At 38.8% G+C, this 57,135-nt stretch carries 63 protein-coding genes (2 of these 63 running past the window's edge); 22 read left to right on the top strand and 41 right to left on the bottom strand.

Features of this window, described 5'->3' with window-relative positions; genetic code table 11:
* A protein-coding gene (locus AC1M9A_RS02210; RefSeq protein ID WP_035264495.1) for a YebC/PmpR family DNA-binding transcriptional regulator crosses the window boundary here: on the top strand, positions 1–64 show its 3' portion. 686 nt of this gene lie to the left of the window's left edge; 64 of the gene's 750 nt are visible here — the last part of the coding sequence; its start codon lies beyond the left edge, outside the window; its stop codon occupies positions 62–64.
* A 77-nt stretch (positions 65–141) separates the two neighbouring features.
* On the opposite strand, the gene AC1M9A_RS02205 is transcribed toward AC1M9A_RS02210, so the two are convergent.
* On the bottom strand, positions 142–612 hold the full coding sequence (locus tag AC1M9A_RS02205; RefSeq protein ID WP_035264497.1) for an Lrp/AsnC family transcriptional regulator: 471 nt from the start codon (positions 610–612) through the stop codon (positions 142–144).
* Between the two features lie 113 nt (positions 613–725).
* Complete coding sequence (locus AC1M9A_RS02200; RefSeq protein ID WP_481587043.1) at positions 726–1,490, bottom strand: glutathione S-transferase family protein; 765 nt, start codon at positions 1,488–1,490, stop codon at positions 726–728.
* A 373-nt stretch (positions 1,491–1,863) separates the two neighbouring features.
* Here AC1M9A_RS02200 and AC1M9A_RS02195 point away from each other — a divergent pair, with 373 nt between their 5' ends.
* From AC1M9A_RS02195 to ychF, 8 genes are all read left to right on the top strand, one after another.
* Complete coding sequence (locus AC1M9A_RS02195; RefSeq protein ID WP_481608421.1) at positions 1,864–3,066, top strand: SfnB family sulfur acquisition oxidoreductase; 1,203 nt, start codon at positions 1,864–1,866, stop codon at positions 3,064–3,066.
* A 9-nt stretch (positions 3,067–3,075) separates the two neighbouring features.
* Complete coding sequence (locus tag AC1M9A_RS02190) at positions 3,076–4,299, top strand: SfnB family sulfur acquisition oxidoreductase (protein WP_481587041.1); 1,224 nt, start codon at positions 3,076–3,078, stop codon at positions 4,297–4,299.
* A complete protein-coding gene (locus AC1M9A_RS02185; RefSeq protein ID WP_481609521.1) occupies positions 4,299–5,729 on the top strand; it encodes an LLM class flavin-dependent oxidoreductase in 1,431 nt (476 codons plus the stop codon). The genes AC1M9A_RS02190 and AC1M9A_RS02185 overlap by 1 nt, the downstream gene beginning before the upstream one ends.
* 25 nt (positions 5,730–5,754) lie before the next feature.
* Positions 5,755–6,597, top strand: coding sequence for a MetQ/NlpA family ABC transporter substrate-binding protein (locus AC1M9A_RS02180; protein ID WP_481591138.1), 843 nt, complete (start codon positions 5,755–5,757; stop codon positions 6,595–6,597).
* Between the two features lie 9 nt (positions 6,598–6,606).
* Positions 6,607–7,440 carry a MetQ/NlpA family ABC transporter substrate-binding protein gene (locus tag AC1M9A_RS02175; RefSeq protein WP_481591139.1) on the top strand — a complete coding sequence of 278 codons (834 nt, stop codon included), beginning with the start codon at positions 6,607–6,609 and terminating at the stop codon, positions 7,438–7,440.
* An 11-nt stretch (positions 7,441–7,451) separates the two neighbouring features.
* A complete protein-coding gene (locus AC1M9A_RS02170) occupies positions 7,452–8,522 on the top strand; it encodes a methionine ABC transporter ATP-binding protein (protein WP_481609520.1) in 1,071 nt (356 codons plus the stop codon).
* A complete protein-coding gene (locus AC1M9A_RS02165) occupies positions 8,503–9,162 on the top strand; it encodes a methionine ABC transporter permease (RefSeq protein WP_092766235.1) in 660 nt (219 codons plus the stop codon). Before AC1M9A_RS02170 ends, AC1M9A_RS02165 begins: the two co-directional genes overlap by 20 nt.
* 123 nt (positions 9,163–9,285) lie before the next feature.
* Positions 9,286–10,377 (top strand): redox-regulated ATPase YchF, encoded by a 1,092-nt coding sequence (gene ychF, locus AC1M9A_RS02160; protein ID WP_035264512.1) that lies wholly within the window; start codon positions 9,286–9,288, stop codon positions 10,375–10,377.
* Between the two features lie 62 nt (positions 10,378–10,439).
* On the opposite strand, the gene AC1M9A_RS02155 is transcribed toward ychF, so the two are convergent.
* On the bottom strand, positions 10,440–10,994 hold the full coding sequence (locus AC1M9A_RS02155) for an Mpo1 family 2-hydroxy fatty acid dioxygenase (RefSeq protein WP_035264513.1): 555 nt from the start codon (positions 10,992–10,994) through the stop codon (positions 10,440–10,442).
* 99 nt (positions 10,995–11,093) lie between these two features.
* Between AC1M9A_RS02155 and AC1M9A_RS02150 the strand changes: the two genes are divergently transcribed.
* On the top strand, positions 11,094–11,786 hold the full coding sequence (locus AC1M9A_RS02150) for a Crp/Fnr family transcriptional regulator (protein ID WP_481594330.1): 693 nt from the start codon (positions 11,094–11,096) through the stop codon (positions 11,784–11,786).
* A 66-nt stretch (positions 11,787–11,852) separates the two neighbouring features.
* Here AC1M9A_RS02150 and AC1M9A_RS02145 read toward each other — a convergent pair whose 3' ends face one another.
* The gene (locus AC1M9A_RS02145; protein WP_481609519.1) at positions 11,853–12,335 is read right to left on the bottom strand and encodes a hypothetical protein; all 483 of its coding nucleotides are present in this window, start codon (positions 12,333–12,335) and stop codon (positions 11,853–11,855) included.
* Between the two features lie 125 nt (positions 12,336–12,460).
* Between AC1M9A_RS02145 and AC1M9A_RS02140 the strand changes: the two genes are divergently transcribed.
* The 5 genes from AC1M9A_RS02140 to dapC all read left to right on the top strand — a co-directional run bounded on the left by AC1M9A_RS02140 (position 12,461) and on the right by dapC (position 18,821).
* Positions 12,461–13,189 carry an AzlC family ABC transporter permease gene (locus AC1M9A_RS02140; RefSeq protein ID WP_180027874.1) on the top strand — a complete coding sequence of 243 codons (729 nt, stop codon included), beginning with the start codon at positions 12,461–12,463 and terminating at the stop codon, positions 13,187–13,189.
* Positions 13,186–13,527 carry an L-valine transporter subunit YgaH gene (gene ygaH, locus AC1M9A_RS02135; RefSeq protein WP_179998205.1) on the top strand — a complete coding sequence of 114 codons (342 nt, stop codon included), beginning with the start codon at positions 13,186–13,188 and terminating at the stop codon, positions 13,525–13,527. The genes AC1M9A_RS02140 and ygaH overlap by 4 nt, the downstream gene beginning before the upstream one ends.
* A 185-nt stretch (positions 13,528–13,712) precedes the next feature.
* Complete coding sequence (gene purT, locus AC1M9A_RS02130) at positions 13,713–14,930, top strand: formate-dependent phosphoribosylglycinamide formyltransferase (RefSeq protein WP_481591144.1); 1,218 nt, start codon at positions 13,713–13,715, stop codon at positions 14,928–14,930.
* 23 nt (positions 14,931–14,953) lie between these two features.
* Entirely contained in the window at positions 14,954–17,620 is a 2,667-nt protein-coding gene (gene glnD / locus AC1M9A_RS02125) for a [protein-PII] uridylyltransferase (RefSeq protein WP_481591145.1), read from the top strand.
* Between the two features lie 31 nt (positions 17,621–17,651).
* Positions 17,652–18,821, top strand: coding sequence for a succinyldiaminopimelate transaminase (gene dapC / locus AC1M9A_RS02120; protein WP_481591146.1), 1,170 nt, complete (start codon positions 17,652–17,654; stop codon positions 18,819–18,821).
* A 426-nt stretch (positions 18,822–19,247) separates the two neighbouring features.
* Here dapC and AC1M9A_RS02115 read toward each other — a convergent pair whose 3' ends face one another.
* The 27 genes from AC1M9A_RS02115 to AC1M9A_RS01985 form a co-directional block, all read right to left on the bottom strand.
* A complete protein-coding gene (locus AC1M9A_RS02115) occupies positions 19,248–19,550 on the bottom strand; it encodes a hypothetical protein (protein WP_481609518.1) in 303 nt (100 codons plus the stop codon).
* Positions 19,551–19,796: 246 nt separating this feature from the next.
* Complete coding sequence (gene pyrF, locus AC1M9A_RS02110; RefSeq protein ID WP_481609517.1) at positions 19,797–20,495, bottom strand: orotidine-5'-phosphate decarboxylase; 699 nt, start codon at positions 20,493–20,495, stop codon at positions 19,797–19,799.
* Between the two features lie 139 nt (positions 20,496–20,634).
* The gene (locus AC1M9A_RS02105; protein WP_035264552.1) at positions 20,635–21,000 is read right to left on the bottom strand and encodes a lipopolysaccharide assembly protein LapA domain-containing protein; all 366 of its coding nucleotides are present in this window, start codon (positions 20,998–21,000) and stop codon (positions 20,635–20,637) included.
* Between the two features lie 20 nt (positions 21,001–21,020).
* Positions 21,021–21,326 carry an integration host factor subunit beta gene (locus tag AC1M9A_RS02100; protein WP_035264555.1) on the bottom strand — a complete coding sequence of 102 codons (306 nt, stop codon included), beginning with the start codon at positions 21,324–21,326 and terminating at the stop codon, positions 21,021–21,023.
* 162 nt (positions 21,327–21,488) lie between these two features.
* Complete coding sequence (rpsA, locus tag AC1M9A_RS02095) at positions 21,489–23,165, bottom strand: 30S ribosomal protein S1 (protein WP_035264556.1); 1,677 nt, start codon at positions 23,163–23,165, stop codon at positions 21,489–21,491.
* A gap of 116 nt (positions 23,166–23,281) precedes the next feature.
* Positions 23,282–23,962 carry a (d)CMP kinase gene (cmk, locus tag AC1M9A_RS02090; RefSeq protein WP_481609516.1) on the bottom strand — a complete coding sequence of 227 codons (681 nt, stop codon included), beginning with the start codon at positions 23,960–23,962 and terminating at the stop codon, positions 23,282–23,284.
* An 18-nt stretch (positions 23,963–23,980) separates the two neighbouring features.
* The gene (locus tag AC1M9A_RS02085) at positions 23,981–24,412 is read right to left on the bottom strand and encodes an SRPBCC family protein (RefSeq protein ID WP_180027685.1); all 432 of its coding nucleotides are present in this window, start codon (positions 24,410–24,412) and stop codon (positions 23,981–23,983) included.
* A 76-nt stretch (positions 24,413–24,488) separates the two neighbouring features.
* Positions 24,489–25,013: a tRNA adenosine(34) deaminase TadA gene (tadA, locus tag AC1M9A_RS02080; RefSeq protein WP_481609515.1), complete on the bottom strand. Its 525-nt coding sequence runs from the start codon at positions 25,011–25,013 to the stop codon at positions 24,489–24,491.
* 2 nt (positions 25,014–25,015) lie between these two features.
* Positions 25,016–26,137: an enoyl-CoA hydratase/isomerase family protein gene (locus AC1M9A_RS02075; RefSeq protein WP_481609514.1), complete on the bottom strand. Its 1,122-nt coding sequence runs from the start codon at positions 26,135–26,137 to the stop codon at positions 25,016–25,018.
* Positions 26,134–26,847: a uracil-DNA glycosylase gene (ung, locus tag AC1M9A_RS02070; protein WP_035264670.1), complete on the bottom strand. Its 714-nt coding sequence runs from the start codon at positions 26,845–26,847 to the stop codon at positions 26,134–26,136. Before ung ends, AC1M9A_RS02075 begins: the two co-directional genes overlap by 4 nt.
* A 28-nt stretch (positions 26,848–26,875) precedes the next feature.
* Positions 26,876–27,472 carry a 6-pyruvoyl trahydropterin synthase family protein gene (locus AC1M9A_RS02065; protein ID WP_180027682.1) on the bottom strand — a complete coding sequence of 199 codons (597 nt, stop codon included), beginning with the start codon at positions 27,470–27,472 and terminating at the stop codon, positions 26,876–26,878.
* 162 nt (positions 27,473–27,634) lie between these two features.
* Positions 27,635–28,591 carry a type II secretion system minor pseudopilin GspK gene (gspK, locus tag AC1M9A_RS02060; RefSeq protein WP_481609513.1) on the bottom strand — a complete coding sequence of 319 codons (957 nt, stop codon included), beginning with the start codon at positions 28,589–28,591 and terminating at the stop codon, positions 27,635–27,637.
* A 15-nt stretch (positions 28,592–28,606) separates the two neighbouring features.
* Positions 28,607–29,254: a type II secretion system minor pseudopilin GspJ gene (gene gspJ / locus AC1M9A_RS02055; RefSeq protein ID WP_481609512.1), complete on the bottom strand. Its 648-nt coding sequence runs from the start codon at positions 29,252–29,254 to the stop codon at positions 28,607–28,609.
* Positions 29,251–29,643, bottom strand: a complete 393-nt coding sequence (gene gspI, locus AC1M9A_RS02050; RefSeq protein WP_035264570.1) for a type II secretion system minor pseudopilin GspI — start codon at positions 29,641–29,643, stop codon at positions 29,251–29,253. Before gspI ends, gspJ begins: the two co-directional genes overlap by 4 nt.
* The gene (locus tag AC1M9A_RS02045; protein WP_481595444.1) at positions 29,630–30,190 is read right to left on the bottom strand and encodes a pilus assembly FimT family protein; all 561 of its coding nucleotides are present in this window, start codon (positions 30,188–30,190) and stop codon (positions 29,630–29,632) included. The genes gspI and AC1M9A_RS02045 overlap by 14 nt, the downstream gene beginning before the upstream one ends.
* Before the next feature lies 1 nt (position 30,191).
* Positions 30,192–30,806, bottom strand: a complete 615-nt coding sequence (locus tag AC1M9A_RS02040) for a TetR/AcrR family transcriptional regulator (protein WP_035264575.1) — start codon at positions 30,804–30,806, stop codon at positions 30,192–30,194.
* 45 nt (positions 30,807–30,851) lie between these two features.
* Complete coding sequence (locus AC1M9A_RS02035) at positions 30,852–31,625, bottom strand: TatD family hydrolase (RefSeq protein ID WP_035264578.1); 774 nt, start codon at positions 31,623–31,625, stop codon at positions 30,852–30,854.
* A gap of 31 nt (positions 31,626–31,656) precedes the next feature.
* Positions 31,657–31,998 carry a PilZ domain-containing protein gene (locus AC1M9A_RS02030; protein WP_481587020.1) on the bottom strand — a complete coding sequence of 114 codons (342 nt, stop codon included), beginning with the start codon at positions 31,996–31,998 and terminating at the stop codon, positions 31,657–31,659.
* 25 nt (positions 31,999–32,023) lie between these two features.
* Positions 32,024–33,001, bottom strand: a complete 978-nt coding sequence (locus tag AC1M9A_RS02025; RefSeq protein ID WP_481609511.1) for a DNA polymerase III subunit delta' — start codon at positions 32,999–33,001, stop codon at positions 32,024–32,026.
* Positions 33,002–33,014: 13 nt separating this feature from the next.
* Entirely contained in the window at positions 33,015–33,776 is a 762-nt protein-coding gene (kdsB, locus tag AC1M9A_RS02020) for a 3-deoxy-manno-octulosonate cytidylyltransferase (protein WP_481609510.1), read from the bottom strand.
* Between the two features lie 9 nt (positions 33,777–33,785).
* Positions 33,786–34,796, bottom strand: a complete 1,011-nt coding sequence (gene lpxK, locus AC1M9A_RS02015) for a tetraacyldisaccharide 4'-kinase (protein ID WP_092766217.1) — start codon at positions 34,794–34,796, stop codon at positions 33,786–33,788.
* 3 nt (positions 34,797–34,799) lie between these two features.
* Positions 34,800–36,524, bottom strand: coding sequence for a lipid A export permease/ATP-binding protein MsbA (gene msbA / locus AC1M9A_RS02010; RefSeq protein WP_180027676.1), 1,725 nt, complete (start codon positions 36,522–36,524; stop codon positions 34,800–34,802).
* 233 nt (positions 36,525–36,757) lie between these two features.
* The gene (locus AC1M9A_RS02005) at positions 36,758–37,648 is read right to left on the bottom strand and encodes a ParB/RepB/Spo0J family partition protein (RefSeq protein ID WP_035264597.1); all 891 of its coding nucleotides are present in this window, start codon (positions 37,646–37,648) and stop codon (positions 36,758–36,760) included.
* Positions 37,645–38,427, bottom strand: coding sequence for a ParA family protein (locus tag AC1M9A_RS02000; protein ID WP_092766214.1), 783 nt, complete (start codon positions 38,425–38,427; stop codon positions 37,645–37,647). The genes AC1M9A_RS02005 and AC1M9A_RS02000 overlap by 4 nt, the downstream gene beginning before the upstream one ends.
* A gap of 23 nt (positions 38,428–38,450) precedes the next feature.
* Entirely contained in the window at positions 38,451–39,083 is a 633-nt protein-coding gene (gene rsmG, locus AC1M9A_RS01995) for a 16S rRNA (guanine(527)-N(7))-methyltransferase RsmG (RefSeq protein ID WP_481609509.1), read from the bottom strand.
* Positions 39,084–39,168: 85 nt separating this feature from the next.
* Positions 39,169–39,858, bottom strand: coding sequence for an N-acetylmuramate alpha-1-phosphate uridylyltransferase MurU (murU, locus tag AC1M9A_RS01990; protein WP_092766212.1), 690 nt, complete (start codon positions 39,856–39,858; stop codon positions 39,169–39,171).
* Entirely contained in the window at positions 39,855–40,871 is a 1,017-nt protein-coding gene (locus tag AC1M9A_RS01985; RefSeq protein WP_481596922.1) for an aminoglycoside phosphotransferase family protein, read from the bottom strand. The genes murU and AC1M9A_RS01985 overlap by 4 nt, the downstream gene beginning before the upstream one ends.
* Positions 40,872–40,990: 119 nt before the next feature.
* On the opposite strand from AC1M9A_RS01985, the gene AC1M9A_RS01980 reads away from it, so the two are divergent.
* Together AC1M9A_RS01980 and AC1M9A_RS01975 are read left to right on the top strand one after the other, a co-directional pair.
* Complete coding sequence (locus tag AC1M9A_RS01980) at positions 40,991–43,465, top strand: LPS-assembly protein LptD (protein ID WP_481609508.1); 2,475 nt, start codon at positions 40,991–40,993, stop codon at positions 43,463–43,465.
* Positions 43,465–44,763, top strand: coding sequence for a peptidylprolyl isomerase (locus AC1M9A_RS01975; protein WP_481609507.1), 1,299 nt, complete (start codon positions 43,465–43,467; stop codon positions 44,761–44,763). The genes AC1M9A_RS01980 and AC1M9A_RS01975 overlap by 1 nt, the downstream gene beginning before the upstream one ends.
* Before the next feature lie 107 nt (positions 44,764–44,870).
* On the opposite strand, the gene hfq is transcribed toward AC1M9A_RS01975, so the two are convergent.
* From hfq to tsaE, 4 genes are all read right to left on the bottom strand, one after another.
* Positions 44,871–45,383, bottom strand: coding sequence for an RNA chaperone Hfq (gene hfq, locus AC1M9A_RS01970; RefSeq protein WP_035264611.1), 513 nt, complete (start codon positions 45,381–45,383; stop codon positions 44,871–44,873).
* 89 nt (positions 45,384–45,472) lie between these two features.
* Entirely contained in the window at positions 45,473–46,417 is a 945-nt protein-coding gene (gene miaA, locus AC1M9A_RS01965) for a tRNA (adenosine(37)-N6)-dimethylallyltransferase MiaA (protein ID WP_481609506.1), read from the bottom strand.
* Between the two features lie 6 nt (positions 46,418–46,423).
* Positions 46,424–48,376 (bottom strand): DNA mismatch repair endonuclease MutL, encoded by a 1,953-nt coding sequence (gene mutL / locus AC1M9A_RS01960; protein ID WP_481609505.1) that lies wholly within the window; start codon positions 48,374–48,376, stop codon positions 46,424–46,426.
* A gap of 8 nt (positions 48,377–48,384) precedes the next feature.
* Entirely contained in the window at positions 48,385–48,852 is a 468-nt protein-coding gene (gene tsaE / locus AC1M9A_RS01955; protein WP_481592995.1) for a tRNA (adenosine(37)-N6)-threonylcarbamoyltransferase complex ATPase subunit type 1 TsaE, read from the bottom strand.
* Positions 48,853–48,968: 116 nt separating this feature from the next.
* On the opposite strand from tsaE, the gene AC1M9A_RS01950 reads away from it, so the two are divergent.
* The 3 genes from AC1M9A_RS01950 to AC1M9A_RS01940 all read left to right on the top strand — a co-directional run bounded on the left by AC1M9A_RS01950 (position 48,969) and on the right by AC1M9A_RS01940 (position 50,866).
* Entirely contained in the window at positions 48,969–49,892 is a 924-nt protein-coding gene (locus AC1M9A_RS01950) for an RluA family pseudouridine synthase (RefSeq protein ID WP_481591166.1), read from the top strand.
* Positions 49,893–49,998: 106 nt separating this feature from the next.
* Positions 49,999–50,301, top strand: a complete 303-nt coding sequence (locus AC1M9A_RS01945; RefSeq protein WP_481606985.1) for a type II toxin-antitoxin system RelB/DinJ family antitoxin — start codon at positions 49,999–50,001, stop codon at positions 50,299–50,301.
* A 121-nt stretch (positions 50,302–50,422) separates the two neighbouring features.
* Positions 50,423–50,866: a GNAT family N-acetyltransferase gene (locus tag AC1M9A_RS01940; RefSeq protein WP_035264628.1), complete on the top strand. Its 444-nt coding sequence runs from the start codon at positions 50,423–50,425 to the stop codon at positions 50,864–50,866.
* Between the two features lie 50 nt (positions 50,867–50,916).
* Here AC1M9A_RS01940 and AC1M9A_RS01935 read toward each other — a convergent pair whose 3' ends face one another.
* Entirely contained in the window at positions 50,917–51,645 is a 729-nt protein-coding gene (locus AC1M9A_RS01935) for a pseudouridine synthase (RefSeq protein ID WP_481609504.1), read from the bottom strand.
* 123 nt (positions 51,646–51,768) lie between these two features.
* Between AC1M9A_RS01935 and AC1M9A_RS01930 the strand changes: the two genes are divergently transcribed.
* Positions 51,769–52,221, top strand: coding sequence for a DUF441 domain-containing protein (locus AC1M9A_RS01930; RefSeq protein WP_092766204.1), 453 nt, complete (start codon positions 51,769–51,771; stop codon positions 52,219–52,221).
* Between the two features lie 120 nt (positions 52,222–52,341).
* Positions 52,342–53,193, top strand: a complete 852-nt coding sequence (locus AC1M9A_RS01925) for an alpha/beta hydrolase family protein (protein ID WP_481592992.1) — start codon at positions 52,342–52,344, stop codon at positions 53,191–53,193.
* A 50-nt stretch (positions 53,194–53,243) separates the two neighbouring features.
* Here AC1M9A_RS01925 and gltS read toward each other — a convergent pair whose 3' ends face one another.
* The 5 genes from gltS to AC1M9A_RS01900 form a co-directional block, all read right to left on the bottom strand.
* Positions 53,244–54,467 carry a sodium/glutamate symporter gene (gene gltS / locus AC1M9A_RS01920; protein ID WP_481587009.1) on the bottom strand — a complete coding sequence of 408 codons (1,224 nt, stop codon included), beginning with the start codon at positions 54,465–54,467 and terminating at the stop codon, positions 53,244–53,246.
* Between the two features lie 122 nt (positions 54,468–54,589).
* Positions 54,590–54,835: a hypothetical protein gene (locus tag AC1M9A_RS01915; RefSeq protein ID WP_481609503.1), complete on the bottom strand. Its 246-nt coding sequence runs from the start codon at positions 54,833–54,835 to the stop codon at positions 54,590–54,592.
* A gap of 220 nt (positions 54,836–55,055) precedes the next feature.
* Positions 55,056–55,322, bottom strand: a complete 267-nt coding sequence (locus AC1M9A_RS01910; protein WP_481609502.1) for a hypothetical protein — start codon at positions 55,320–55,322, stop codon at positions 55,056–55,058.
* A 32-nt stretch (positions 55,323–55,354) separates the two neighbouring features.
* Positions 55,355–56,665 carry a hypothetical protein gene (locus AC1M9A_RS01905; protein WP_481609501.1) on the bottom strand — a complete coding sequence of 437 codons (1,311 nt, stop codon included), beginning with the start codon at positions 56,663–56,665 and terminating at the stop codon, positions 55,355–55,357.
* A gap of 75 nt (positions 56,666–56,740) precedes the next feature.
* Positions 56,741–57,135, bottom strand: partial view of a bifunctional aconitate hydratase 2/2-methylisocitrate dehydratase gene (locus tag AC1M9A_RS01900; RefSeq protein WP_481609500.1) — the 3' end only. Its footprint extends 2,245 nt past the window's final position; 395 of the gene's 2,640 nt are visible here — the last part of the coding sequence; its start codon lies beyond the right edge, outside the window — the gene reads right to left on this strand; the stop codon is at positions 56,741–56,743.

Raw genomic sequence — 57,135 nt, 5'->3', positions numbered from 1 at the left:
TGTACAAAACGTATATACCAACGTTGAGTTCTCTGAAGAGGTTTTAGCGCAATTGGATGCTTAATCCATATTCAGAATTAAAAAAACGCACCTTCTGGTGCGTTTTTTTAATTGAAAGGCGTCTTTTTTTGCAAGCTTGAATTATGCTTTACTCAATAAACCATGACAGTTAAATACATCATATTCTTTAATGACAAAACTTGAATGCAATGCCACAACATGATCAATTTTACCAATTCGCTGTAACAAAATCTGGCTATAATTTTCCATATCACGAGCAACAACTTCTATAATAAAATCAGCAGATTGCCCTGTGACTAAAAAAGCATTGATCACTTCAGGAATACTTTTAAGTTCATCTAAAAATTTTGCAAAAGTATCTGAGTCATGCTTACTCAATGATACTTGTAACAACACATGTAAATTAAACCCCAATTTTTGATAGTTAATATCACGCTTTAAATTTGTCATGATATTGGTTTCGATGAGATGTTTAATACGACGGTGCACTGAACTTACAGACAGGTTAATACGCTCCGAAAGCTCGTTCAGATTCAAATCTTCATGCGTAAGAATTTCTAAAATTTGTTTATCGTAACGATCTAATTCCATCTTCTTCTCAATATTTTCATGACACAAAATGATTATGCGTTATTTTTTCAAAAATATCGATTCAAATGAAAATAAATTAACTAATTAGACAACATAACAGAAAATATGCTCTGTTATATCCCGCGCCAATCTACCCGCGCATTTCGTTCATTGGCATAAATACGTTTAACATATTGTCCTATCGGCAAATCAAGCAATTGATTTTGATATTCCACAAATTCAGATGAAACTGGCTGATGATATTCTCTTTCCCAAGGTGTACCAGAAATCTCGAGTAGTGGAGCAAGCATTGAACAAACGGCGATATCTGCCAAACCTAAACGATCTCCTACCAAATATCGAGATTGATTGTGAATCAATTGATCATTTAACTGCAAAATAATTTCATGCATGTTTTCTTTAGCAAGTGAAACTTGTTCATCATCGAGTTGATAGCTGGTTGAAACTAAAGTTTTAATAAGTGGCTTACTGATCTTTTGAAATTTTCTCAGATATCCTTTTTCACCAATCATGATTTCTAGCGGCTCATCACTTTCAGATAAAGCTTGAGCAAGCCCCCACCGCCTCACTGATACGCCCAATTGATTGCTCAGGTCATTAATTTCAATTGCTTTTTTTCTTAACTTTAAATCTGATCTGAGCAATGAATGCTCTGGATAGACATCATCCAAATACAGGGCAATTTGGGTTGAATCTGCAATCCACTTTTCTTTATCACGTAATATCGGCAGAGAGTTTTGACCTGTTTTTAATTTTGCGAATGCACGATGTACGCCCGGAATCATATTTTGAGCAACATAATCCAATTCCTTATGATCAAGTAACCAGCGAGCTTTTTCACAAAAGTGAGATAAAGGAAACTGGTAAAGGATGCGCATAAAATCTCCGAAGTCTTGATCAATCATAGGATTTATTGTTTTGCTTACTTTATGCAACCCTATGCCAAAACACAATGTGATAATGCATCAATTGCAACTTAAATTGTTATTTTTGGAAATATGAATCCGTTAAATTATAAATGTTTAGCAAATCTTTATCTTTTTTATTGCAAAGTCTAAATGAATTCAACGTGTTTAGAGCACTGAAATTTATTAAAATTCATTATTAATCAAAATTTTAAGTTTTCTAATATTTTTCAATCGATATCTATATTTGTCTTAAGCATTTTTTTTGAATAGTTCAACGAAAACCAGCATTTAAAAAAAATATTCTATGGGCGTAGCGTATATCTCCTCAAAGAGGAATTGATCTATGTCTCGTTTAATTACTGAAAATGTTCATGTTATTGAAAATGATCAAGATGCCATTCATGCAGCCTATCATGTTGCTGATTATGCGCTCGAAGGTCGCAATCAGCGTGACCAACAACGAGCTTTACCATTTGCAGAAATTGAATTATTCAGCCAAAAAGGTTTAGGAGGCTTACGCATCCCCCACGTATATGGCGGTGCTGAAGTATCTCATCGTACCCTTGCCCAAGTATTTCGTATTCTAAATAAAGCGGATTCAAGTTTAGGGCAAATTCCACAAAATCAAATTGCATTGCTCAATATGATCAACATCATGGGAAGCGATGAACAAAAGCAATTTATTTTCAACGAAATTTTAAAAGGTAAGCGTCTTGCCAATGGGGGGCCAGAACGACATACCAAAGATACCAAGACTTTAGACACACACCTTGTTTTGGAGGATGGGAAATATCGAGTTTCAGGAAAAAAATTCTATTCTACAGGCAGTTCATTTGCACATTGGTTAGCCATCAAAGCCATACACCCTGAAGGTCACGTGGTTTTAATTTTAGTGAACCGTGAATCCACTGGTATCGAAGTCATCAATGACTGGGATGGATTTGGTCAACGTACCACTTCAAGTGGCACAGTGATTTTAGACCATGTTGAAGTTGATCCATTACTGATTTTTGATGAAAGAAAATTATTGGACGTCCCTAATTTTAGAGGCGCGTTTTCACAGCTGATGCAAGTGGCTATCGATGTTGGTATTGCTGAAGCAGCATTTGAGGACATGTTGTTTGCGATCCGTAAAGCACGCCCAATTGTGGATGCACAAGTTGAGCGTGCCAGTGATGAGTATTTCACCTTACAAGAAGTTGGCAAAGCTAATGTTTTGTTAGATGCCGCCATTCTTTTGCTTGATGAAGCAGCTGATTATTTAGATTCACTCAATGTAGTTGAACAACTCTCTGATGAACAGATTGCTGAAGCTTCGATCAAAGTTGCTGAAGCTAAAGTCTATGCCAATGATGCTGCACTGCATATCTCAGAAAAGTTGATTGAGCTCGGGGGAAGTCGCGCCAGCCTCAATGTCCATAATTTTGATCAACACTGGCGAAATGCACGTGTACATACCCTTCATGATCCTATTCGCTGGAAACTTCACGCGCTGGGTTCGTATTACTTAAACCATACTTTTCCTGCACGTCATGCCTGGATTTAAGGAGTCATCATGTCATCTTTACAAGCTTTAGAGATCCAAGAATCAGGCAGTTATAGACCAGCGCATATTATTCGCTCTGATGAAGAAGCATTAAAAGTCGCACACGAACTTGCAGAAAAGTTTAAGTACCGTGCATCTGAACGAGATTTAAATCGTGAGCTTCCTCATGAAGAAATCGAAGCGTACAGTCAATCTGGCTTATGGGCCATTACAGTACCTCAACAATATGGCGGTGCCGATGTTTCTATTCATACACTGACAAAAATCATCGCATTAATGAGTGGTGTTGATGGCTCTATCGGACAAATTCCACAAAATCATTTCTATGCACTTGAAATTTTGAGGAATACTGGGTCTGAGGCTCAAAAAAGACGTTTATTTACTGAAGTTTTACAAGGTGCTCGCTTTGGAAATGCCTTGGCTGAGTTTAAAACTAAAAATGCAGCACAACGCCATACCTCTTTAAGACAAGTCGAAAATGGTTATGTCCTCAATGGAGAAAAATTTTATTGCACTGGCAGTCTATTCGCTCACCGTATTCCAACCCTTGCTAGTGATGAACAAGAGCGCCAGTTTCTAGTCTTTGTTCCATATGATAGCGAAGGCTTAAGCCTATTAGATGACTGGAGTGGATTTGGTCAACGTACCACAGGCAGTGGGACTGTTAAATTTGAAAATGTACAGATTGACCCAGAGGATATAGTCCCTTTTGATTTGGCTTATTCAACTGCCACCATTTCAGGTCCATTTGCACAAATTATTCATGCCTCAATTGAAACAGGCATTGCTCGAGCTGCTTTTGAAGAAACATTAATACGCGTTCGTCAAGCACGCCCTTGGATAGATGCAAAAGTTGAACATGCCACTCAAGACCCTTTGACACTATACGAAATTGGTCGAATTGCAACAGACGTCAAGGCCACCGAGTTACTACTAAAACAAGCAGCGCAAGCGGTTCAAGATGCCAAAGTCTCCCCTTCAGAACATTCAGTTGCACATGCTTCTATTCAAGTGGCTAAAGCACGTGCACACAGTACCGAGACTGCACTAAAAGTCTCGTCAAAACTGATTGAACTGGCTGGTAGTCGTGGAAGTCAACGACAAGATAATCTTGACCGATACTGGAGAAACGCACGTGTTCATACCTTGCATGATCCAGCGCGTTGGAAATATTTCTTCATAGCCAATTATGTTTTAAACGGCGTATTCCCCCCAAGACGAGGTACGCTGTAATGACAAAAATTCAATCGAAACCTCAAAAACAGATCCTGTTCAATGCATTTGATATGAATTGTGTAGGTCATATCAACCATGGGCTTTGGACACACCCACGTGATCAATCCTACCGATTTAATGAATTAAGTTATTGGACAGAACTTGCTCAAACTTTAGAGGAAGGTCTTTTCGATGGATTATTCATTGCCGATATTACTGGCGTTTACGATGTCTATCAAAATGGCATTGATCTAACCTTGAAAGAATCAATTCAACTGCCGAGCCATGATCCAAGCACGCTGGTGTCTGCAATGGCAGCCGTCACACAGCATTTGGGTTTCGGTATTACAGTGAACTTAAGTTATGAATCTCCTTATCAATTTGCTCGTCGCTTCGCGAGTCTGGATCATCTGACCCAAGGACGTTTGGGATGGAATATCGTCACAGGCTATTTGGATAGCGCAGCGCGATTGGTCGGTCAGCAAGGACTGAAAGATCATGATTTACGTTATGAACAAGCTGAAGAATTTTTAGAACTCTGCTACAAATTTTGGGAAGGCTCTTGGGAAAATGATGCTGTCATCCAAGATAAGCTCAATCGCATTTTTACCGATCCGACTAAAGTACATACGATCCACCATCAAGGACAGTTGTATAACAGTCACGGCGTCTTCCAAGTCTCGCCTTCAGTGCAACGTACACCTGTGCTATATCAAGCGGGAACATCACCTAAAGGACTACAGTTTGCCACTCGGCATGCAGAAGCCATGTTTATTGGTGGAGATACCGCTGAAAAAATTGCGTCTCAAACACAAAAGATTCGCCAATTAACACAATCACAAGGTCGTCACGGTACAGCTATTAAATTATTTGCCGGCATCACTGTCGTCACTGCTGAAACAGATCAACAAGCGCAAGAAAAACTGCAGGAATATATTCGATATGCAAGTCCTGAAGCTGGCATTGCGCATTTCTCAAGCTCAATCGGAACAGACTTAGGTCATCTAAAAGATGAGGATGCTATTCCATATAAAAAAACCAATAGCATCGTTTCTGTAAATGAGCGCTTTAAGGAAAACAAAGTCACTTTGGCAGATTTAAAAGCTCAGCATGTACTCGGTGGACGTTATCCCTTATTTGTTGGCAGTGGAGCAACAGTTGCTCAACAGCTAATCGAATTCATTGATATTTCTGGATTAGATGGTTTTAACCTTGCCCGTACAGTCGCTCCAGAGTCACATCAAGATTTTATTCGTTATGTCATTCCTGAACTACAACATCGCGGTCGCTATAAGACCGCCTATGCTGAGGGTAGCTTAAGGCACAAGCTATTCAATGCGGGAGATCATTTACCACATTCACATCCTGCACATCATTTCCGATGTCCAAGTTCAAACCAAGATACACAACAATCAAATTTAAATTCTATACACCAACATTCTGCTTAAGTTTTTAATCTTTAGGGGTCTTTCTATGGCACAAGCTCAGTCTTCTCGACTTAAATGGATCGGCGTTGCAATCGCCATTATTGTGATTGCAGCATTTGCATGGTCCTTTTTGAAAAAAAATGATCAACAAGAAATTGTCATTGGTATTAGCCCACCTTTTGCAAAACCACTTCAAGCCGCAATTGAAGAAGCAAAGGCTCAAGGCATTCATGTACGTTTGGTAGAATTTTCAGATTGGAATACACCCAACATCACCCTAAATCATGGGGATATTGATGCAAATTATTTTCAGCATCAACCTTTCTTGAATAATGCGTTAAAAGAAACCAACTTTAAGCTCAAACCCTTGGGCATCGGCTCAGGAACACATGTCGGTTTATATTCAAAAAAATATAAAGCGATTAGTGAAGTTGAAAATGGCGCTCGAGTTGTACTGCCAAATGATCCTGTGAATCAGGGTCGCGCCCTACTCCTCTTACAACACGCTGGATTAATACAACTTAAGGATTCCAACAACCACTTATCCAACTTGAAAGATATTAAATCCAATCCAAAAAAATTGAACTTTATTGAAGTCGAAGGCCCGCAAACTGCGCGTGCCGTAGATGATGCAGACCTCGTATTTAGCTATCCAATGTACCTACGCTTAGCGCAAACGATTGATCCAAATGATGCCTTAATTTTGGATGAAATTAACAACACGCTTTATGCCATCTTATTTGTTGTTCGCGATGACTTTGAACAAACTCAGCCTGAAAAAGCAGCTCAACTGAAAAAATTTATCCAAATTTATCAAAGCTCAGACAAAGTTAAACAAGCATTGAATGAGGATATTGGTGAAAAACTATGGTTCAAAGGCTGGAAATAAGGAGTGTTCATGTCTACTTCAACTCAATCATCTAAATTCATCAAAATTGCAGTCATCATCGTCGCAGTACTGGCGGCCTTAGTGGGATATCGTTATATCAGTCAAAACTCAAATGATAAAGTGATTAAAATCGGCATTAGCCCACCCTATGCTGAATTATTGCAAAGTGTCGCTGAGGATGTAAAAGCACAAGGAATCCATCTCGAGTTGATTGAGTTTTCAGACTGGCAAGCACCCAATGTTGCTGTGCAAAATGGTGATATTGACGCTAATTTCTTTCAACAAAGTGTTTTTCTCGCGAATGCAGTGCGTGAAACAGGCTATGACCTTGTGCCTTTTGCGAAAGGTTCAGGCAGTCATGTCGGACTTTATTCAAAAAAATATCAATCCCTACAGGAAATACCTGATCAAGCGAAAGTAGTCGTACCGAATGATCCAGTTAACATGGCACGTGGTTTAAATTTGCTGGCTCGTGCAGGCTTAATTCAAGTCAAAGATATTAATAATGAGCTCACCAGCACCCGAGACATTATCAGTAATCCTAAAAAACTCAAGATTATTGAAGTTGAAGGCCCGCAAACCGCGCATGCTTACAATGAAGCTGACTTAATTATGGGTTTTCCTCATTATTTGAAAATGGCAAAAGTTGCTGATCCTACTTCTGCACTGTTATTAGATCCGATTAATAAAAAATTTGCGATTTTGTTTGTAACGCGTCGAGATTATCAAGATCAGGATGACAAATTAAAAACTGTGGTTGAAACCTTCCAAAACTCTGCAAAAGTCCGTCAGATTCTAGACAAAGACTTTGGACAAGGTTTGTGGTTTGAAGGCTGGAAATAAGGAGAATGATCATGGTGAGTTTTGGTTCACACATTGAATTTGCAGTACCCCATATTACAATTCGTCATTTAAATAAGTATTACGATGTACAAGGAAAACAAGTTCACGCACTCAAAAACATTAATTTGGATATTCCCGAAGGAAAAATTTTCGGCATTATCGGCAAAAGTGGTGCGGGCAAATCTTCATTGATTCGCACCTTAAATGGGTTAGAAACTATTTCTGATGGTAGTATTCATATACATCAACATGATCTAGGGCAGCTTAATCACAATGAATTAATCGCCCTACGCCAGCGTATTGGCATGATTTTTCAGCATTTTAATTTACTATCTGCCAAAACAGTTTGGGAAAATGTCGCGCTTCCATTGAAAATCGCAAAAGTGCCTGCTGCTGAGATTCAAACTCGTGTGGATGAGGTTTTAAATCTAGTAGGTTTAGCTGAAAAGCATCATCACTATCCATCACAATTATCGGGTGGGCAAAAACAACGAGTTGGGATTGCCCGCGCATTGGTCAGTAAACCTGAAATACTATTGTGCGATGAAGCAACATCGGCACTTGATCCAGAAAGCACATCTGTTGTTCTATCTTTACTGAAGGAAATTAATCAAAAATTAGGACTCACCATCGTTCTCATTACACATGAAATGCAGGTAATTCGTGAAATTTGCGATCAAGTGGTGGTTATTGATCAAGGTGAAATCGTTGAATCAGGGCAAGTTTGGTCAGTCTTCTCTCGTCCCCAGCAGAAAATCACGCAAGAACTCCTCAATTTGGAACAGCTTGATTTGCCATTCCAGTTACATCAAGAGCGAGCTACACATTTAACGCATACCATTTTGAAAATCAGCTATGCAACTGATTTGAAAAATCCTCCCAACTTAAATGATGTACTTTCTAAAATTGCACTGCCTGTGCATTTATATCAAAGCCATGTAGACACCATTCAACATCATTTGGTTGGCTCACTCATCGTAGGTATTCCTCAATTAGATATTGATGTGCATACGCTCCATCAGCAATTCCACCATAAAACATCACAAATCGAGGTGCTTGGCTATGCACAACCAGCTCATTGATCTTTTAATTACAGGCACTATTGATACTTTATTAATGGTCGGTATTTCTGCATTTTTAGCACTTCTCATTGGCTTGCCTATGGCCGTGATCCTCGTCAATACCTCAGAAAATGGGATTTATCCGTCAAAAAAAATTAATCATGCCTTGGGTTGGGTGGTGAATATTACGCGCTCTATTCCCTTCCTAATTTTGATGGTGGCGCTCATTCCCTTCACTCGACTGATTGTGGGGACCAGTTATGGGGTATGGGCTGCGGTTGTACCTTTAACTATTGCGGCTACACCTTTTTTCGCACGTATTGCGGAAGTCAGTCTACGAGAAGTTGATCATGGACTCATAGAAGCTGCACAAGCCATGGGCTGTAATCGCAAACAAATTATTTGGCATGTGCTTTTACCAGAAGCACTGCCTGGTATTGTTGCAGGTTTTACTGTCACGCTTGTAACCATGATCAATTCCTCTGCGATTGCGGGTGCTATTGGTGCGGGTGGTTTAGGTGACATCGCCTATCGATATGGCTACCAACGCTTCGATATGCAAATTATGTTGGCGGTGATCATTGTATTAGTCGTATTGGTCATGCTGATTCAAGCTTTGGGTGATCAATTGGCACATAGTTTGGACAAACGTAAAATCTAATTCACACTATTCAATTGAGTCTCATCTGTCTTTTCGAGAAACATCCAAGCCATGACCTGACTTTGTCATGGCTTTGATGTAAAATCACCGACAATTTTTAAATAACACTGTGTGAGTCTTTTCATGGGTTTTAATTGCGGTATTGTCGGCTTGCCGAACGTTGGTAAATCTACACTTTTCAATGCATTGACGAAAGCTGCTATTGCTGCAGAAAACTTCCCATTCTGTACCATTGAACCAAACACCGGCATCGTTCCTGTTCCAGATCCACGTTTAGATAAATTAACTGCTATTGTTAAACCTCAACGTGTTATTCCAACCACAATGGAATTTGTAGACATCGCAGGTTTAGTTGCTGGTGCTTCTAAAGGTGAAGGTTTAGGGAACCAATTCTTAGCCAACATTCGTGAAACTGATGCAATTGCACACGTAGTACGTTGTTTTGAAGACGAAAATGTTATTCACGTGAACGGCAAAATTGACCCACTTGATGACATTGCAACTATTAACACTGAGCTTGCTTTAGCAGATTTAGAAACAGTATCAAAAGCGGTTACACGTTTAGCAAAGTCTGCGAAAGGTGGTGATAAAGAAGCCGTTGCAACAAAAGCTGTACTAGAAAAAATTCAGCCATTACTTGATGAAGGTCGCCCTGCTCGCGCAGCTGATCTTGATGACGACGAGCGCAAATTAGTTCGTGGCTTTGGTTTATTAACCCTTAAACCAACAATGTATATTGCTAACGTTGCTGAAGATGGTTTTGAAAACAATCCGCACCTTGATGCTGTTAAAAAATTAGCGGCAGAAGAAAATGCCATTGTAGTTCCGCTTTGCAACCAAATCGAAGCTGAAATTTCTTTGCTTGAAGATGATGAACGTGCTGAATTCTTAGAAGCGATGGGCATGGAAGAACCAGGTCTTAACGTGGTTATTCGTGCAGGTTATGGCTTACTTGGCCTACAGACTTATTTCACTGCAGGCGTTCAAGAAGTCCGTGCTTGGACTGTAAAAATTGGTGCGACCGCTCCTCAAGCTGCTGGTGTGATTCACACTGATTTTGAGAAAGGCTTTATTCGTGCAGAATGCATTGCCTATGACGATTTTGTTCAATACAACGGCGAAGCTGGCGCTAAAGAAGCTGGAAAATGGCGTCTTGAAGGTAAAACTTATGTCGTTCAAGATGGTGATGTTTTACATTTCCGTTTCAACGTTTAAGTCATTAAAAAAACAGCCGAAAGGCTGTTTTTTTTTTGCAAAGATTATTTAAAAGATTGAGATCATGGATTTTGAGTTGAAGTACTCGAGTGATTTACGTGTTTATGGTCCATGTCATAGCGTAATTGTTTAGCTCGAACCAATACTTTCTCTTCCAGTTTCTTACGTAAACCAATAAGAAATATAAATTCTGCTACCACAAATAAAGGACCTATAGCGAGTCCAACAAGATCATCCACAAAAGCTGGTTTTTTCTTTTCATAATAGTGCCCAATAAATTGAATAATCCATCCCACAATAAAAAATCCAGCACTTACCAATACCCAAGAGGATGTCGCTAAAGCTGCTACTTGTGTGGCTGGCTGATAAATTAAAGCAAATAGCACTGCCATCACTACCCCAAAAATGAGATCCAAACTCAAGTAATAAATCACCGATGCGACGATCAATAACATTGCAAGATCAATGGGATATCCTGCAACTGTAAATTGCGCTTTGGCTGCAAAACACAAGATCGAAAATACAATCAAGGGAATTCCAATAAAATGTGAAAATACGTTTTTACGATCTAGGTGATAAGCTGCATATTGTCCAAGCAAGCTCTCTAAACGAGTCATGTTATCATTCCTTTTTCTGACTATTTCCTTCACTATATATAAATGTAAACCAATAAGTTGTCGACTAGACGACAAATAAACAGCATAAAAGGGATAATTTTGCTTTCAAATCAATACGTTTATCTTTTAAAAAATAATTGGTGGTTTAGTCAGTTTGATCATGAACTACAACAGCTGATGCTCGAACATGCACAGCTCATTGAATATGGCAAAGAGCAACTGATATTTTCTAAAGCTGATCAATTTGATGGCATTTATGCCGTGATTGATGGTGCTGTTCGTTTAGCACATATTGACGTAGAAGGTCGCGAGGCGGTGACAGTTATCGCAGATCCCATAATGTGGTTTGGTGAAATTTCATTGATTGATCAACAGCCCCGCTCTCATCATGCGATTACCAGTAAAAAATCAAAAATCCTCAAAATAAGTCGTGTCGGACTTGATCTAATTTTAGAACAATATCCAAAATTTTGGTTTTATCTGGCCCAATTGGTCAGTCATAAACTCCGTTATGCTTTCATGGAGTTAGTCTCTATTCAAACACAACCCCTTATTCAACGCTTAGCCCAGAGATTAATCTTTATCTTAAATGGATACGGTAATCTCAAAGAAATTGAAAAAAACACCATCAACCTATCTCAAGAACAATTGGCACAAATGTTGGTCTGCTCAAGACAGACCATTAATCAAGAACTACAACATTTAGAAAAAATTGGCGCAATTAAAATTGCATTTAAAAAAATTGAGGTGATTAATCTCAATCAACTTAAAGCTTTAGCCGATCAAACTTAATCGACTAAAGATGATGTGCTTCAGTAAAACCTGGATTAATCATTGTATTGGGGTGGCTAGGGTCACTTAAAATAATTTTGTATACGCCTTGGTGTTTCCTAATTCTGGTTGCTCAATTGCAGTTTTGCACTGCGCTTTATCGCGTTCATAATTGGCTTGACGCTGTGCGAGCTGGCCCTCATTTTCCACGATTGCACGTGCCCAAGCATCTATGGTTGTTAGCGCTTTACGACAAAGCGCATATTTCCCTTCAGTCACTGAGTCGGTCATTTTGACATTAATACGCCAATCCAACACCAATTGACGCACAGGCTCGCGTACTTGTGATGGTATAAGCGCTTTATTGGCCTGATATAGAATAGGATCAACCTGATTAATCAATTGCCAAGCATGATTTGCATGTTCAGTTGCATCATTGGTCAACTTCGGTGCTTCTTTAATTTCAACCTTTTCATCGGCAGTTTCTGCCTGACCACCACAACCGGACAAAGTGAAGATGAGGAATGTAGTCAATGCAGCTAATTTAAAGGGAGATTGAATCGCAAACATGACATCGCTCTAATAAACTATTCGGCATTATGCTAGTAAATTCGGGTAGAATACTCAATCTCGTTTTATACCTTTTGTTCCAATCTCCAATTAGGTTTATCGTGACCCAATCAAGCTCCCCACACATGACACCGGCAGGTTTTTGGCAAGGTGCCAAAGACAGTCAAGCCATCATTTTCACCTATTTGCCTGTTTCATTCGCGTTTGGTGTATCGGCAACTCAATTTGGATTTACGGCGTGGGAAGCATTATTTTTATCCTGTTCGATGTATGCAGGTGCCAGTCAATTTTTGGTGGTTGCCTTACTCGGCAGTGGCACTTCTATCTGGATGACAGCCTTAACTGTAATAGCACTTGATATTCGACATTTGTTATATGGCCCTGCTTTACAAAACTTAATTCAAGATAAACTCAATCTGAAAAAAACAGCAATTTGGTCATGGGGCTTGACCGACGAAGTCTTTGCATCAGGCATGATTAAACTTTCGCAACGCCGTCAAGAATGGTCTGAATCTTGGATGTTAGGTCTGAGTCTGTTTAGCTGGTTGTCTTGGGCACTTGGATCTTTTCTCGGAGGCTTATTTGCAGATCAAGTCAGTCATCTCCCCCAATTTTTGCAAGCAGCGCTCGACTTTCTATTACCTGCACTTTTCTTGAGCTTTTTATTGGCTGCATTTGAGAAAAAACATACCTTTGTCGTGACCATCACCATTATTGTTTCTGCTATTTCGTGTTACTTTATCGATTTATCCGCAGCGATATTCATTGGCATAAGCTCTGGTATTTTGGCTGGTTTGTTTAAACATTATGTACTGAAGCAACATGATCCTTTGCACACAGGTGAACAATCATGAATCTAGAAATTATTTGTGTCGGTATTCTAGTCGGCATCGCGAATTTCGCCTCACGCTTTGGTCCTTTTTTTGTGATTCAGAAACTACAACAAGGTCGCCAGAAACGCGGTGCTCTTTGGCTTAAAATCGCCCTTGGATCAATCGGTATTGCAGCAATCAGTTCAATGCTCGTGGTCGCGACTTTACCGCCGCTCTTAGAAACACCCAATAAGAGCGTTGCCATGTTAATTGGTTTTATTGTGCTCTCGGGTTTATATTTCAAATTTAAACAGATTGTACCTGCAACACTCACAGCGGCACTCACATACGGTTTGGTGTATACCTATTTCCCACTTTAAAATATTTCTCGCGTATTATTCATTCAGATTCTAAATTTATAAGCCTGATCCTCGGATAAGGCTTATAAATTTTTATCAATAAAAAAATTAAACGATATCAAAATAATTTCTTGCTTTTTCTTGTATTCATCGCGCTCAAGAGGTTTTAGTTCTGATATGCTAAAAGTCCATAATATCAAGCACGGATGAATCAAATGCTTATTACACTCGGTACTCCACTTCAATCTTCAGCGTTTAAAGTTCTATTATTGGGTTCAGGTGAGTTGGGTAAAGAGGTGGTAATATCATTACAACGATTAGGTGTAGAAGTACATGCAGCAGATCGCTATGACAATGCACCTGCCATGCAAGTTGCTCATCATTCCTACACTTTGAATATGGCGGACCCAAAAGAATTAAAAAAACTGATTGAACAAGTTCAACCTCATTTAATTGTTCCTGAGATTGAAGCCATTGCCACTGAAGTCTTAGTGGAAATCGAAGATGCTAAAACTGCCGTAGTTATTCCCTCTGCGAAAGCCGTGAATCTCACCATGAATCGTGAAGGAATTCGTCGCCTCGCAGCTGAGGAACTAGGGCTACCAACCTCGGCTTATCGTTTTGCCAATAGTTTGGAATCATTCCGTGCAGCATGTGATGATATTGGCTATCCAAATTTTGTAAAACCTGTGATGTCATCATCGGGTAAAGGACAATCACGCGTAAAATCTTTTGATGAAGTCGACGCTGCTTGGGAATATGCTCAAACAGGTGGTCGTGTCAATCAAGGTACTGTCATCGTAGAATCGCAAATTGATTTTGATTTCGAAATTACATTACTCACAGTACGCGCAAAAAATCCTGAAACAGGAGAAATCGAAACGCACTTCTGCGATCCTATTGGACACCGTCAAGATGCAGGTGACTATGTAGAAAGCTGGCAACCTCAACCTATGAGCACAGCTGCCCTTGATGAAGCAAAACGTATTGCCAATAAAGTCACAGTAGCGCTCGGCGGTTGCGGTATTTTTGGTGTGGAATTATTCGTTAAAGGTGATCAAGTTTGGTTCAGTGAAGTTTCTCCTCGTCCACATGACACTGGATTAGTCACACTTGCATCTCAATATCAAAGTGAATTTGAACTTCATGCCCGTGCGATTTTAGGTCTTCCAGTGAACACGCAACGTCACAGTGTTGCTGCAAGCGCTGTGATCTATGCAGGTGTTGATGATACGAATTTGTCATTTTCTGGCGTAAATCTTGCTATGCAAAACCCTAATGTCGATTTACGTCTTTTTGGTAAACCTGAAGGTTTTAAACGTCGCCGTATGGGGGTCGCAACTGCACGTGCTGAAACAACTGACATTGCACGCGAATTAGCGACTGAAGCAGCTTCAAAAGTAATTGTAAATCAAAACAAATAATTCAATAGGTAGGCCATCATTTCATGATCAATACGTCTCCATTAGCAAACTATGTTTCGAGTAATCACGACATCAAGGCAATTAATCAATGGCGCTCAGATGTTGAAAATCAATTACAACATGAGTTTGAAAATGGTAAGGCGATACGTGAGATCATCCTCACTCGATCTAACCTGATTGATGAGGCACTTAAATTCCTTTGGCAACATGCTGAGTTAGATCAAACCGATCTGGGCTTGTTCGCTGTAGGAGGTTATGGTCGTCGTGAAATGATGCCCTACTCTGATGTCGACATTCTGATCCTTTCAGAAGATGATCTTACACAAGAACAAGAAAATGCCATTACCATTTTTATTTCCTCTCTATGGGATGTTGGAAATTTTAAACCTGGCGTAAGTGTAAGAACCATTCAACAGTGCTTTGAACAGGCCATGAATGACTTAACGGTAGCAACATCTCTCATTGAGTCTCGTTTAATTATTGGCAATGAACACTTAGCGAAATGGCCTCGTCGTGTTGTTTCACAAACTTGGACGGATAAAACCTTCTTTGATGCCAAGATGGAAGAACAAGCCAAACGCTACGCTCAGCACAACAACACTGAAAGTAATTTAGAACCTGATATCAAAAATGCACCGGGCGGCATTCGAGACATTAACCAAATTGGTTGGATTGCAAAACGGCATTTCCGAGTAAATCGTATATACGATCTTGTACATTTAGGTTTCATTTCTGAGTTTGAACTTGGGGTGCTCGAAGATGCTGAGAATTTTCTCTGGGAAATTCGTCATCATTTACACCGCTTAACTAAGCGTGATGAAAACCGACTATTGTTTGATTACCAACGCGATATCGCAGCAAAATTTGGTTACCACAAAGTCGAAGGTGAACATATCAATTATCCAATTGAACAGTTCATGAAACGCTACTATCGAGCAGCTCAGCAGGTTTCAACCCTGAATGAAATGCTACTCGCCTATTTTAATGAATCAGTCATCACTCCTCGCTTACCCAACTATGAGCGTAAAATTGAAGAAGTGAATGAAAACTTCAAATTGGTGGATGGTAAACTCGCAGTTCAACACCATAAAATTTTTGCAGAGAAGCCTACAGCCATCCTTGAGATTTTCTATATCCTAGCAAATCGCCCTGATATTGATGGTATTCGAGCTCGTACACTTCGATTGCTTACTTTAGCTGCAAAACGCATTGATCAAGCGTATAGAGACAATCCAGTTAATCAAGCCTTGTTTATGGCGATCATCCGATCACCAAATAACTTATATGAAACATTGCTTGCGATGAAACGTTATGGTGTACTCGGCAACTATATTCCTGCATTTGGACAAATCATGGGCCTTATGCAATACGATTTATTCCATATCTATACTGTAGATGCACATACGCTCCTACTCTTACGAAATTTAAATCGTTTTAAAGCGCCAGAATTTGCTAAAGATTTTCCTGTCGTAAGTTCGGTATTCCAGCGTCTGGTGCGCCGAGACATCGTATTCCTCGCTGCTTTGTTCCATGATATCGCCAAAGGCCGTGGTGGAGACCATAGTGAATTGGGCGCGGTTGATGCCATTGAGTTCTGTAGCAAGCACGGTTTTACTGAGCGTGAGTGTAATCTTGTTGCGTGGTTGATCCAAAATCATCTATTGATGTCGATGACTGCGCAGAAAAAAGATATTTCTGATCCAGATGTTGTAAAAGATTTTGCCGAGAAGCTAGGTGATATGGAACACTTAGACTATCTGTATACGCTTACAGTGGCTGACATTAACGCAACCAATCCTAAGCTTTGGAACACATGGCGAGCATCGCTCATGCGTCAGTTATATACCAATGCTCGTGACGTTATTCGTAGTGGTTTGGGACGTCCTGTCGATTACCAAATGCTGATCGAAGATACCAAATTTGCAGCAAGTGAATTACTTGTCAATGATTATGCTTTAGAAGCTGTTGAAAAAGTTTGGCAAGAACTTGGTGACGAATACTTCCTCAAAGAAACTGCAGATGAAGTCGCATGGCATACACGTGCAATCCTAGATCATGGTGATAATTCAGCACCATTGGTGATGATGCGCGCGCACCGTAAATCAGCGCAAGATGCTGTGCAGATTTTTATTTACACTCAAGATCAACCTAATCTTTTTGCCACCACTGTTGCAGTTCTAGATCGTATGAATCTAGATGTACAAGATGCACGCATTATTACAGCAACTAAATCCTTTAGCTTAGACACCTACGTGGTGCTTGATCGTTTTGGCACATTAGTGACAGATCCAGAACGTGAAAATACGGTAAAAGAATCATTGGTGCACGCATTAACAGATTCACAAAATTATCCAGGTTTAATGCAACGCCGTATTCCACGCCAACTTCGTCATTTTGATATCGAAAACACAATTGATATTACGTTGAACGAGGCGCTACAGCAAAATATGGTCGAGATCTCTACCCTCGATCAGCCTGGATTACTTGCCCGTATCGGTGGCTTATTTATGATGCAAGGTCTCGATATCCATTCCGCGAAAATCGCCACCTTGGGTGAGCGCGCAGAAGATATTTTCTTTGTAACCAAAAAGAATGGCGAACCTATGAATTTAACTGAAGCTCAGGCTTTTGCTGAACAATTAAAAGCAGCATTAGATGAGGCTTCAAATCAGGTCTGTAATCATCATTAAAATTTAGATTTAACCCGACGGTAACTGTTTCATGAACTCTAGTTTAAACCTATTACATCCTTATCCATTTGAAAAGTTGAATAAACTTTTTCAGGATGTAAAACCTGCAAATCTTCCGTTAATTCCATTGTCCATTGGTGAGCCAAAACATCCTGCACCTGAATTCGTAAAACAAGCTATTGTCGATAACTTCAATCATCTTTCGACATACCCAAACAGTAAAGGCTTACCAGAATTACGTGAAAGTATTGCGCAATGGCTCACACGCCGTTTCAAATTAAATGCTATTAGCGCAGAAGATCATATTTTACCTGTGACTGGCACACGTGAAGGAATTTTCTCATTCGTACAAGCGCTGATTAATCGTGATGAAGCGCCTTATGTAGTTATGCCGAATCCCTTTTATCAAATTTACGAAGGTGCAGCTTTACTCGCTGGCGCTCAACCTTATTTCATCAACTGTACTGAAGAAAATGGTTACCTTGGTGACTTCGATACTGTCCCTGCAGAAGTATGGGAGAAGACAGCTTTACTTTTTGTCTGCACACCCGGAAATCCGACAGGTGCTGTTCTTTCAAAAGAACAGTTCAAAAAATTAATTGCGCTCTCTGATCAATACAATTTTGTCATCGCATCTGATGAATGCTATTCAGAACTATGGTTTGATGAAGCCCCTGTAGGATTACTCGAAGTTTGTGCTGAACTAGGTCGTGATGACTATAAAAACTGTATCGTATTCCACTCTCTGTCTAAACGTTCTAATTTACCAGGTATGCGATCTGGCTTCGTTGCAGGTGATGCTAGTCTATTAAAACCTTATTTAAAATTCCGCACTTACCACGGTGCTGCAATGCCAGTACAACATCAATTGGCATCGATTGCTGCATGGAATGATGAGGCACATGTTGAAGAAAACCGTAAACAATACCGTGCTAAATTTGATTTATTCCAACAAGAATTAGGTGATTTGCTACCACTGAAAAAGCCTGATGCGGGTTTCTATTATTGGTTAAAGGTAGATAATGATGAAACTTTTGCCAAAATGCTGATGGAAAAAGCACATATCAAAGTCTTACCGGGTCGTTATTTATCTCGTGATACTGAACAAGGAAACCCAGGTGAAAGCCATGTTCGTCTTGCTCTCGTAGCAGATTTAGACCAATGTAAAGAAGTTGTTAAACGCTTAAAATCAATTCTCTAATCGTGCATGATCTTTAATTTTAAGCCCTCTTTTTAGAGGGCTTATTTTTTTGATTGATGATTCTAGGCATAGTTTGAGCGGAAAATGATATTTTCTAACAAACCTCTCTCTAACTCTCTCCCAAAGGGAGAGAGAACTAAAAAGAATGGATTGCCCATGATAATGTTTGGATCACTCTCAAGTGTGAGTTGTAGTATGCCTATGGGATTTAAAAATTAGTTCTTTATGCATGATGGTAACTTTTTAATTTACTAGTTATTTTACTTTTTATAGAACCATTTTTATACAAGGCATATATGAGTAAGTGTTCAATGAGTAAATATGCATCATTCGGATGTGGTGTATCTTTCATGTCATAATTCTTTTCTTCCTTAATAAAGTTTATATATCTTATACATTGAGAACCATAATTTGAGCTTAAGTTACTTATAAATCCTTAGAACATGCTTTTCCGAGAAAATTTGAATGTTTAGATGCTTTATTTTTATATAAAATATATTCTTCTAATAGTTCCTTCATTCTTTTTGCTGTAGTGCTTTTAGTTTCAATTTCGTTCTGTATTAATTCAAGTTTACTTAAATTATAAATATATTCTTTTGCTTCATTTGCAATGACTTCACTAACTTTTTGATTTCTCCATTCATTTGAAATACACCATGCAGTAGTAGATGCTATTCCAGCCCCTATTAAAGTAGCAATTGCTCCCCAATGCCAATTACAAGCTTCCATATTTTTTTCCTTTCATACCTTTTATGCAGCAGCAACGCCATGCCTAATAGCTTTTTCAATTTCTTTATTTGTTAAACCTTTTATACAATCCTTTAGTTCTATTATGTTTTTAAGTTTTAGCTTTCTTAGCACAAGGCTTCTTCTCGCTTCTTTATAAACCTTGTTTATTACAATCTTAATCCTAGTTAAAAAAAAGCCATGAACATTCATGGCTTTTTAAAATAGTTCAAGACTGTAATTTGAAAATTACAAAGTCGCTAGAATGTCTCTTAAAGTCCGATTTGGATTTTCTGATTTAGTAATCGGGCGACCAATCACCAAATGTGTAGAACCATCTAACATAGCTTGCTTAGGTGTAACAATACGTTTTTGATCATCCGCTGCAGAACCTTCCGGACGAATTCCCGGAGTGACGAGAGCAAAGTTCTGACCTAAAGTTTCGCGTAACATTTTTGCTTCTTGCGCAGAACATACAACACCATCCAAGCCACTTTCTTGAGTTAAAGTCGCTAGACGTTTTACATGTTCAAAAGGCTCAATATCCAAACCTAGATCACGTAGATCTTCTCGCCCCATTGAAGTTAATACGGTAACTGCAATCAACTGTGTTTGATAGTTACCTGCTTTTAATCTTTCTACACAAGTTTCCATCATTTTTCGTCCACCAGATGCGTGAACATTAACCATCCATACCCCTTGATCTGCAGCAGCGCAAACGGCTTGTGCTGTAGTATTTGGAATATCATGAAATTTTAAATCTAAAAATACTTCAAAACCCTGATCATGCAATGCTTTTACAACAGTCGGACCTTCATGTGTAAAAAGTTCTTTACCGACTTTTACACGACAAAGTTTAGGATCCAAATTTTCAGCCATTTTCAATGCGTCGTATTGGCTTTTTGCATCTAAAGCAACAATGATACTCAAGGTTGTTCTTCCGTCCATCTAAAGTTGCGTCATTATAAAGATGTTCAACTTAAGCTGCAAAATTAACTTTAAAAAACTCAGCTTAAAATTCAACAGTTTATTTTCAATAAAAAAAACCTCTAAAATAAATTTTAGAGGTTTTTTAAATATTTATAAGTTACAGCGGATTTGAGTTACGCGGATCTGAATGCACATCTAGTACTGTCTTTTCATGACGTACATTTGCAGCAGCTTCAGCAGCAGCTAACTGAGCATTTTGGATTTGTTCTTTACGAAGATATTCAATATCTTTGCGAAGACGCTTAATTTCCCAACTATTTTGGAATACACGGAAAACTTGAACTCCGAGTAATAATCCAACGATGATCCCAAGTGCCAAAGTCAACAAAAGCAATAAACCTAATCTCATTGCCGGTACTTGAGTGAAGAGAAGATCAACAGTCAGTTCTGTACCATTTTGCAGAACCAATGCCAATGCATATCCGAAGATTACAACTAACAGTGCAACTAATACGTAACGCATAACCACCCCTGAGTAATTTATTATTTTCCTGCTGATTCGTTTACAGCATCTCTTAGTGCTTTACCTGGTTTGAAATGAGGTACAGCTTTAGCAGCCACTTCAACTGACTTACCTGTTTTAGGATTACGTCCAACTCGCGGTTCGCGATGATGTAAAGCAAAACTTCCAAACCCACGAATTTCAATACGATTATCAGCTGATAATGACTCAATCATTTGATCGATCATAATTTTAACAGCTTCTTCGACCAATGGCTCAGCCAAATGAGGATTTTTGATAGAAATACGTTCTATTAAGTCAGACTTATTAAGTGCTTCAGTAGTCATCTGCGACCTCTTTAATTATCAAGCTACTCTGTGCATAGCGAGATAATAACCTGTTTAAATACAAAACGGTAGCGCAGTAAGTCAATACTACGCTACCGTTTACAGTATTTGTGTAAAAAGTATTAGTTAAATTACATTAACAATACATTGAACACGAAAGACTTAGTGGTTCATTTGAGCTTTGATCAAATCACCAATTGTCTTAGGACCGTTGTCTTGACCTGCAGAAGCAGTTTTCAAGTTAGCAACAGCTTCTTTCTCTTCAGCTTCGTCTTTCGCTTTGATAGACAAGTTGATTGCGCGTGATTTGCGATCAACATTGATGATCTTAGCTTCAACTTCTTGACCAACTTCTAAGAATTTAGTTGCATCTTCAACGCGGTCACGGTTGATTTCTGAAGCTTTAAGAGAAGCTTCAACTTCGTCAGCCAACTTAATTGTTGCGCCACGAGCATCAACTGCAACTACAGTACCTTTAACAAGAGCACCACGTTCGTTAGCAGCTAAGAAATCGTTGAAAGGATCGCTGTTCATTTGCTTGATACCAAGGCTAATACGGTTGCCTTCAGCGTCTACAGAAAGGATAACCGCTTCAACAGTGTCCCCTTTCTTGTAACGACGAATCGCTTCTTCGCCTTGTTCGTTCCAAGAAATGTCAGATAAGTGAACTAGACCATCGATACCGCCTGGTAAACCGATGAAGATACCGAAGTCAGTGATAGACTTGATTGTACCTGAAACTTTTTCACCTTTGTCGTGAGCCTTAGCAAACTCTTCCCATGGGTTAGCACGAGTTTGTTTGATACCAAGAGAAATACGACGACGCTCTTCATCAACCTCAAGAACCATAACATCAACTTCATCACCAATCTGAACAACTTTAGATGGGTGGATGTTTTTGTTTGTGTGGTCCATTTCTGAAACGTGTACTAAGCCTTCAACGCCTTCAGCGATTTCAGCGAAGCAACCGTAATCAGTTAAGTTAGTTACACGCGCTTTAACGATAGAACCTTTAGGGTAACGGTTCATGATCGCTAACCATGGATCTTCACCAAGTTGTTTAAGACCTAATGATACACGGTTACGCTCTTTGTCAAATTTAAGTACTTTAACAGTAACTTCTTGACCAACTTCAACAACTTCTGAAGGATGCTTGATACGTTTCCACGCCATGTCAGTGATGTGAAGAAGACCATCAATACCGCCAAGGTCAACGAAAGCACCGTAGTCAGTAAGGTTTTTGATTGTACCAGTAACTGTTTGACCTTCTTCAAGTTGAGAAAGAAGAGCTTCACGGTCAGCTGAAGATTCAGCTTCCATAACTGCACGACGTGATACAACAACGTTGTTACGTTTAGCGTCAAGTTTGATAACTTTGAATTCTAACTCTTTACCTTCAAGGTGAGTCGTGTCACGGATAGGACGAGTGTCTACCAAAGAACCTGGTAAGAACGCACGTACTGGACCGATGTCAACAGTGAAACCGCCTTTAACCTTACCAGAGATAACACCAGTAACGATCTCGCCGTCTTCAAAGATTTTTTCAAGTTTAGTCCAAGTTTCAGCACGTTTAGCTTTTTCACGTGATAAAACTGTTTGACCCATACCGTTGTCAAGCGCTTCAACCACTACGTCAACTGTGTCACCAACGTTAACTTCAAGTTCACGTTGTTCGTTTAAAAATTCAGAGCGAGCTACTACGCCTTCAGATTTAAGGCCAGTATCTACAGTTACCCAGTCAGAATCGATGCTAACAACGATACCTTGGATGACTGCACCCTTTTCAACGTTGAGGTTTAATTCGCTTGCTTCAAAGAGGGCTGCAAAAGATTCGGTCATGATATACCTAGAAAAGTCAGCGGTCTTGGATCAGACAAGGCCGGTTTAGTTAAGTATCGACATAGTCCATATAGAACTGATCAAGCTATGCTTCCACTAATATTCATTAATTTATCTTATTGCGCATCAATATATGCGGTCATCAGGTTAAATACAGTGTCAATGTCCAGATCTGAACTATCGATAATGTAAGCCCCTTCAGCCGGCTTAAGCGGCGCAACGGTTCTTTCCATATCACGCTTATCACGTGCTTGGATATTAGATAAAATGTCGCTCATTTTAACATTTTGCCCCATAGCCTGCAACTGCTTTACACGTCGCTCAGCACGAGACTCAGCAGAAGCAGTCAAATATATTTTCGCTTGGGCTTCTGGAAAGATTGAAGTCGCCATATCACGGCCATCGGCAACAAGACCTGGTGCTTGTGCAAATGCACGTTGTCTTTCGAATAATGCCTGTCTTAATTCAGGTACAACTGCAACCTTGGATGCAAACTCACCAACTTTTTCCGTGCGAATTTCATCCGTTACATCATACCCGTTAAGTAAAATTTTTGTTTTTAAATGATCACTAACAAATTGAATATCGAGATGAGTCGCTATTTCTACGCATTTGACCAACACATCTGGATTGTGAATTGAATCAATTAAATTCAGCTGATGTAATGACAATCCCAACAAACGATACAAAGCGCCTGAATCTAGTAAATGAAACTGGTAATGCTGTGCCAATTTTGCTGCCAAAGTTCCTTTGCCTGAACCGCTTGGTCCATCGATCGTGATAATTTGAATTGTCATTACTTTACCAACTTCGCCTTAAAGGCGTTTTGCTAATTTCTTAAAACCAAGTGTAATAGCAAGTTTGAGTTGTGCAAGAATTAATTTGCTCACAAACGGTGCTCTTGCCTGTAATTCGATCGTGTATGTGACTAAAGTTTTAGCTGTTGAAAGCTCTTTAAATTCAATAATTCCAAGATGATGTTTGATTAATGGATTCTTGATAATTTTGTATTCAATACGCTTATTTGGCTCTAGTACAGTAATTTCTTCTTGAATTGGCTTTATTGGGCCTAATCCCATTTTTCGTACTGATCCAATCCCATCAGGACGACTCGGATCAGCTGCATCTTTAATGCGTACAACCTGAATCGGTGCAAATACATCATTATAAGTCGCATGTTTTGACAAAACTTCAAATACACGATCTATAGGCTGGTTAAATTCTTGTTTAACTTGGATTGAATTCATTTTTTATTCCTTTTCATTGATTCCGCTTCATACTGACAATACATTATGTCAATTTTTCCACAATCAACAATAGCAATCATTCCTGATTATTTTCTATTTTTTGTCGTACACACTGTTGTTTTTTTTGTTCACGTCTGAATTTAAAAAATTCTGAAAGCTGATGAGCACACGCTGATTGCATGCACCCCCCTTCAAATTCAAATATATGGTTGTAATAACCTTGATTATTCAATAGCTGTCGCGCACTGACCAGAGAACCCGCCTTCGGCTCTAAAGTACCAAATACAACACGATGAACTCGAGCATGAATTAAAGCCCCCACACACATCGTGCATGGCTCAAGGGTTACATAAAGTGTTGCATCTTCTGGTAGACGATAGTTCTGAATTTGATTACATGCTTGGCGAAGTGCGACCACTTCAGCATGAGCAGTTGGATCATGACTCAGGATGGGTTGATTATGTCCTTCACCAATTACTTTTCCTTGACTCACAATGACAGCTCCAACAGGGATTTCTCCCAATTGAGCTGCCAATGCAGCCTGCTCATAGGCAAGCTGCATCCATTTTAGATCTTCGACATCAAATTGAATTTCAGACAAAATTAGATAATACCGTACTGTTTTAACAAGTTATTCCAGCTCTCGATATTTGTAACTGGTGGGTGCGCACCTAAAATTCCTTTTAAGGACATAGATTCTGCAGGTGTCCATTCAGGAGATAAATCTTTATCCACTAAACGTGCACGTACGCCTTCAACAAAATCAGGATGTCTAATTTTCCAATCAGAAATTTGAGTTTCAAGTTCAAATACTTCTTGCCAAGGATGAACTTGACGCCCCCATTGCCATAACAACCAGGTAATCGCAGCTGTACTTGGTGAGCCTTTTGCAAGATTTTCACTCGCTTGTCTTAGCCAATCACTTCGTGCATCACTTAGACCGATAATTGCTTCATAGTCATTTTCAAAGTTTGCACCACGACAGACACTGTGAATCACGTCTAACGAGATTTGCAGTGGCCCTGGAGAAACTGGTCGATGCAAACTATTTAAAGTGTCATCTAATGCCCTAAAATCGCCAGCAGGATAATGATCCCAATCGATACTGATCAACTTTTGTAAAACAACATCGCGCTGAGCATCACAAATATGAGTCGCCCAACCAATACCATAAGCTCCTGCCGCAGTCATGATCGATCCAGTTAAACCTGTAAATAGACCTATTGGACCACGATCTGCCAAGAAACGACTAGCACCAACATCTGGATATAAACCAATATTTACTTCTGGCATTGCAAGGCGCGAATAAGGTGTAACCAGTCTAAATGGTGCAGCCATAAATAGACCAAGCCCACCGCCCATCACATAACCTTCACCCCAAACGACTATCGGCTTAGCGTAGTCATGCAACAAAAGATCTAGCGCGTATTCTTGTTCAAAAAATTTATTTGCCGCATCAACCTCATTATTGATGACCAACTGACGGAGTTTGCGTACATCCCCACCGGCACAAAAAGCTTTAGGGGTTGTTGAATCAAACCAGATCGCTTTAACCGCATCATCATGATGAAACTTTTCAAAAACAGCCAATAAAGCCGTTACAATAGATTCATCAAGTGCATGTAAAGATTTTGGACGATTTAATCGAACCACTCTCCATCCATTCTGTGCTTCTTCAACAATTAAGTCAGGATGATATTGGTTCGTCTCAGGAGATATTGTCATGCTTCCAGCTGCCATTTAATTGGCTCAATGCCATTTTGTTTAAGATAATTATTTGTTTTTGAAAAAACTTTACACCCAAAAAAACCACCTCGGTTTGCTGCCAACGGTGATGGATGTGCTGCTTTTAAGACCAAATGCTTATTTTGGTCAATTCGTTGACCTTTCTTATGCGCGTACGCACCCCAAAGAATGAAAACGATCTTTTCACGTTGCTCATTTAGAACATCTATCGCAGCATCAGTGAAATCTTCCCAACCTTTCTTTTGGTGTGAAGTCGGCTGGCCCGCTTCAACAGTCAATACACTGTTCAGCAATAAGACACCCTCTTCAGCCCATTGGGTTAAATCACCATGCTTGGCAGGCACTATTCCAAGGTCAGTGCTGAGTTCGTGATAGATATTACGCAAAGACGGCGGTAATGCAACACCCTTTTGCACTGAAAAACTCAATCCATGTGCTTGATTTGGACCGTGATAAGGATCTTGACCGAGAATCACAACCTTTACACGATCTAAGGGTGTAGTGTTGAACGCATTAAATATAAGGGAATTAGGTGGGTATATCACCTTATTCGCCTGTAATTCAGATTTGAGAAAAGCTTTCAGCTGATCCATTTTATCGCTGAGCAGAAAATCTGCTAAAGCATACTTCCAACCATCCTCTAACCGAACTTGATTCAGTTGACTTAATTCTTGTTCGGTGAGTTGCATTGTGTTCATCCCTAAATCAATCACAGCTTTAAAGTTTTACTTGTAAATCTACACTTGGATTCTTAAAAGTGAATCCTTGTTTCAATTGTTCGTACATTTTAGGATCAGACCATTCATTTTGAATTTGTTCTGAGAATACAATTTGATCCAGCGCCAATAAGCCCATCTGCTCATTTACGATATCTTCAGCAAAACTTTGCGCATAGCCTGTGTCAGTTTCATGCACGATCACTGAATAGACTTCAACATCACCTTCACCATTTTGCGTGATTGTTGATTTCAGTACTTGTTCTGCCAAATAAAAGAAAATACGAGAAAATTGTTCAGCAGAAGGTGAAACGGGTAATGAAACCCAACGTGCACTAAAAGTTTTACATGCTTGAATATATTCAGCTGAATCCTCTTGCCAAAAACAAATCGCATGATCAAAACTATCATAAAGTTCTTTGATCACACCTTTCAGCAAACCAAAATCATAGACCATTTGACCATGATCTAGCTTTGAGGCTTTCAATAATAATTCGACTTTATAGCTATGACCATGAATTGAACGCTTACAGCGGTCTGATGTGCAATTTCGCACAATATGCGCGTTTTCAAACTTAAATAATTTTCGAATTAACATATGTCAGAGCAATAAAAAATCATGGATTAAAATGATTATAGTGCATATTCACACAACTCATCATTAATTTTAACGTTTTAAGCAATTGGCAAAACGTATTAAAAACAAAAAAAATAAAAAGTTATCATTCAATTTGTTTAAATTAATATTTTAGCAATTTAATCAATTGGTTTGAAGAGGTGCCAAACTTCTTGAGAAGACATAAACCTTATCTTCATCACGCATCAGATAACTCGAAAAATATCGCTTTCGATCAGATAGCATGATTTCAATATCCGCTCGATAGAATGCAGATTTAACATCAAAATTATTTTTTGCTGTGCTTTTAGCTTCTTCACTTAACTGACTTAGAGTGTTGAGTTCCCAGAGCTGATCTACGGACTCAAAAAACTCACCATTGGCTTTTTTTTGATCCAAATCACGCTGTACATTTTGCACATCCAAACTTGGGTCTATAGCAGCAATAATCATCGCTGGTGCCGTATTAATATTAATTTTAATTTCTTTTAAAGGAATCGCTGTAACATAAGGTTTTATCAACAAAAACTTATCACCTTCAAATCCTCGCACTTGCTTCAACTCTTCAACGCTATGAAAAGGACCATTCGCTGGCAAATAAGGACGCGTTAAACTTAAATAATAATTACTCTCTGCCCCCATCGCGCCAATCGTCAAATCATCTTGATCTTGCCAATCAATTACCGCTTCACTCAATTCTTCTGGTAAACCAAGCTTTGATAATAATCCCTTAAAGTAATTCACCGCATTATCATTCGGCACGCCATCATCTTTGACCAAACTGTTTAAATTAAACTTACCCGTTTCATCAATAATTCCCCCTGCAACATAACCACCATCAATTGGAAATGGTGGCATCGGTTGAGCCCAAGTTTCTTGAAGATTATCTGATTTTGAATTGGACTTGGCATCTTGAACCAATAATTCTGAGAAAAAAGCTTCAGCACTTTTTGCATAATACAGTGCTTGGTTTTGACGAATCACATAGGCCGTATTTTCACTGGTATTGTATTGACGATGGGCAATCGTCGCAGCAATGATAGTTGCCAAAGCGACTAACATTAAAATCGTAATCAGGGCGATTCCTTTTTGCTGCTTCATGCATTTTCCTAATGATTATTGACTAGATGCCGGTTTTAAATAGTCAGTATTAAGCAAACTAAAAATCCACTCGAATTCAACATCTTGTTGTTTAAATCTAATTCGCATACCTTTAGGCAATAGCCGAGCCACACCATCTTGAGCATCATTACTATTAGAACTTATTGTTGATGCTTCCGGCCACGAATTCAATTCATTCGGGTTTAAAATCGTGATTTGAAAATCATCCACATTTTCTAGGATCGTACTGGATAAAGGTTGAGTTGTTTGAAGAACATTCAGATTGGGATACTTTAAACGATAAACTTTTCGATCTTGTGCATTATAACGATATTCTATTCTCTCAAATGGAGACAAACCCTGTTTCAGCGGGTCTGTGACCCCTGCCTTACTAAATTGTAAAGACTGATCATCCAGTAAAAGTGCAGGTTGAATTTGTCCTGCGATATTTGCAGTCAGCGGTACAATTTGCAAAGCATCTCTTTGCATTTGTAAATAACTATCTTGCAAACTGAGAAGTTGCTGTTCATGCACCGCATTTCGATCTTTGACTTTATTCAAATAATCAAAAATTTTCCATCCCAAAGCAGACAATACTGCAAAGATGGCTATTGCAACCAAAAGCTCTACCAAGGTAAAACCTTGTTGTTTACTCTTGATCATGAGTTGGATTGCTCTCTGATAGGATAGTTATAAAACACCATGGTGGTGACACCTGATTCAACTTTACCTAAATCATTGTTATATAGACTCACTTGCACTTCTATTTTCTGAACATCTGGGCTAATAGTCGCTTCTGATTTTTTATCAATTTGCCAACTTAGACCTTGAGAGGTAATTTGCTTAGATTGAGTTCCCTCTAGCCATTCACCACTAATTTGCATTGCAGCGACTTCATTTTGTGCGACGAATTGTGCTTTTGTTCTTAAAATTGCATTCGCAGTCGCCTGTGTGTACTGCATAGCCACCTTCGTCAATGACATTGCTGCTACAGCAAAAATAGCCAAAGCCACCACAACCTCAATCAAGGTAAATCCTTTAAGCACCCGCATCGATTTTACCCAAGTAATCTATTTGAATAAGATCACCAATTGCTTTTTGTTCATAATACATTTGAATTGTGACAGGTTTAACCTCGCCATTGCCCAACCAAATTAATTTCGGTGCATTATTATTCATCAAGTCTGCATTAGTTGCATTTTCAAAACTATAGTCGCTACTTTCGATCTGAAATGAAACCTTTGCAGGTAGCTCTCTCGCAGAAAACTCTGGCATTTCAACCCAAGTGGAAGGTTGACGATTATTATTCGATACAAGCGTTTGCTCTGGACGAGTTAAATCATTATATTTTTGAAATGTATAGCGAAACTGATCACCATTCCATTGTGGCACCAATGCAACCACTAACGATTGATCAACAGCCTCTCGATGAATACGTTTTAAATCTAATATTAAAGCCTCTCTAGCTTGCATTGCTTTACGTTGATCAATCCCACCAATATTCATCACCACCAATGCCGCCATGATGCTGATGATCACAATGACCACCATCAATTCGATTAAAGTAAATCCGCCTTGACGGTGATCTAGAGATTGCATATTAGGCCACTGATTCTGTCAAATTTATCTGTTTAGGCATCATCAATGCTTGATCAATTAAAGCAACCCTTAACGTATCTCGACAGCCTAAATAGCGTTGATAGAAACTCGAATTTAATATCGCAGCACCACCATGAGTAATCGACCAAATGGATGCTAGATAATCCCGAGAACTCATCTTACTTTGAATGGATGCTAGATGATTTTCTGTCATACGAATGATAATTCTGAGTCTACTTTTGCGGATCTGATACATTTCATTAAATAAATGATTAATACCCTGACCAGTTGTAGATAATCGTTCTTCAATTTGATGAAAGAGTACAGTACGTTCTGGATGATGCAAATGGTGCAACATAAAAAAAGCTAAATGTTCAGGAAAGCCTTTTTCAGTATCTCGAACCATTTCTAATAACATGCGCTCATTACGAATAATAAGCAACATGTACAATTCATCTTTACTTTGGAAGTGCTTATAGAGTGTTCCTTTTGCTAAATCTAACTCAGCGGCCAATGCATCCAATGTCATGCCCGCTTCGCCGTTTTCCAAAAGAAGTTGTTCTGCGACCTGAAATATTAATGCTTCTCTCGCTCTAAACTGAGCCTGACGATCCATCTTCACTCTATAAACTCTCTTCTTTCTATTTTCCGTATTAAATTTTTACTGCATTCGTAGAAGATTCTCGAAATTTTGCGTTGTAATAAAGGCAATCTCCTCGACTGACTTATCATATACATCACTTAATGCTTTGGCTACATATGGGACATACTTTGGTTCATTAGACTTTCCTCTATATGGCATTGGTGCTAAATAAGGGCTATCAGTCTCAATTAATAGTCGATCTAATGGAACTTGCTTGGCCACATCACGTAAATCCTGAGCATTTTTAAACGATACTATTCCTGAAAATGAAATGTAATAACCGCAATCTAGAACCGCTTTTGCCGTATCCCAATCCTCAGTAAAACAATGCAAAATTCCGTGTGTCGACTTTTCAGCTCTTATAATATCTATCGTATCCTTTTTAGATGAGCGTGTGTGTACGACCACTGGCTTTTTCACCATCTGTGAAGCTTGAATATGTCGTGCAAAACATTCTTTTTGTTCTTTAACAAATTCAGTACTGTGATAATAATCTAGACCCGTTTCACCAATTGCCCAGACCTTATCTATACTCGCCAATTCAACCAAAGTTTCAACAGTAGCACGCTGCATGACTGCTGGATCTTCACATGGATGCACCCCAACACTGTAACCCACTCCTTCGTGTCGAGCTGCAATTTCTGACAGAATAATATGATCATCCAAATCAACCGATATCCCCATCATTTTTGTGACACCAGCATCAATCGCTTGCTGAATTGCTAAATCGATATTTCCCTCGTAAGGTTCAAGATTGAGCATGTTTAAATGACAGTGTGTATCTACAAACACAAGGACACCTTTTAATTTTTTAAGTCAGAGCCTACATTGTAAAGCTTGCGCGTGCTGTTGACATACTTCCAGCGAGTATTTTTTCTGCTTCCATCTTGTAATAGGCTCCTTTATCTCCAGTTAACTGCAATCCAAAACCTTGTGGTTTAATGCCCGATTGCTTATAGGAAATCCAAATCACCTTACCCGTAATTGGTATTTTTTGGGTTTGATTAGGAAGTGTTGCCAAGATAAAAATTTCTTCACCCATTTTGACTGGATGTTTGGTTGGAATAAATAATCCACCACCCTCAACAAAAGGCATATAACTGGATTGCAGAGTTTCGCGATCATTAATATTGACTTGTAATAAACCGCCCGGACGTGGCTGCATCTCTATCCCCTGTATTCAAACATGATTATTGAACATTCATTAATTTTATAAAAAGCTGATCAACAATTAAATTTGATTGAACATTCTGCTCAACCATTTGTTTTGCTTGATGCACATCATTATAAATATCAAATAATTGCTCTAATTGATATTGCTCAGCCAACAAACTAAAGTCTAAATCGCTATTTTTTACATTTTGTTCCATTTTATAGGCAACAAGATCAGCTAATAAGTACTCAAACATAACAATCAACTCGGAAAAGTTGAGTTGCTTATTCCATTTAGAGGCGTACTGCATTGGCATATTTTTTTGACTGACTAAATGATACCAATCATTTATAAACGCACTTCGCAGAGTTAACCATTCACTTGAGGCCAACTCAATAGCAGCTAAAGGCATACCATTCGACAGGTTAAGCAACAGTTTGCCCAAAGTCTGCTGCTCCACATTCAAGTGCTCATTCAAATACGCATTGGCTTGATCATCAGACAACCGATCTAAGGCGTAATGTTGTAGGCGACTTCGTATAGTGGCTGGTAATTTTAAATAATGATCCGCCAAAAGAATAATCACAACACGCTCACCTGGTTCTTCAAGTGTTTTCAATAAAGCATTTGACGATGCGATATTGAGCGCTTCCGCCGGTTCAATCACAATAACCCGCCAACCATCGACGGTTTGTTGCACGAATGGCTGTAATTCACGAATTTTCTCAATTTTAATTTTAGCGTTTTGTTTCTTATTGTCCTCATCCGTCGTGACGTAAACATAATTTGGATGAGTATCTGATTTTAGCCACAAACAACTCGAACACTGACCACAAGGTTGATTTGGCTGCTTATCTAAACATAGCAGCCAAGTAACAAATTGCTGGGTAAAAGCTTCTTTACCACAGCCTTTTTTGCCATAAAAAAGTAATCCATGACCTACTTGAGGAAACCGCTGAGTCAGTGTGCTCCATACATTAAGTTGCCAAGGATAAACATGCTGAGTCTGAGTCATTGACTAATCTATACTATTGGAAATGAGAAATAGGCATTGCATTAAGACGGTCTAAATCTTGTTGCGTATCCACACCTGGTGGTAAGCTCACCTCTGCCACATCAATTGCGATTCGATGACCATTTTCTAAAACACGTAGTTGCTCAAGGCTTTCTAAAACCTCAAGCTCACCCTGATCCCATGTCACATACTCTTGCAGCAACTTCACTCTATAGGCATATAAACCAAGATGTCGGTAGGCTTTAGGATGTAGTAAATGTGGTTGTTGCTTTGATCCATCACGATCATATGGAATGGTTGCACGACTAAAATAAAGCGCTTCATTGAATTTACTCATGACAACTTTCACAATACTATCGCGCTTAAATTCTTCTAATTCTTTGATCACTTCACACAAAGTAGACATTGAACATTCAGGCTTTTGCTCTAACAAAGAAGCAACCTGTTGGACTAAAGATGCAGGCAATAATGGTTCATCACCTTGCACATTTACAATAATATCTTCACTCGCCCAACCTTTGATTCGTGCGACTTCACTCAATCGGTCGGTTCCAGAAGGGTGTTCTGCACTGGTCAACACAACATCAATTTGTTCTGCCTTACAAAGATCAACAATTCTTTGATCATCAGTAGCAACACATAAATCATCAAACCCAGTCACTCTTCGCGCCTGATCTACCACACGTAAAATCATTTCACGCCCGTGTATTTTAAGTAGTGGTTTTCCAGGTAAACGCGAACTTGCAAAGCGAGCAGGTATTACAATATGTTTCATGGATATTCCTTATGTGTTTACGATACCGAGTTTTGCAAGCTGGTGATCCAGCAAATCATAACAAGCTGATGATAAAGCTGCTTCAACAGGAACCACCCAAATTTCACGACTAAATTCTGGATGTTGTTTTAACAAAGGGAGGAGTTTCACAGCATCTTTTTCAGTGGTGATGATTGGATTTGAATCTTCAAATTGTAAATCATCAATCTGATAATCATAATGATCAGGAAATTCATGACACTGAAAATGCTTTAAGCCCATACTTTCAAGGGTTTTATAAAACCGTTGCGGGAACCCAATACCAACGACCGCATAATAATTCAAATCAGTGGCAAAATATTCAACTTGATCTTCGACTGGATTTAACAAGTACGGCGCCGCTACTTGTAATTGCATATACAGATCTGAACTTGGTTGTTCAGCATGCTCAATTACTGTACCACTGCATAACCGTGCTACAGGCTCACGCAAAAAACCTTCTGGTAACAGTTTCTGATTACCCAAACCACGATTGTTATCCAGCACAATCCATTCTAATTGACGATCAAGTGCCCAATGTTGCAAACCATCATCACTAATGATCAAATCAAGTTGATGCTTAGAGAGAAGCAACTCTATGCTTTTCTGTCGTTGCCCACCTACGACCATCGGCACGCCAGTAGATTGCACAATTAAACAGGGCTCATCACCCACTTCATTTGGCTCAGAATCGAGATTCACGCTTGCAGGAAAAGGACCTTTACCACCATAGCCTCGACTAATTACTCCAACTCGAATATTTTTTTGTTGAAGATATTTAACCAATTGAATTAATAACGGTGTTTTACCACTACCACCTACCGTTATATTGCCAATGACCATGACAGGAACTGGTGCAGTATAAATAGGTTTTATACCACGTTGATACAAGGCTTTGTTCAGGGAAAATCCTAATCGATAAAGCAATGACAGGGGTCGCAATACAATCAACCACTTGGATTGCTTATTCCAAGCGTTTTGAATGACCTGCGCAATAGACATAACTTATTCCTCAAAATTACGTTGATGCAGTTGGAAATATGCACCACGCAAATCGAGTAATTCCTGATGTGTTCCCTGCTCTAATATTCGACCTTTATCCATTACCACAATAAGATCTGCATTCTCAATCGTTGATAATCGATGTGCAATGACAATCGTTGTCCGATCCTGCATAGCTGCATCAAAAGCACGTTGAATGAAGTATTCAGACTCATTGTCTAATGCGCTTGTCGCTTCATCAAGAATTAAAATCGGAGCATTTTTTAAGATTGCGCGAGCAATTGCAATACGCTGTCTTTGTCCACCAGATAAATTTAAACCTTGAGCACCTAATGGTGTGTCATAGCCTTGAGGCAGTGCCATAATAAAGTCATGGGCATAAGCAGCTTTCGCAGCAGCAATAATCTGCTCTTCCGAAGCATCTTGTAACTGTCCATAAGCAATATTCTCACGAACAGTTCGGTTAAACAGCACGACTTGCTGATTGACCATAGCAACTTGTGAGCGTAACGCTGTAACTTCAATATCTTGAATATCATGGCCGTCAAATTTGATTGACCCTGAACTTAATTCTTGAAAACGAACCAATAAGTTAACTAAAGAAGACTTACCAGCCCCCGAACGCCCCACCAACGCTACAGTCTGCCCAGCTTTAACATTTAAATTGAAATCATGGATGGCATGGAAACCATCGCTATATGTTAAATTTGCCTGATTAAATTCAATATTGCCTTTGAGTTGTGGTTTTAACTGCCCTTCATTTTTTTCTTCAGGCATATCCAATAATTCAAATACTGAATGTGCTGCAGCCATTCCTCGCTGTAATTTTTCATTGATATCGGTTAAAGCTTTAATCGGCTTACTCAACATACCGGCTGCAGTAATATACGCAACAAACTGACCCGCTGAAGTATCCTGTAATATCTCAGGTCTTAAAGCAATCCAAATCACAATACTTAAAGCGATCGCCATAATAAGTTGTACAACAGGACTATTTAATTGTTGTACTGCAACCATTTTTAAACCACGACGCAAGTTTTCGAGTGAGGTTTCTTTAAAACGAGTTTGCTCGTATGCCTGTCCACCAAACCCTTTAACAACTAAATTACCATTCACGGTTTCTTGCACTACATGGTTTACATCACCCATCGTATCTTGCACTTGAGTAGACAGCTTACGCATACGTTTAGCAGCTTTTCTAATCAAAAAACCGATTAAAGGCGCAAAAATCAAAATACATAAAGTCAAGCGCCAGTTGGAATAGAACAAATATCCTAACAGCGCAATGGTGATCAAACCTTGTTGTAATAAGGTTCTTAATGACTCCGTTGAGGCTGCAGTCAGCTGTTCAACGTTGTACATAATTTTGGCAGTAATATGACCACTAGTGTTATCTAAATAATATTGCGACGGTAATCGCATTAATTTAGCAAAAACTTCTTGGCGAATATTAAAAATTAGATTTCGAGAAATCACCGAAGTGTAGTATCCACCTAGAAATAGCCCCACTCCTCGTACAAACATCAAAACAACAACCAAAAACGGGAATAAGTTCGTGAAACTTCGATCCTGTTCTTGAATGGCATTGATAATATGCTCTAATAATTTCGCAACAGAAACTTCAGTCGCGGCATTCAGCACAAAACCAAATACAACAATCAATGCAATCGTCCAGTACTGTTTTAAGTAACTCAACAAACGCATATAAACTTTAAAATCTTGCTTCACTCACTACCTCTAATTGGTACGGTATTCTTAAACACCTAAACAGATTCAGCACGTATGCAATTTAATCATACATAATTCGAACATCGAATGCTAAAGTCTGCCGCACTCTAAAATCAATGGCCTGATTGTATGGAATGATCAAAGTAAACCTTAGCTCAATTGGAGTATTGAGACCCAAATGACTTAAATCTCAAACTCATCTAAATAAATCACATTTACTGCTTTTAAATTAATTATTTTTCATCTAAACAGATATTTAGAATACCATCTAACTCATCAAGTGAATGGTAATGAATCACAAGCTTACCTTTACCTTGCTTATTGTGATCAATTTTAACATCTGCACTGAAACGTTCAGAAAGACGCTGAGTCAGTTGCTCTAAATCAGCTGAAATTGATGGTTTTGGCTTATCCTGTTTTGGTGCATTAAAATCACGCACTAACTGTTCTGTTTGACGAACAGAAAGGTTTTTTTCAATGACAATTTTTGCAATTTCAATTTGGTCTTTTGCACGCAAAGTCAATATTGCACGCGCATGCCCCATATCTAATTGACCTTGTTGGATATGGTCTTTAATCGGATCCGCTAAGCTTAATAAGCGCAATAAATTACTTACTGTAGTACGTGCCTTGCCCACCGTTTCAGCAATTTCTTGGTGACTTAATCCAAACTCTTCATGAAAACGCTGCAATGCCATAGCTTGATCAATTGGATTTAAATCTTGGCGTTGAATGTTTTCAATTAATGCCAACGCAATTGCAACTTGATCTGACAAATCACGAACAATTGCAGGAACTTCATTTAGTCCAGCGATTTGAGCTGCTCGCCAACGGCGCTCCCCTGCAATAATTTCATATTGATGTACATCATCCTCAATTGGGCGAATGACAATCGGCTGCATGATGCCATGCTTTTTAATAGAAGATGCTAATTCCTGAAGGTCTTCTTCATGAATAAAGCGTCGCGGCTGATAATTACCACGTTTAAGAAGTTTGACATCTACTTGTTTGAGCTGACCATGATCTAATGACTGTGCTTCTAATTGTAATTTTTCTTTTTGAATAGAGCCCAATAACGCATCTAAGCCACGACCCTTTGCTAAGCCTCTTTTCTTCACGGTCATGCTTTACTTCCTTTTTTCACTTTGGTTTTTTTTAACATTTCAGCAGCAAGATTCAAATAAGCCACTGCACCCTTAGAACTTTTTTCAAAATAAATAATCGGTAACCCATGTGCTGGCGCTTCCGCTAAACGCACATTTCGAGGAATAACCGTTTCGTATAATTTTTTACCAAAATACTGCTCCAACTCATCCGACACATCACGTGTCAGTGCATTTCGAGCATCGTACATGGTACGCAATACACCAATGATTTCTAAATCAGGATTTAACGCTTGTTGAATACGATCAATCGTTTGTGTTAAATCTGCCAAGCCTTCCAAGGCATAATATTCACACTGCATTGGAATGATCACGCTTTTAACAGCAGCCAATGCATTTACCGTGATCAAACTTAAGCTTGGTGCACAATCCACAATGATGTAATCAAACTTATCTTCAATTTGTTGGATCGCATCACGCAGAATAAATTCACGACCGTCTTGCTCAGCAATGGCTAATTCAACACCTGCTAAATCACGATTGGAGCCAATTACGCGATATCCAACTTCAGCTTTAGTGATGGCCGTTTCAATTGGCACTTCACCCAGTAAAACATCAGTTACTGAGTATAAGAGATCATTCTTTTGAATACCTGAACCCATAGTGGCATTGCCTTGAGAGTCCATATCAATCAACAATACTCGCTTTTTAAGCACTGCTAATGATGCAGCCAAATTTACAGCAGTCGTGGTTTTACCTACGCCACCTTTTTGGTTCGCAATAGCAATAATTTGAGCCATGGTAACCCCAATCCCTAGATTTTTTAAATTTGTTTAAGTAGCAATAAATGACGTTGTTCATCTAAACGAGGAACGTGAAGCTCAATAATTTCGCAACTCAACTCATCTTTATGGTTTTCAATTTCCTCAACAGGAATTAAACCTTTCATAGAAGCAATAACACTGTTTTCATGCATAAAAGGACGAGAAGCAGTAATAAAATCTGTCAGTGAGGCGAAAGCACGACTGGTAATTACATCGAATTTACCCAGTTCATTAATACTCTCTTCATTCTCTACTCGAGTTTGAACTGCCACAACATTTTTTAGTTTTAGATCAGCAATAAACTGTTTGAGAAAACGAATTTTTTTTCCATTCGAATCCAGAAGCACACAGCTTCGCTCAGGTTGACATAGCGCGATGATCATCCCCGGCATACCACCACCGGTACCGATATCAAGCAATCGCCCTTGAGGCAAATCTTTCAAGATGCTGAGGCTATCCAATAAATGCTTAACTAACATTTCTTTAGGATCACGAATCGCGGTCAAGTTGTACGCCTTATTCCACAATACAAGCGCATCTTGATATTTTAATAATAAACTCAACGCCTCATCACTGAGTGATAAACCTAGTTTTTGACTACCTTGTTGTAACTCATGAAAAAAAGGATGCATAAACAGTAAACATCTCAATAAAATTAATCAAAGTATACCGTTTTATGCATCGTGGAACACTATTTAACGCTTAGTGAATACTCAGTTAGTTAAATTGTCCTTCTCGAATTTGCTGATCCAACTGCATCAACCTTTCTGGAGTACCCACATCCACCCACGTTTCTGCCATTTTTGCAGCAGAAATTCTGTGGTTGTGCATAGCATCTTTAAGCAAAGGTGCTAAAGGACGCTTGCCCCATTCTAGACCTTCAAATAAACGAGGATGAATCACCGCAATACCACTATAAGTCAGATTTTCGCCCTCTTTTTCTTGCTCAAAAGTATAAGCACGACCATCTAATAGTGTGAAATCACCTTGAGGATGTTGTAGTGGATTTGGTACAAGTACCAAGTGCGCTAGATCTTCTTGTAAATCAAGCTCAAGCAACTGAGCAAAATCAAACTGAGTCCACACATCCCCATTGACGAGGATAAATGGTTCTTCACCCAACAAGGGCAAAGCATTGATGATTCCACCAGCTGTTTCCAAACCCTCATCTTCACGCGTCCAGCGAATGTTCACACCAAACTGAGAACCATCGCCTAAAGCACCGATCAATTTGTCTGCCAGCCATGCCGAATTAATAATAATTTCACTAACACCAATCGACTTTAATTTTTCAATATGCCATACAATTAAAGGCTTTCCACCCACTTCCAACAGTGGCTTTGGTTTATAAAGCGTCAAGGGACGCATACGGTTACCCAGACCCGCTGCTAAAATCATGGCTTTCATGCAGCTACTACCTCATAGTGACCATACTTGGCTTCAAATGCATGAAGCACTTTATCTTCAACCCATTGAATAAATGGAGTGAGTTCAGTGTAAGGCTTCGACTCTTCGAGTAAATACCACATGACACGAGGCAGATCTTTTAAATAGCCCGACTTTCCATCACGTTCAAACAATCGCACAAAAATACCTAAAATCTTTAAATGGCGTTGAATCGCCATGAAGTCAGCATCTTTAATAAAGCGCTCTAAATCACGATCAATTTTTGAATCATCTGGTAATAATTCATAGAAGGTTTTAAACCATTGTTTTACACGTGCTGGAGGCCATTGCACGTATGCATCACGTGTAATTGAAATCAAGTCGTAGGTATCCGCACCGATTACCGCATCTTGAAAATCAATTACGCCTTGTTCTTTTTCATCATTCAACAACATGAGATTACGACTGTGAAAGTCTCGATGAACAATCACTTGTGGTTGAGCTAAAGCCGCATTTGCCAATATCGCAAAAGTACGCTTAATCAAACCTTGTTCATCAGCATTTAATCGAATATTTAATGATGGAAGCAACCAATCTGTGAATAACTCCATTTCACTGATTAATTTTTCGTAACTATATTCTGGAAACTGATCCACACCATGAATAGACTGTAATTGAATGAGTTGTTTAAAACTCTGTAAATAATGCTGATCTACCGTGTCATTGTTTAAATGGTTCGCTAAAAGCTCATCCCCAAAATCTTCTAGAAGCAATAACCCTTGCTCTAAATCCTTTGCAACAATATGTGGAACACGAACACCATGACGATCGAAGAACTCATCAATCGTCACAAAAGGTACACAATCTTCTTTTTCTGGAGGTGCATCCATCAACATAAATGATTTATTATTCAAGGTGATTCGCGCATAGCGACGGAAACTGGCATCGCCTGCTAAATATTTTATTTCGAACTGCTCTGATTGAAGTACAGATTGCACCCACGTATGTATCAATTGTTCACGTTGTGTATTCATTTGCTATAAATTCTAGTACAGGCTGAATATTTAAAGTGCTAAGTGTAGCCACTAATCCGTTTTTTCTCTATGATGCGACAATAATTAATTGCAATTTGCATACTTGGTTAATGATATAAATGAAGCATCAGTTTACTTTCAGCCCTTTGGCGACTGCTATTTTAACCTTATTGTGTGGTAGCACAGTCTCAAGTTATGCCGACTCTAAAGACAGTACAACTGAGGTGGACAATCAAGCACTTCAAACTGCAATTAAAGAAAGCTACCCTGGCCAGCGCTTCTTTGATCAATATTATGTCAATAAAAATTCAGCCGAAGCGCAACAACGTAGCACGCTCTCCCCAAGCTCGAAATTTTGTGCTCAAACTTGGTTGACACCAATCAGCCCTGATACCAAAGCAATTGATCCTGAGCAAGCAACGTCGATCATCACCGCTGATCGTGCATATTACAATCCAAATGGTGACTCAGAATTAGAAGGCAATGTCATCATCGATCAACAAGGTCGTATGGTTCGTGCAGATAAGATTAAAATTGACAACACTCAAACCCATGCCAAAGCTTCTGGCAATGTACAGTTAGCACAAGCCGGTTTATTGGCTCAAAGTGATCAAATTGACTACAATTTAAAAACCCAAACGGGACGCCTCAATAACAGCTTTTATATTTCAGAAGCGACACATGGGCATGGTCGTGCAGAAAATATTGAGCGCACCTCACCCAATATTTTACTCCTTGAGAATGCAACTTATAGCACGTGTCCACCTGAGCAAAGCCCAACATGGAAGATTCAAGCCAATTCGATTGAGTTAAATCAAGACACTGGGCGTGGCGTGACCAAAGGCACTAAACTATATATTAAAAACACACCAGTGCTGGCTGTGCCATATTTCAATTTCCCTATTGATGATCGTCGTACCACTGGCTTATTAAACCCAGGTTTTGGCTATACCAACGATGGTGGTTTAGAACTTGAAGCGCCAATTTATCTCAATTTAGCACCCAATTATGATGCGACTATAACCCCACGTTTCATTGGCGGTCGTGGATTGATGGCTGAGGGTGAGTTCAGATATCTGACTGAACAATATGGTGGCGGTCGTATTTGGGGTGGTTATTTAGCACAAGATCGTAAATATGATGATGAAGATCGTAAAGATTTACACCTCGTGCACAATTGGAAAATCAATGACCAATGGACGACCAATTTAGAATACAACTATGTTTCTGATAAAGACTTCTTTGCCGATCTAGACAGTAATCCGAATACAAGAACAGAGTTAAATCAACGCCGCGCTTGGGATCTTAATTACGCGAATGGAATTCCAGGGTTACGCGCGCAACTCAAAGTTGAAGACTTCCAGACGCTAGACCCTGATGTTGATGATGTTGATCGCCCCTATGCACGACTACCGCAATTGCTCGTCAATTATATCACTGGTAATCCGCAAGGACTGGAATATGAATTTAATAACGATACAGCATATTTCCAAAAAGATATTAATGACTTAAATGCTTCAGACAACTCAAATGTGGACACCATTTATCAACCAAGTGGTACACGTCTTTATAATGAGTTTTCTGCTCGATATAACTTCCGCAATCAGTGGTCATTCTTTATACCACAAGCATCAGTTCGCTCTATAAATACTTTCTTTGATCAAAATACGATTGATCGTATCACTGAAGAACAAAGAAAAAACACCAAAGATAATGCAGTTATAGTTCCAGAGTTTATTTTAGATGCTGGTCTTATCTTTGAAAAAGATGGAAAATTCTTACAAACCATCACACCACGTGCATTCTATGCTTATGCACCACACAGAAATCAAAACAGTTCACCGAACTTTGACTCAACCGCAGCGTCCCTGAATTACGATCAACTCTTTAATCCACGTCGCTTTTATGGCCACGACCGCCTAGAAGATAATAACTTCTTATCACTCGGAGTAAGTTACAGCCTCTTTGATACAATCGGATTAGAACGTTTACGTGCCAGCATCGGACAAAGTTACTATTTTGAAGACCGTAAGGTGACTTTGAATAATAGTCAAAATGACCCATTTAATACTGAGCGTCAAACTGGTCCTGTGATCAGCATTGCCAGCCAGCTTTCTCAGAACTTTACTGTGAATGCAAACTCAATGTGGATGTCAAACGGAGATAATGCTCAACGTGATCTACAAGTGTATTACACAGGTGATCAAGGTAACCTATACAACTTTGGTTATTTTAATCGTAAGCGACTTGAAGATCGTCAAGACCACTATGACCAAGTTACAGCATCCTTTATACAACCTGTGAAAGGTAATTGGAATTTGATGGGTCATATGCAATATGATCTAGACAACAGTGTTGCACGCGAGTACCTTTTAGGTATTAATTATGAGTCGTGCTGCTGGGGTGTTTCGGTCTATGGTCGCTCTTATTACAATGACTTAGATGATGTTAATGCACCAGACACCAAACAAAAACGTGCTGTAATGGCAGAGTTTACACTTAAAGGACTTGGTGGCTTAAACAGTAAGTTAAGCTCTTTACTGGAAAATCGAATCTTGGGTTTCGATAAAGTTAAACAAAATTGGACGAATTAATGAAGATGCAAAATTTAAAACAACTCTTTAAAGCTTCAGCGTTAGCACTTGTTATTTCTGCATCAGTGTCAAGTTATGCAAACCCATCAGATCAAATCGTTGCTATTGTTGGCAAAAGTGCCATTTTAAAAAGTGACATTGCACAAGGTGTCGCTGAGCTACAACATCAGCTTAAAGCTCAAAAACAGGATGTACCACCACTTCAGGTACTTGAAAATCAAGCTCTGAATAAACTTATCATCCAAAATGCGCAACTTGAACAAGTAAAACGCTATGGCATTCAAGTTGATGAAAAAACTTTAAATGATGCTGTCCTTAATGTTGCTCGCCAGTCGAACAGTAATAGCCTAGAAGACTTCCAGCAAAAGCTTGACCGTATGGCTCCAGGCACTTATGAAAACCTACGTGCTAAAGTCGCTGATGATCTTGCTATTCAGCGCTTACGTCAACAACAAGTGATGTCACGCATCAAAATCAGCGACCAAGATGTTGAAAACTTCCTCAAATCACCGGAAGGTCAAGCTGCTGTGGGTACTCAAGCTCACGTGATTCACTTCAGAATTTCTGGTGAAGCCTCTCAACAAGAACTCACTCAAGTCGCGCAACAAGTTCAAGATGCACTTCAAGCTTCGAATGATCTAGATGCGATACAGAAACAATTTTCTACATCTACAATTAAAGTTGAAGGTGCAGATATGGGCTCGCGCTCAATCGCAGATATTCCAGAAGAACTTGCATCGAGTATCGCTTTAGTTTCACCAGGCAATACTACTGATTTAATTCAGGCTCGAGATGGCATCCACTTGTTGAAACTCTTAGAGCGCAAGTCAAATGAGAAAAAGACAATTGTGCCACAATACCAAACTCGCCATATTCTGATTAAGACTTCTGAAGTGGTGAGCCCTGAAAATGCCAAACACACTATTGACAGTATCTATAGCCGTGTAAAGGCAGGTGATGATTTTGCAGTCCTTGCTGCAACTTATTCAAATGATCCGGGTTCTGCACGTGATGGTGGTAGCTTAGGTTGGGTTTCACCAGGTATGATGGTGCCAGAGTTTGATCAAAAAATGCAGACTGCGAAAATTGGCGAAGTCAGTGAACCTTTTGAAACACAGTTTGGTTGGCATATTTTGCAAGTTACTGATGCACGTCAGCAAGACATGACTCAGGAACAGCAAAAACGCATAGCGCGCCAAATTCTTGGTGACCGTCAATTTGATGCAGAGTTAGATGGCTGGTTAAGAGAGCTTCGCGCAAGTACATACGTTGAAATTAAACAACCCAACCAAAACTAATTTTTTCTTAATTGAGAGCCTCCACTATGGGGGCTTTAATTTTAATTTTTAGGCTGTTCATATAAAAAAAGGCACCTTCATCAGGTGCCTTTTTGATTACTCAAAAATTAACGATTGTTATCGTCTTCTTGAGCATCATCAAATTTTGTTTCGCCATCAAAGTTTGGTGTAGAAGTCGCACCAAAGCCACCTTGACCACCGAAGCCACCTTGACCACCGAAGCCACCTTGACCGCCAAAACCTTGACCGCCACCGAAGCCACCTTGACCGCCAAAGCCACCTTGACCGCCAAAGCCACCTTGACCACCGAAGCCGCCTTGACCACCGAAGCCACCTTGACCACCGAAGCCACCTTGTTGACCACCGAAGCCGCCTTGAGCACCAGCAGGAGCGCCTGCAGGAGCACCAGCAGGACGTGGATTACGTGCAGGTACAACTGTTGAAATAGCGTGTTTGTAAACCATTTGGCTTACCGTGTTTTTTAATAATACAACGTATTGGTCAAATGATTCGATATGACCTTGTAATTTAATACCGTTGACTAAAAAGATTGAAACTGGAATACGTTCCTTACGGAGAGAGTTTAAGAACGGATCTTGTAAAGTTTGACCTTTAGACATGTTATACTCCAAAAAATAAAATCAGCGCAAAAAAACTATCTTTATTTTTCAATTAAAATTTATAAAAAAGATAGTGAGTAAATTTTGCTTTATCCATATAAGTTTCGCAAGTCTTCTTGAGCTTGCTTTATCGTCAAAAAAGTTTGAAAACTGTGCGCTTCTTGCAAAGAACGTAACCAAGTGTATTGACGTTTAGCAAGTTGTCGTGTTGCAAACAAACACTTGTCTTCCATATCTTGCTTAGATTTGAGACTTCCATCACTATTTTTAAGAAAATCTAAAGCTTGGCGATATCCAACAGATCTCGCCGATGGCAAATTATCGTTTAAATCGTATTTTTCAATCAGATACTCCACCTCATTTAAAAAACCGATATCCCACATTATTTTTAGGCGCAGTTCAATTCTTTTGTGCAATTCTACACGATCAGGTAATAGCGCATAATTATGAAAATTGTAACGATATGGCTGTTTTTTAGGCTGTTCAGCTTGAAGCTCAGTGATAGGTCGACCTGTCAGACGATAGACCTCTAGCGCGCGTATAATGCGCTGACGATCACTCATTTTAAACTTCTCACCTGCCATAGGATCGACACGTTTTAACTCTTCGTAGACGCCCTCCCAACCCAATGCCATGGCTTCATTTTCAATTTGTTGACGTACCTTTTCATCAGCATTAGGGAGATTCGTTGCCAAGCCTTCCAACAGTGCTTTGTAGTACAACATCGTCCCACCCACCAAAATTGGGGTCTTACCGCGTGAATGTATTTCATCAATCAGCAGCGATGCATCTTCAACGAATTGAGCTGCCGAATAAACCTCGAGCGGTGTAATAATATCAATCAAGTGATGTGGATATCGTTCCTGCTCTTCTTTTGATGGCTTTGCCGAACCGATATCCATGTCCTTATAGATTAACGCAGAATCCACTGAAACAATTTCAAAATTACCGCGCTCATATAGCTCGCATGCCAAAGCAGTTTTCCCACTCGCAGTCGGCCCCATTAAGTTGATGACTGGCATTTGATTTGACATGTACAATTACTCTCCTCGAGCAAATAATTTATCTAATTGACTAAGTGGAAAAGCTCTCCAAGTCGGTCGTCCATGATTACATTGACTTGCAAACTCAGTTTGTTCCATCTGCCTCAACAGTGCATTCATTTCAGAAATACTTAACATTCGATGTGCACGCACTGCGCCATGACATGCCATCCCTGCCAAGATATGGTCTCTTTTTTGTTGTAAAGCACTGGCCTCATCATTGGGATCAAGATCATTCAAAAGTTCTGGGATTAATGCATTAAAATCAGCTTTGTGCAAAATAGCAGGCACACCTCGCACTATCACTTGCTCATCGCCATATTGATCAATTTCTAAACCAAGTCGCGCCAACTGAGGCTTAAGGTCTTCGATACGCGTGGCTTGCATGCGTGTAATTGAAATCACTTTTGGAATCAGCAACTGCTGTGATGTCCAAAATTCAGGTTTATCCCAAGCAGATTTCATTTGCTGCAACAAGATTCGCTCATGCGCAGCATGCATATCCACAATGATCAAACCTTCAGAATTTTGCGCCAGAATATAAATTCCATGAAGTTGTGCAATTGCAATCCCCAAGGGGAACTCATCAACTCTAGACGATGTTGATTCCATCTCAGCATCATGAGGAACTTCAAAATTAGATGACGTTTCTTTCAAAGGTGCCAAATAAGACTTGAGTGCATTACTGATATTAGAATTTGAATAAGGCTGGCTCGGCGCACTATATTGAACTGACTGAGGCTGTTTAACACTAAAATCTGTTAAATACCCCTCATGACTCGATTTCTGCAACGTCTGGGACATAGGGGGCGATGCTGGAGCATTTTGATGCAGATTAAATTGCTCTTGATAACGTGGTAACTGTACTGATGGTGCGATGACATCTTGATCAAGCTTTAAAGCCTGGGCTAAATCCGCAGTCGCAGTTTGAAATTGCGACAAAGTTTCTTTGGCAAAATGACGTACAAATTCGTGTACTTCACGTTGATTCAAAAATCGAATTTCATGTTTAGTCGGATGCACATTCACATCAATAAATTCAGGATCAACTTCTAAGAACAACAAATAAGCTGCATGTTGATGCCCATGCAAGATGCCATCATAGGCCATTCGCAAAGCATGAGAGATTGTTTTATCTTTTACGATACGACCATTCACGTACACATACTGCAAATCACTTTGTGCTCGAGCATCAGAAGGATGACCTAACCATCCTGATAAGCGCATATTGACACTATCAGCATCGATCCAATACGCATTTTCCGTAAATTGTCGACCTAAAAGCTGCTGTACACGTTGAAATCTGAGTTGACCACTGTCTGCGACAGGCAAATTTAAACGAATAGCACCATTATGTTCCAGCACAATCCGAATATCGAAATGCGTTAAGGCTAAGCGCCGTACGATTTCTTCAATGTGACCAAATTCCGTATTTGGCTTTTTTAAAAACTTTCGTCTTGCTGGCACATTAAAAAATAAATCTTGTACACGTATGTGTGTGCCTTGCTGAGTAGCAACAGCTTGAATCTCTTGATGATCAAAGGCCGTGCCGTTTACTTCGACCTGATAACCAATTCCTGAATCATCACGACTGCTGGTCAAGGTCAAGCGCGAAACAGCAGCAATGGAAGCCAAGGCTTCTCCGCGAAAACCTAAGCTCACAATTGCATGTAAATCTTCAGCAGTTTGAATTTTACTGGTCGCATGACGCATGACCGCAAGCGGAAGATCCTCAGGATGAATTCCTTTGCCATTATCGATAATCTCAATCAGCGTACTACCGCCTTGTTCGACTCGAATGATTAATTCAGTCGCACCTGCATCAATGGAGTTTTCTAGAAGTTCCTTTACCACTGATGCAGGACGTTCAATTACCTCTCCCGCAGCAATTTGGTTTGCTAATGCAGGAGATAAGGTTTGAATTCGATTCAAGCTAAGATCATGCGCCATAGATTTATTTAAAACTGTGTCTTTAATTTTGCGAGTAAAGCTTCATCATTTGAAGAAATCGTGACATGACGTACTGATTCATCATCAGATTTCTCAATATTCAAGATAACATCTGCTTCTGGAATTTCGTCACCACCTTTAGAGGGCCATTCAAACAAGAATAGCGCATCAGCAATATCCAGATAATCACGAAGACCCATCAACTCAAGTTCATAAGGATCATTCAAACGATACAAATCAAAATGAAAGACATCCTGCTGATTGATTTTATAGGGTTCAACCAGTGTATAAGTCGGGCTTTTAACCGCACCACGATGACCTAAATTTTGCAGCCAATAACGCGTCAGGGTGGTTTTACCCGCACCCAAATCTCCAATGAGGTATATGACACCCTTTTCAATACACTGCCCTAAACATGCAGCTAATTTTTGAGTATCTGCTTCATCATTTAAGTTGAGTTGAAAAGAATATTGCATCTGGATCACATTAGACATCTGTTGAAGAGGTATAATAGCATGCTCCTGAACAGTGCCTATCTAGACTTGTTCAAAAACTCATTCATCTGATCATTTTTTTATTCTGTTGTCTTGTTATGCCAAAATCAAATTCAGAAAGTGCCCCAAGTTTTACGCCACCGATGATCAATGGTGTAACAGCCAGCAAAGTATTTCTTCCAAATCTACAAATCTCCCCAATTACGATTTATGATTTTCTCATTCAAGCCTTTTCTCATATAGACGCACTGGAGTGGCAACAACGTTTTCAAGATGGTCTTATTTATAATGCAGATGGCAACAAACTTTCCATCAACTCGGCGTATCAACCTAATTCTCATATTTTTTATTATCGTTTTTTAGCAAACGAAATTCATGTTCCGTTTAAGGAAAAAATTTTATACGAAAACGATGATCTGCTCGTGGTGGATAAACCTCATTTTTTAACCATGAGTCCGACAGGTCAATATGTTCAAGAAACCTTATTGGTGAGATTAAAGCAGTTCACTGATAATCCTCATCTCACACCGATTCATCGTTTAGACCGCGAAACAGCAGGTGTTGTTTTATTTTCAAAAAAAGTCGAAAGTCGCGGAGTCTATCAACAACTTTTTGCAGATCGAAAGGTATCCAAAACATATCAAGCCATCGCACCTTACTCAAAAGATTTAGTCTTTCCACAAACAGTCGAATTGCGCATGGAAAAGGGAAATCCATTTTATATAATGAAAGTATGTGAAGGCGTCACCAATTCTGTCACTGAAATTGACCTGATAGAACACAATTCACAGTGGGGACGATATATTTTGAAACCACTGACCGGTAAGCAACATCAACTCCGCGTTCACCTCAATGCGCTCAACATTCCAATCAAAAATGATCCTTTTTATCCGGTAATCGCGCATAAAGCTGAGGATGATTTCAGTGCTCCGTTGCAATTACTTGCTGATGAGCTTCAATTTATTGATCCGATATTAAATATTGAAATGCACTTTAAAAGCACGCAAACACTGACATTGTAGATTCATTGTAATGACAAATTTATATAATTTTCACGTTCAGACATTGAAATTACATTTACTTAGATTAAAATAAGCACTTAAATTTAGAGTCGTTTGGTTTTAATTCATGAGAAAAACAGAAGTTTATCAAGTCCGACTTGACTCACAAGAAAAAAAACAAGCCTTTGCAGTTTTTAAGCAATTGGGGATTACACCAGCGCAAGCAGTGCGTTTATTTTTCAAACAAGTTGTACTGACAAAGTCCATTCCTTTTGCAATCGAAAATCAAACGATCAACATGGATCAATTGTTGAAACTTAAAAAGCTTAAGCAAGAACATCAAGATTCCAACACTACAACTTCAAGTTTAGATGACGACGATTTTTTTGCAGAATTGAATGCACTTTTGGGTGAAAGCGATAAAGATTAATTTTTGACATAAGTTAACTTTGTCGTATTTTTAAACAATTTAATTTACAGCACTCTGCGCAAATATGTTTAGCTCTTCATCATAACAACATTTAAAATAATGATCTGAGGAGAGCTTAACAGTGATAGTACGGAAAGCCACAACAGAAGATCTCAATCAACTCGCTGTACTTTTTGATGAATACCGACAGTTTTATGGTGCATCATCCAATATTCAACAATCCTATGATTTTCTAAAACAGCGATTCGAAAACCAACAAAGTGTTATTTTTATTCACATCAAAAATGATGTAATCACTGGGTTCGTGATTCTTTATTTAGGTTTTTCGTCCCATGCTTGTTCAAGCTACTACATTTTAGATGATGTATATGTCACTCCAATTTATAGAAGACAAGGTTCAGCTAAACAACTCATTGACACTGCAATTTTGTTTGCACAATCCGAAAAAGCCAGTCGAATTTCATTAGAAACACAACGAAGTAACTTTCAATCTCACCAACTTTACGAAAAGATGGGCTTCGTCAAAGACAATGAATTCCAAACCTATCATTGCTTTCTATCTTAAGGCATTACATAACATATCGTCTTGAGAATAGAGTATTTAGCATTAATGATTTAAATTTCAAGGAGTTGAGCATCAGGACTTTGATTTTTGGCAGCGAGTATTTGCTGTTCAGTGAGATAGCAATATTCACCTTCAGCAAGCTGATCTAATTTTAATTGTCCAATTTGCAGTCGATGCAATGATTCAACACGATTTCCCACAGCAGCAACCATACGCTTTACTTGATGATAAACGCCTTGATGCACTGTAAATTGTAGGTGTTGATTGCTTATGAGTTGAATATCTGTTGCTTGAAACAATCCTGTTTCATTGCGAAGCTCTACACCTTGATCCAATTGAATGATTTGCTGCTCAGTGACTGGATCTGCTGTATGCATTTGATAAACTTTAGGAACATGTTTTTTAGGATGAGTCAGCGCTTGCAGGAATTGTCCATCATCTGTAAGTAACAATATACCAGTCGTGTCTTGATCTAAACGTCCGACTGTTTGCACTCCCCTTTGCAACAATATGTCATCGATTAATTCAAACACGCTGAAGTGATGCGTCGCTTGATGCGAGCATTCATAGCCTACAGGTTTATTGAGTGCTATATAAACTTTTTCACGATAAGTATATTCATCGTTATACACGTGGAAGCTAAGACCTTGAAGCTTCAGTTTATATTTCGGGTCCGTGATCACAGTACCATCAATGACCACTGCACCAGCTTTAATTAATTGTTGACAATATTTTCGTGATCCAAAGCCTTGAGACTGTAACATTTTTTCCAGAACCATGAATCACTTCCATTACTTACAATATTCGTTGAAATTTAAAGGATGCCATCTGAATGCAGACTTTAAATCAGTTAAACTATTATAACTTTCAAGTACTGTCCTGATAAGCACTGGATCTTCTTTATGTCTCAATTAGACCTCAATTTAATCGTTCTAATCATTTTATTGGCATGTGGAATATTCAGTCAAAATACAGCTGTCACAATTGCAGTCGCAGTACTTATTGTTTTTCGTATCACCCCTTTAAACGAGTATTTTCCATTGCTTCAACAGCATGGTTTAAATATCGGCATTATTATCCTCACCATTGGCGTACTCACGCCAATTGCCAGTGGCACCATTCCGGGTAAAGATATCCTCAAATCATTCTTGAGCTTAAACTCAATTTTAGCCATTGGAATCGGATTATTGGTGGCATGGTTAGGTGGTCGTGGCGTAACGCTTATGGCGAATCAGCCAAATATTGTCGCTGGACTTCTGATTGGTACTGTAGCAGGTGTGGCTATTTTACGTGGTGTCCCTGTTGGACCTTTAATTGCAGCAGGAATACTTTCCATTATTATTGGCACTTCTTGAAACAGGTTGCTTTCACGACTGAGCAATCATTTCACAAACGCAACAGTCATTATTTGTTGGTTTGAACTTTTAGAACTGCAGTAAAGTATTTTGATTACGGATACTTGCACAGTTTAAATTATGCAAAAAATTAAAATTATTCGTCAGGATCAATACGAACTCGCTGCTACCTTTTTTCCTGCCGAGCATTCAAAGCGTCTTCCCGTCTTGGTGTGCCCTGCCACTGGAATTACTCAAAAGTTTTATCATCGATTTTGCGAATGGCTTAACCAACAAGGCTATGCCGTAATGGTGTTTGATTTTAGTGGTATTGGTGCTTCTCTTTATGGCCCATTGAAGCAATCCAAAGCAAGTATTGTGCAATGGGGACAGTTAGATATTCCCGCTGCGATTGATCAACTCTTACAACTTACCCATGCCAAGCAAGTTATTCTTGTCGGTCACAGCGCCGGCGGACAACTCATTGGGATTACCCCCAACCATGATAAAGTTGCAAAAGTCGTTGCAATTGCAGGTTCGACTGGGCATGTAAAAGGGCTCAAAGGTCGTACGAAACTACTTGCCCCTGTGATGTTTAAAGGTATTTTTCCTCTCGCACGTATGATGCTCGGTTACGGCCCTACCCAAGCCATTGGTATGGGGGAAAATCTACCGAAAGATGTTGCACGTGACTGGGCTCAATTTTGTAGTCAACCAGGCTATGTTATTAATGCAATTGGCAAAACGGTTACCCTAGATCAAGATTATCACAAAGAGATACGAATTCCTGTCACGGCCATTTGGGCAAGTGATGATGAGATTGCAACCGAAGCAAATGTTCAGGATTTACTTCGTTTGTATCCTAATGCACCTACTGAAGCGATCGAACTCAAACCCAAAGAGCTTGGCCATAAAGCGATTGGACACATGATGATGTTCAAACAGTCACATCAAAATATTTGGCCGATGATCGAATCTCAACTGCATATATAAGTCTCCATAAGTAAAAAAACCGCCTTTAAGGCGGTTTTTTTAAACTTGTTCTATCCCAATATTCCAATGGAGAGCTGGATCACTATCGCATTTACAATATCAATGAAAAATGCACCTGTCAGTGGAATGAGTAAGAATGCTTTGTGTGAAGGACCATAGGTATTGGTTACTGCTTGAATATTGGCAATAGCCGTTGGCGTCGCACCCATACCAAAACCACAATGACCTGCTGATAAAACCGCAGCATCGTAGTTGCTCCCCATCACCTTAAATGTCACAAAAGCAGTGTATAAAATCAATACCAGCATTTGCACAATCAGAATCGTGACTAACGGACCTGCCAAATCTGCTAATAACCACAGTTGTAGTGATAACAATGCCATAGATAAATAAAGTGATAAAGATGCATTTCCAAACACGTCAATCGCACGATCAAAGATATTTACTTTGAATACATGTTCAAGCAGATTTCTCAAAATCACACCTGAACCTAGCGCCCAAACAAAGGTTGGAAGCTCAAACCATTTACCCTGACTAAAATCTGTCATTAAGTTTGCCGTGAATATACAAAGTGCAAACATACCAAGCGTCGAAACCGCATTACTTGCAGTAATTAAGCGTGTCTTTTTTGGATATTCAAATGGTGCAGATTTTAACTGATCATCCAATTGTGATTCGTTTTGATCATTGTCAATTTTGTTAGCCAGTTGATGACGTTTAATTAAAAATTTAGCAACTGGACCACCAACGATACCACCAATGATCAGACCAAAGGTCGCACTTGCCATACCCAATACAATAGCACCTTGAATGCCATGCTGGGTTTCAAGCACTTGGCCCCATGCACCTGCCGTGCCATGACCACCCGTTAAGGTGATTGAACCTACAATTAAACCGATGAGCGGATCTAAACCTAATACCGTCGCTAAACTCACCCCAACAATATTTTGAACGATCACAAATCCGATCACACAGAACAAAAATATAAATAGGGCTTTACCACCATCTTTTAATTTAACAAAATCTGCACCTAAGCCCACAGAAGTAAAGAACATCAGCATTAAAATGCTTTGAATTTGCGCATCAAATGTGGCACTGATATTAAAGAATTTAAATAAGATGAATGCTGTAATTGCTGCGACCAAACCGCCAATCACAGGTTCAGGTAAATTGTAGTTTTTAAAGAATTGGACTCGGTTGACTAGATAGCGCCCAATAAATAGAAAAAATACGGCAATCACGATGGTGCCAAAGGCATCAACTTCAAAATTCATTCTATTTCCCTAATGTTTTAATTTTAATCAATTTTCACAAAGAATTATGCTTTATTCAGCTATTGAAATGTAATTTTTCAATGATTTATAGGCAGTACATTTATTTGTACTGCCCTATTGGTTTATTGCACCTGTTTTCTTCTTTGCTCTCGAATTGATTCGTGAACTTGATCTGGCTCAACTACACCTAGGTGATGCTGATTGTAATAGCGCTGTTTATCGTATTCAGACATGTTTACTGTTTCATCTTTATATTTCTGATAACGTGCGTCTTCTTCTGAATCAGAATTTTTAATCTCCACGCTTGAACATGCAATGAGCGATAGACTGATTAAACTTAATGTGAGTATGCTTTTCATTATATTCATGCTGTGTTCATTTTTTGCTTATTCTATTTATTTCACCTTTCTAGATTGTTGCTGTCTGTTTTATTTATGGTTACGTGCTTGTAAGCTTTTCGCAGTAGTCGATTTGAATTTATATTCGATTCAGCATGACGAATCTGTGTGAATGTGTTTTAATACAGGCAGTATGAGATGAGCCTTATATGAGTATCACGAGAGTGGTACGACTAGCCCCGTTAATTTTTTAATTACGGGGCTTTTTCATGGGCTTTCTTTTTCGGTAGATGACGGTTTTTCCATATTTTTGAAACACCCACTCTTTTGCTTGTTGGTCGGTGATGTTTTCAAACACGTAGTAGTCATGATCCCATGCTTCTTGATGGAAAATGACCTTCTTCGTATAAGTTTCATTCTTTCCATCGGTCATACAAACAAAGCTGTCACTTTGGTCTTTAACTTGGCTTCCGTTAAGGAATCCACCAATGCAGAAGAAACGGGATTGTGAAGACATTGTCTAAATTTTACACCATTGTGAAATATAAACTAACTATAAGTTTTAAAGTAAATCACCTTTTCCTCAAATTCTACATCTATTTTCCTCTCATTTATAATTTTAATTATAATTGAATAATTATCATAATAATTTATATTTTGATAATCATTTTCTTTTAAATTAGGAGAAAATTTAATTACAATTTCGCCCTTATTGATTATTAATTTTGAGTCATCATGATAGTTATCTGAAACTATACTAAATAATCCATCCTCATCAAGTCCTAGAATAAACTTCAGTTTTTTTAACTTACAAAAATCATGACCTATTATCATTAGCTCAAATGATTTATTCGACTCCTCTTTTACACTTAAATATATTTCTTTAGAAACAGAATCATTACAAATCATTTCCCCTGTCTTATAGTCCCATTTTCCTCCATTTTCAGCTAAAAACTTAAAAAAAGCCTCACCCAAGGTTAAATTTTTTTTACCTATGAGATAATTTTTTAAATATTTTATTGACTCATAAAAACCATCATTTCCGAAAGTTTTTTTGCTATAAGTGCAATAGATAGTAACCATTAGATTTGAAAAATAAGCCTTCTCATTCAAAGTAGATATGTTTTCAAAGAAATTATATCTCTCAAATAATTTTTTAATTTTTAATGATCTTTCTCCCTCTGTGGAATGACCATATATTGCTAGACATAAAAGTAATTCTGGCTCTATATAAGCTTTTATAATATTAATATAACCTATCATTTTATCATCTACAGTTTTTTGATAAAAAATCTTATCAGTAATATCTTTTTCATGATCTTCCAAATATTTTAAAGTTTGAAAAATTATTAAATAAAAATTTAAAAAATTTTTAATCTCCAAATCTATTTTATTCTTTAAAAAACCCAGATCTTTTTCACTTCCATATTTTTTAATAAATACCTTAGATTCTTGAGATAAGTTGTTACTATTTTTTATTTCACCTAAAATTCCAATTAATTTAAAAAATCTATCTTCAATTTTTTGTTCTTCAATTCTAGTTTTTTCTTTTAAAAAAGTTATCAAAACAATAATTAGTGTAATTGCTGACAATGAAACTCCTAAACTTCCTGAAATAAAATCACCAATATATCCTAAGTGAACGATATAATTATCTTGTGCATTGATAAGAGAGAATTTTTCAGTGTCAATTTTGCTTACATCCATACCTTTTAGAAGTTCATCCTTTAACTCCTCCTGGTTTTTGGTTTTTTCTAATGCATTCTCAATTTTTTTACCAATTAAATTATAAATAAAAATAAAAATAAAAATAACTAATAAAATAATGGAAAATAAATCCTTTCTTAAATATTTTTTCATTAAATGTCCATAAAAAAATAAGGGCTGATTAATCAGCCCTTACTTTTAACTCATATTACTTTAATTTTCAACAAATTAAGACAATTGAGCAGCAGCAATTTTCTTCGTATCAACGTCTTTAGCAGCGTCTGTATAGTCGTTCATTTGATCGAAGTTCAAGTACTTGTAGATATCCGCAGACATGCTGTCGATTTGAGCAGCATACTGTTGGTATTCTTCAGGAGTTGGCAACTTACCAAGTACCGCAGCAACAGATGCAAGCTCAGCAGAAGCCAAGTAAACGTTCGCACCTTGACCTAAACGGTTCGGGAAGTTACGAGTAGAAGTAGATACAACAGTTGTATTTGGAGCTACACGTGCTTGGTTACCCATACATAATGAACAACCTGGCATTTCTGTACGCGCGCCAGCTTTACCATAAGTATTGTAGAAACCTTCTTCCATCAATTGGCGTTCGTCCATACGAGTTG

Source organism: Acinetobacter sp. ANC_7634 (assembly GCF_056779875.1).
The sequence above is the reverse complement of the archived record's forward strand: the minus strand, read 5'-3'. Positions and strand labels throughout refer to the sequence as shown.

What these genes read in the sequence shown, in the direction of transcription:
- AC1M9A_RS02205 (WP_035264497.1), bottom strand. Translation starts at nt 612, where the DNA reads ATGGAATTAGATCGTTACGATAAACAAATTTTAGAAATTCTTACGCAT.
- AC1M9A_RS02200 (WP_481587043.1), bottom strand. Translation starts at nt 1,490, where the DNA reads ATGCGCATCCTTTACCAGTTTCCTTTATCTCACTTTTGTGAAAAAGCT.
- AC1M9A_RS02195 (WP_481608421.1), top strand. Translation starts at nt 1,864, where the DNA reads ATGTCTCGTTTAATTACTGAAAATGTTCATGTTATTGAAAATGATCAA.
- AC1M9A_RS02190 (WP_481587041.1), top strand. Translation starts at nt 3,076, where the DNA reads ATGTCATCTTTACAAGCTTTAGAGATCCAAGAATCAGGCAGTTATAGA.
- AC1M9A_RS02185 (WP_481609521.1), top strand. Translation starts at nt 4,299, where the DNA reads ATGACAAAAATTCAATCGAAACCTCAAAAACAGATCCTGTTCAATGCA.
- AC1M9A_RS02180 (WP_481591138.1), top strand. Translation starts at nt 5,755, where the DNA reads ATGGCACAAGCTCAGTCTTCTCGACTTAAATGGATCGGCGTTGCAATC.
- AC1M9A_RS02175 (WP_481591139.1), top strand. Translation starts at nt 6,607, where the DNA reads ATGTCTACTTCAACTCAATCATCTAAATTCATCAAAATTGCAGTCATC.
- AC1M9A_RS02170 (WP_481609520.1), top strand. Translation starts at nt 7,452, where the DNA reads ATGGTGAGTTTTGGTTCACACATTGAATTTGCAGTACCCCATATTACA.
- AC1M9A_RS02165 (WP_092766235.1), top strand. Translation starts at nt 8,503, where the DNA reads ATGCACAACCAGCTCATTGATCTTTTAATTACAGGCACTATTGATACT.
- ychF (WP_035264512.1), top strand. Translation starts at nt 9,286, where the DNA reads ATGGGTTTTAATTGCGGTATTGTCGGCTTGCCGAACGTTGGTAAATCT.
- AC1M9A_RS02155 (WP_035264513.1), bottom strand. Translation starts at nt 10,994, where the DNA reads ATGACTCGTTTAGAGAGCTTGCTTGGACAATATGCAGCTTATCACCTA.
- AC1M9A_RS02145 (WP_481609519.1), bottom strand. Translation starts at nt 12,335, where the DNA reads ATGTTTGCGATTCAATCTCCCTTTAAATTAGCTGCATTGACTACATTC.
- AC1M9A_RS02140 (WP_180027874.1), top strand. Translation starts at nt 12,461, where the DNA reads ATGACACCGGCAGGTTTTTGGCAAGGTGCCAAAGACAGTCAAGCCATC.
- ygaH (WP_179998205.1), top strand. Translation starts at nt 13,186, where the DNA reads ATGAATCTAGAAATTATTTGTGTCGGTATTCTAGTCGGCATCGCGAAT.
- purT (WP_481591144.1), top strand. Translation starts at nt 13,713, where the DNA reads ATGAATCAAATGCTTATTACACTCGGTACTCCACTTCAATCTTCAGCG.
- glnD (WP_481591145.1), top strand. Translation starts at nt 14,954, where the DNA reads ATGATCAATACGTCTCCATTAGCAAACTATGTTTCGAGTAATCACGAC.
- dapC (WP_481591146.1), top strand. Translation starts at nt 17,652, where the DNA reads ATGAACTCTAGTTTAAACCTATTACATCCTTATCCATTTGAAAAGTTG.
- AC1M9A_RS02115 (WP_481609518.1), bottom strand. Translation starts at nt 19,550, where the DNA reads ATGGAAGCTTGTAATTGGCATTGGGGAGCAATTGCTACTTTAATAGGG.
- pyrF (WP_481609517.1), bottom strand. Translation starts at nt 20,495, where the DNA reads ATGGACGGAAGAACAACCTTGAGTATCATTGTTGCTTTAGATGCAAAA.
- AC1M9A_RS02105 (WP_035264552.1), bottom strand. Translation starts at nt 21,000, where the DNA reads ATGCGTTACGTATTAGTTGCACTGTTAGTTGTAATCTTCGGATATGCA.
- AC1M9A_RS02100 (WP_035264555.1), bottom strand. Translation starts at nt 21,326, where the DNA reads ATGACTACTGAAGCACTTAATAAGTCTGACTTAATAGAACGTATTTCT.
- rpsA (WP_035264556.1), bottom strand. Translation starts at nt 23,165, where the DNA reads ATGACCGAATCTTTTGCAGCCCTCTTTGAAGCAAGCGAATTAAACCTC.
- cmk (WP_481609516.1), bottom strand. Translation starts at nt 23,962, where the DNA reads ATGACAATTCAAATTATCACGATCGATGGACCAAGCGGTTCAGGCAAA.
- AC1M9A_RS02085 (WP_180027685.1), bottom strand. Translation starts at nt 24,412, where the DNA reads ATGAATTCAATCCAAGTTAAACAAGAATTTAACCAGCCTATAGATCGT.
- AC1M9A_RS02075 (WP_481609514.1), bottom strand. Translation starts at nt 26,137, where the DNA reads ATGACAATATCTCCTGAGACGAACCAATATCATCCTGACTTAATTGTT.
- ung (WP_035264670.1), bottom strand. Translation starts at nt 26,847, where the DNA reads ATGCAACTCACCGAACAAGAATTAAGTCAACTGAATCAAGTTCGGTTA.
- AC1M9A_RS02065 (WP_180027682.1), bottom strand. Translation starts at nt 27,472, where the DNA reads ATGTTAATTCGAAAATTATTTAAGTTTGAAAACGCGCATATTGTGCGA.
- gspK (WP_481609513.1), bottom strand. Translation starts at nt 28,591, where the DNA reads ATGAAGCAGCAAAAAGGAATCGCCCTGATTACGATTTTAATGTTAGTC.
- gspJ (WP_481609512.1), bottom strand. Translation starts at nt 29,254, where the DNA reads ATGATCAAGAGTAAACAACAAGGTTTTACCTTGGTAGAGCTTTTGGTT.
- gspI (WP_035264570.1), bottom strand. Translation starts at nt 29,643, where the DNA reads ATGCGGGTGCTTAAAGGATTTACCTTGATTGAGGTTGTGGTGGCTTTG.
- AC1M9A_RS02045 (WP_481595444.1), bottom strand. Translation starts at nt 30,190, where the DNA reads ATGCAATCTCTAGATCACCGTCAAGGCGGATTTACTTTAATCGAATTG.
- AC1M9A_RS02040 (WP_035264575.1), bottom strand. Translation starts at nt 30,806, where the DNA reads ATGGATCGTCAGGCTCAGTTTAGAGCGAGAGAAGCATTAATATTTCAG.
- AC1M9A_RS02030 (WP_481587020.1), bottom strand. Translation starts at nt 31,998, where the DNA reads ATGCAGCCACGTCCGGGCGGTTTATTACAAGTCAATATTAATGATCGC.
- AC1M9A_RS02025 (WP_481609511.1), bottom strand. Translation starts at nt 33,001, where the DNA reads ATGACTCAGACTCAGCATGTTTATCCTTGGCAACTTAATGTATGGAGC.
- kdsB (WP_481609510.1), bottom strand. Translation starts at nt 33,776, where the DNA reads ATGAAACATATTGTAATACCTGCTCGCTTTGCAAGTTCGCGTTTACCT.
- lpxK (WP_092766217.1), bottom strand. Translation starts at nt 34,796, where the DNA reads ATGTCTATTGCGCAGGTCATTCAAAACGCTTGGAATAAGCAATCCAAG.
- AC1M9A_RS02005 (WP_035264597.1), bottom strand. Translation starts at nt 37,648, where the DNA reads ATGACCGTGAAGAAAAGAGGCTTAGCAAAGGGTCGTGGCTTAGATGCG.
- AC1M9A_RS02000 (WP_092766214.1), bottom strand. Translation starts at nt 38,427, where the DNA reads ATGGCTCAAATTATTGCTATTGCGAACCAAAAAGGTGGCGTAGGTAAA.
- rsmG (WP_481609509.1), bottom strand. Translation starts at nt 39,083, where the DNA reads ATGCATCCTTTTTTTCATGAGTTACAACAAGGTAGTCAAAAACTAGGT.
- murU (WP_092766212.1), bottom strand. Translation starts at nt 39,858, where the DNA reads ATGAAAGCCATGATTTTAGCAGCGGGTCTGGGTAACCGTATGCGTCCC.
- AC1M9A_RS01985 (WP_481596922.1), bottom strand. Translation starts at nt 40,871, where the DNA reads ATGAATACACAACGTGAACAATTGATACATACGTGGGTGCAATCTGTA.
- AC1M9A_RS01980 (WP_481609508.1), top strand. Translation starts at nt 40,991, where the DNA reads ATGAAGCATCAGTTTACTTTCAGCCCTTTGGCGACTGCTATTTTAACC.
- AC1M9A_RS01975 (WP_481609507.1), top strand. Translation starts at nt 43,465, where the DNA reads ATGAAGATGCAAAATTTAAAACAACTCTTTAAAGCTTCAGCGTTAGCA.
- hfq (WP_035264611.1), bottom strand. Translation starts at nt 45,383, where the DNA reads ATGTCTAAAGGTCAAACTTTACAAGATCCGTTCTTAAACTCTCTCCGT.
- miaA (WP_481609506.1), bottom strand. Translation starts at nt 46,417, where the DNA reads ATGTCAAATCAAATGCCAGTCATCAACTTAATGGGGCCGACTGCGAGT.
- mutL (WP_481609505.1), bottom strand. Translation starts at nt 48,376, where the DNA reads ATGGCGCATGATCTTAGCTTGAATCGAATTCAAACCTTATCTCCTGCA.
- tsaE (WP_481592995.1), bottom strand. Translation starts at nt 48,852, where the DNA reads ATGCAATATTCTTTTCAACTCAACTTAAATGATGAAGCAGATACTCAA.
- AC1M9A_RS01950 (WP_481591166.1), top strand. Translation starts at nt 48,969, where the DNA reads ATGCCAAAATCAAATTCAGAAAGTGCCCCAAGTTTTACGCCACCGATG.
- AC1M9A_RS01945 (WP_481606985.1), top strand. Translation starts at nt 49,999, where the DNA reads ATGAGAAAAACAGAAGTTTATCAAGTCCGACTTGACTCACAAGAAAAA.
- AC1M9A_RS01935 (WP_481609504.1), bottom strand. Translation starts at nt 51,645, where the DNA reads ATGGTTCTGGAAAAAATGTTACAGTCTCAAGGCTTTGGATCACGAAAA.
- AC1M9A_RS01930 (WP_092766204.1), top strand. Translation starts at nt 51,769, where the DNA reads ATGTCTCAATTAGACCTCAATTTAATCGTTCTAATCATTTTATTGGCA.
- AC1M9A_RS01925 (WP_481592992.1), top strand. Translation starts at nt 52,342, where the DNA reads ATGCAAAAAATTAAAATTATTCGTCAGGATCAATACGAACTCGCTGCT.
- gltS (WP_481587009.1), bottom strand. Translation starts at nt 54,467, where the DNA reads ATGAATTTTGAAGTTGATGCCTTTGGCACCATCGTGATTGCCGTATTT.
- AC1M9A_RS01915 (WP_481609503.1), bottom strand. Translation starts at nt 54,835, where the DNA reads ATGAATATAATGAAAAGCATACTCACATTAAGTTTAATCAGTCTATCG.
- AC1M9A_RS01910 (WP_481609502.1), bottom strand. Translation starts at nt 55,322, where the DNA reads ATGTCTTCACAATCCCGTTTCTTCTGCATTGGTGGATTCCTTAACGGA.
- AC1M9A_RS01905 (WP_481609501.1), bottom strand. Translation starts at nt 56,665, where the DNA reads ATGAAAAAATATTTAAGAAAGGATTTATTTTCCATTATTTTATTAGTT.